This window comes from Nocardioides sp. JCM 18998 (assembly GCF_055391535.1).
The window spans coordinates 901,830-958,451 of record NZ_AP043886.1; the positions used below are offsets into that span (position 1 = coordinate 901,830).

Below are 56,622 nucleotides of genomic sequence, written 5' to 3' on the forward strand. Positions count from 1 at the left end.
TGATCCTGGCGGTGTGGGACCGCGTGATGGGCGAGCAGCTCGAGGCGATGCGCCAGCAGCCCGAGAGCCAGGGCTGGCGCGAGCAGCTCCGCTCGATCGCGATGACCGCCTGGGCCCAGGCAGGACGCCATCCGGTCCTCTACAGCCAGTGCTTCGCACGGGTGACCGGCGGCAGGCACGAGCGCGAGCTGGTCGAGTCGATCCTCAGCACGCTGTCGGCGACGGGGCTCGACGCCGCCCAGACGGTGCTCTACTACCGCGTCTTCGCCGACGCGCTCCTCGGCGGCTGCGCCACGATGACCAGCGTCCTGGCGCTGGAGCCGGAGCTGCGCGAGAAGGACGCGACCGCGTGGTCGCGGATCTACGCCGTCCTCCCCCAGGAGGAGTACCCCGCGGCGCGCGCGCACGGCACCGAGCTGGCGGCGATCGACGAGGAGCAGATCTTCGTGACCATGATCGACGCCATCCTCGACCGGATCGAGGCAGCGATCGCCCGTACCACGGCCACGGCCTGACCCGTCGCGCCTCGTTTCCGGCCGGCCGGAAACCCGCTGCAGTCGCGTGAATCGAGCAGCATGATCGACTTATCTGCGAGAATGCGACCCGTGCGAGTCTCTGCGAAGTCCGATTACGCGCTGCGCGCGCTCATCGAGATGGCCTCCCGTGAGGACGGCAAGGCCGTCTCCGCCGAGGAGCTCGGTCGTCTCCAGGAGATCCCGCACGGATTCCTGCAGGCGATCCTCGCCGACCTGCGCAAGGCCGGCGTCGTGATCTCCCAGCGCGGCCAGTCCGGCGGGTGGCGGCTCGCCAAGTCCGCCGCGGACGTCTCGGTCGCCGACGTGATCCGGGCCGTCGACGGCCCGCTCGTCAGCGTGTACGGCCTGCGACCCGAGGCGGTCACCTACAACGACCGCGCCGACGTGCTCCAGCACGTCTGGATCGCCGCCCGCGACTCCCTGCGCGAGGTCTTCGAGAAGGTCTCCATCGAGCAGCTCGCCAGCCGCCAGCTCCCCGACGAGGTCACCTCCCGCACCGCCGACGAGGACGCCTGGCAGCCCCACTGATCGCTCGGCCGTGCGTTGGCGGGGGAGGCTCATTGCGCTGACGCGTCGACCGCCGCCGGCCTGGGGTAACACGATGTCCACTGAGGTAGCAGCGCGACGCAACAGGCTGCTACCCGTGGCGAACGTCGTGTTACCCCTCCCCAACGTCGTGTTACCCCTCCCCAGCGGGGCGACGCCTCCCCAGCGGGGCGACGCCTGCCCAGGCGTGCGCCGATCGGCGGGCGCGACCCGCCGACCGGCGCAACACTGGATCAGACCCGCGTCGCCCCCAGCACGGCGTTCAGCCACACCGTCGACCCCTCGACGATGCCGAGCCGGCGCGCGTGCGTGCGGGTGAGCTCGACCGTGACGACCTCGCCGATGTCGGTGAGGACGGTGAGCCGCACCTCGAAGCCGATCCGCAGGACGCGGGAGACCGTGCCCTCGATCGCGCCCGGCTCACCGGGCGTCACGTCGACCTCGATGTCGTGCGGGCGGATCAGCTCGCCGCCCAGGGTGGTCACGTCGCCGAGGAACGACATCACGAAGTCGTTCGCCGGGGCGTCGTAGAGCGCGTCGGGCGTACCGACCTGCTCGACCCGACCCTGGTTGATCACCACGATCTCGTCGGCGACCTCGAGGGCCTCCTCCTGGTCGTGGGTCACGAACACGGTGGTCACGTGGACCTCGTCGTGCAGTCGCCGGAGCCAGTCGCGCAGCTCCTTGCGGACCTTCGCGTCCAGCGCGCCGAACGGCTCGTCGAGGAGCAGGACGGTCGGCTCGACGGCGAGGGCCCGCGCCAGCGCCATCCGCTGGCGCTGGCCGCCGGAGAGCTGGGCGGGCAGCCGGTTGGCGAACTGGGAGAGGTGGACCAGGTCGAGCAGTTCGTTGACCTTGCGCTCGATCTCCGGCTTGGGCTTCTTGCGGATCTCGAGGCCGAAGGCGACGTTCTTCGCGACCGACATGTGCTTGAACGCGGCGTAGTGCTGGAAGACGAAGCCGATGTTCCGCTTCTGCGGCGGCAGGTGGGTGGCCTCGTTGCCCTCGATCGTGATCGAGCCCGAGTCGGCCGAGTCCAGGCCCGCGATGATCCGCAGCAGGGTGGACTTGCCGCCGCCCGAGGGGCCGAGCAGCGCGGTCAGCTGGCCGGTCGGCAGCGACACCGACACGTCGTCCAGGGCGACGAAGTCGCCGAACCGCTTGTTGACGTTCTTTACCTCGATGCTCATCGACGTCCTCGCTTCGCCCCGGGCGCCGATGAGGCACGTCGGGCGCTGTGTTGAATGGTTCGCTCGCTCATCGAGACTCCTTGGGGGCCTTCGGCCGCAGCAGCGCCACCACGATGAGGCAGAGCACCGCCGCGAACGCGAGCAGGAACGAGACGGAGTACGCCGTCGTCTGCTCGAAGTTCTGATATTTCTGCTGGACCAGGACGGTCGCGGTCTGGGTCTCGCCGGCGACGTTGCCGGCCACCACCTTGACCGCGCCGAACTCACCCAGGGAGCGTGCGAGCGAGAGCACGACGCCGTAGACGATCGCCCAGCGGATGCCGGGGACCGTGATCCGCCAGAAGGTCTGCCAGCCGTTCGCGCCGAGCGAGTGCGCGGCCTGCTCCTGGTCGTCGCCGAGCTCCTCGAGGACGGGGACGACCTCACGGACGATCAGCGGCAGCGCGACGAAGCAGGTCGCCATCACCATGCCGGGCCAGGCGAAGATGATCTGGATCCCGTGGTCCTCGAGCCAGGGCCCGAACCAGCCGTACCGGCCGTTGTAGACCAGCACCAGCGCCAGGCCGACCACGACCGGGGAGACCGACAGCGGCAGGTCGATGAAGGCCGAGAGCACCCGCCTGCCGGGGAAGTCGTAGCGCACCAGCAGCAGCGAGACACCGACGCCGAAGACCAGGTTGATGAGCACGGCGGCCACCGAGACCTCGAGCGTCAGCACGAGCGCGTGCTGCACGTCCGGGTCCTGCAGAGCGGTCTGCAGGCCGGTCAGACCGTCCGCGAAGGTGTGCTGCACGACGTACCAGCTCGGCCAGATGACCAGCATGGTCAGGTAGCCGACGACCAGGACCCGCAGACCCCAGGTCAGCGCCGGGTTCCGCCGTCCGACGGCGGCGCTGCGGCTAGCCACGGGCCACATCCCGCTTGGCGACGCGGCGGGCGATGATGTCCAGCGCCACGATCGCGAGCAGCGCGACCACCAGCAAGATCGTCGCCACCGAGGCGGCGGCCGCGGTGTTGCCGCCCTCGAGGTAGGACATCACCCGTACGGACGTGACCTCGGTGCGGTGCGGCAGGTTGCCCGACAGCAGCACCAGCGAGCCGTACTCGCTGATCCCGCGCGCGAAGGAGAGCGAGGCGCCCGCGAAGATCGCCGGCACGAGCGTCGGCAGCACGATCCGGCGGAACGTGGTGGCCCGCGAGGCGCCCAGCGATGCGGCGGCGTCCTCGACGTCGGTCTCCATCTCCTCCAGCACCGGCTGCACCGTGCGCACCACGAAGGGCAGCGTCACGAACGCGATCGCCAGGAAGACCGCCGCGCGAGTGTTGGCGAAGTGCAGGCCCAGCGGGCTGTCTGCGCCGTAGAGCGAGAGCAGCACCAGGCCCGCGACGATCGTCGGCAGCGCGAACGGGATGTCGATGACCAGGTCGAGCAGCGCCTTGCCGGGGAAGCGGTCACGCACCAGCACCCAGGCGATGATCGTGCCCATCACCATGTTGAGCAGGGTGACGAGGAACGACATCCCCACGGTCAGCTTGATCGCGTCGAGGGTCTGGCCGTTGCTGAGCGTATGCGCGTACGTGTGCCAGCCACCGCCACTCGCCTTGACGACGATGGCGGCCAGCGGGATCAGGACCAGCACGCTGAACCAGATCATGGCCACGCCGAGGCCGAGGCCCGACGTGGCGTTCAGAGTCCGGGAAGCGGACCGGCCCGGCCGGCGCCGGCGAACGCGCTTGCGCGGTTCACCGACGTCCGGCCGAGCCTCCAGGAGCGGCGTAGACGTCACTTTCCTGCCGCGGCCTGGAGCTTGGTGAGGATGCCGTTGTCCTCGTCGAAGTACTTCGTGTTGGCGTCGGCCCAGCCACCGAAGTCCTTGTCGATGGTGAGGAGCTTGGCCGGGACCGGGAACGGGTCGGCCGAGTTCTCGACGCCCTTCACGTCCACGTCGCCGACCTGGCTGGCGACCGAGTCGAGCGGGCGGTAGCCGGTCTCCTCGTACAGCTTCTGGCCGTCGGCGCTCTTCTGGAAGTCGAGCCACTTCTGCGCGGCGGTCGAAGCGTCCTTGGTCACCGCGCACGGGTTCTGGATCAGCAGCGAGCTGTCCGGGACGACGTAGTCCAGGTCGGTGCCGCTCTGGCGGGCGAGGATGACCTCGTTCTCGTACGAGATCAGGACGTCGCCGGTGCCGCCGGTGAAGGCGGTGGTGGCGTCGCGGCCGGAGTCCGGCATCGCGACGACGTTCTTGAAGAAGGACTTCATGTAGTCGCTCGCGGCCGCGTCGCCCTGGCCGAGGGCGGAGCCGTAGGCGGCCAGCAGGTTCCACTTCGCCGAGCCCGACGACGCCGGGTTGGGCGTCACGATCTGGACGCCGGGCTTGGTCAGGTCCGCCCACGTCTTGATGTTCTTCGGGTTCCCCGGACGCACGCCGAAGACGACGACCGACTGGGTGCAGATGCCCTGGGTCGCGTTGTCCTTCCAGTTGGCGTCCACGATGCCGGCGTCGACCAGCTTCTGCACGTCGGGCTCGAGGGAGAGGTGGACCTCGTCGGCCTTCGCACCGGCGATGACCGCGCGGGACTGGTCGCCGGAGGCGCCGTACGACTCCTTGAACTGGACGCCCTTGCCGGCGTCGGTCTTCTCGAAGGCGGCTTCGACGCCCTTGTTGGCCTGCTGGAGGACGGAGTAGCCGACGACGTTGATCGTGTCTGCCGCATCCGCGCTGGAACCGGAGCTGCTGCCGCATCCGGTCAAGGCCAGCACCCCGGCAGCGGCGACAGCCGCAACCGTGACCTTGATCGACTTCATGAGAGGTCCTCACTTCGTTGACATGGACGGAGGTCGAGTGACCTCCGTTATTCAGTAATGTCACGTAGAGTAGTCGACTTAATCGCTCTTGTCTTGTTCTGCTCGAGGTGTGGCGCGTCACATGGCGCAGGTGAGCCGAGCCACTACGGTGGCTACGGTGGAGGGACCAGCCACAGCGAAGGGACGCAAGCGCGTGTCGAAGCAGGTCAAGCAGCTCGATCGGGTGGTCATCCGGTTCGCCGGGGACTCGGGTGACGGCATGCAGCTCACCGGTGATCGGTTCACTCAGGAGTCCGCCGTGTTCGGCAACGACCTGATGACGTTGCCGAACTTCCCGGCCGAGATCCGCGCGCCGCAGGGCACGATCCCCGGCGTCTCGTCGTTCCAGGTGCACTTCGCCGATCACGACATCATGACCGCCGGCGACGCCCCCGACGTGCTGGTCGCGATGAACCCCGCCGCGCTGCGCGCGAACCTGGCCGACCTGCCCAAGGGCGCGACGATCATCGTCGACACCGCCGACTTCACCACCCGCAACCTGGCCAAGGCCGGGTACGACGCCAACCCGCTGTCGCTCCTCGGGGACGCCAACGATCCGCTGGGCTCGTACCAGGTCTTCCCCGTCGACCTGACCGGGATGACCGTCGAGGCGGTCAAGGAGTTCGGCCTCTCCCGCAAGGACGCCTCACGCGCCAAGAACATGTTCGCGCTCGGACTGCTGTCGTGGATGTACGGCCGCCCGACCGACTCCACGATCGCGTTCCTGACCAAGCGCTTCGCGAAGGTCCCCGACATCCGCGACGCCAACATCACGGCGTTCAGGACCGGGTGGAACTTCGGCGAGACCACCGAGGCGTTCGCGGTCTCGTACGAGATCAAGCCGGCTCCCGCCTCGCCGGGCACCTACCGCAACATCACCGGCAACCTGGCGCTCGCGTACGGGCTGGTGGCGGCGGGCGTGCGCTCGGGTCTGCCGCTCTTCCTCGGCTCCTACCCCATCACCCCGGCCTCCGACATCCTGCACGAGCTGTCGAAGCACAAGGCGTTCGGCGTGACGACCTTCCAGGCCGAGGACGAGATCGCCGGCATCGGCGCGGCGATCGGCGCCTCGTACGCGGGGTCGCTGGGCGTCACCACGACCTCCGGGCCGGGCATCGCGCTGAAGGGCGAGGCGATCGGCCTGGCGGTGATGACCGAGCTCCCGCTCGTGGTCGTGAACGTGCAGCGCGGCGGCCCCTCGACCGGCCTGCCGACCAAGACCGAGCAGTCCGACCTGCTCCAGGCGATGTTCGGCCGCAACGGCGAGGCGCCGATCCCGATCGTCGCCCCGTCGACGCCGGGCGACTGCTTCGACGCGGCCGTCGAGGCGGCCCGGATCGCCGTCACCTACCGCACCCCGGTGATGCTGCTGTCCGACGGCTACCTCGCCAACGGATCCGAGCCGTGGCAGATCCCCTCGGTCGCGGAGCTGCCGGTGATCGACCCGGCGTTCGCGACGGCCGCAGACATCGAGGAGGGCGGGACCTTCCTGCCGTACGCCCGCGACGAGGCGACCCTGGCGCGGCCGTGGGCGATTCCGGGGACCGCCGGTCTCGAGCACCGCATCGGGGGCCTGGAGAAGGAGGGCATCAACACCGGGACGGGCAACATCTCCTACGACCCGGCCAACCACGAGCACATGGTCCGCGCCCGGGCCGCGAAGATCGCCGCGATCGCCGACTCGCTGCCGCCGCTCGAGGTCGACGACCCGTCCGCCGAGGATGGGCAGGGCGCGAGGGTGCTGGTGATCGGCTGGGGCTCGACGTACGGGCCGATCGGGTCGGGCGTACGGCATGTCCGCAAGGCCGGCTACCGCGTCGCGCAGGCCCACCTACGCCACCTCAACCCGTTCCCGAAGGACCTCGGGGAGATCCTCCGGCGCTACGACAAGGTGCTGGTCCCGGAGATGAACCTCGGCCAGCTCCGGATGCTGCTGCGCGCCGAGTACCTCGTCGACGCGGCCGGCTTCAACGTCGTCCGGGGCCTCCCGATCAAGTCGATCGAACTCGCCGAGGCGATCGCCATCCTGGTCAGCGAGGCCGAGGGGATCACCGTCGATCTCGGCGCCGCGGAGCCAGCCGCCGCCGACGCCACGTACGAGGAGCTGTGATGACCGCGTTTCTTGGGGCAGACCTGACCGACCGGGCCTTCCGCTCCGGCACCGAGCTCGTCCCCACCCTGGGCGAGGGCGAGGGCCCGCAGACCGGCAAGGAGTTCACCTCCGACCAGGAGGTGCGGTGGTGCCCCGGCTGCGGCGACTACGCCGTGCTCAAGGCGGTCCAGGGCTTCCTGCCCGACCTCGGCCTGCGCCGGGAGAACATCGTCTTCATCTCCGGCATCGGCTGCTCCTCGCGGTTCCCCTACTACCTCGACACGTTCGGGGTGCACTCGATCCACGGCCGCGCGCCGTCGATCGCGACCGGCATCGCGACCGCGCGCGAGGACCTGTCGGTGTGGGTGGTGACCGGTGACGGCGACGCGCTGTCGATCGGCGGCAACCACCTCATCCACGCGCTGCGCCGCAACGTGAACATGACGATCCTGCTGTTCAACAACCGGATCTACGGCCTGACGAAGGGGCAGTACTCCCCCACCTCCGAGACCGGCAAGGTCACCAAGTCGACACCGGCCGGCTCGATCGACCACCCGTTCAACCCGGTGTCGCTGGCGCTGGGCGCCGAGGCGACGTTCGTGGCCCGTACGGTCGACTCGGACCGCAAGCACCTCACCGCCGTCCTCGCCGCGGCGGCCGCGCACCGCGGCACGTCGCTGGTCGAGATCTACCAGAACTGCCCGATCTTCAACGACGGCGCGTTCGACGGGCTGAAGAGGAGCGGACACCAAGGCTCTGAGGATGGTGGCGCCATCATCCCGCTGGTCCACGGCTCGCCGATCACGTTCGGTGCCGCCGACGGCGCCGGTCAGCCCAGCAAGGGCCTGATCCGGGACACGGTCTCCGGCGGCGTGAAGGTCGCCCTGGTCGCCGACGTCGGCCTGGAGAACGTGCTCGTCCACGACGCCCACAACCCCGACCCGACCACCGCCTTCGCGATCTCGCGGCTCACCGACGCCGGCGTGCTGCACCAGGCGCCGATCGGCATCTTCCGCCAGGTCGAGCGGCCCACCTACGACGACCAGGCGCGCGCGCAGCTCTCGGCGGCGCAGGAGGGTGTCAGCGGCTCGCCCGAGGACCGCCTGACCGCGCTGCTCAACGCCGGCGACACCTGGACCGTCTGACGCCGACCTTGCACGTGTGACCGTCGAGTCTGCACGTGATGTGCAGACCCGACGGTCATCTCTGACGATCGGGGCCTCAGCCCACGGCCGGCGCGCCCGTGCGCCTCATCGCACGATCGCGTACGACGTCGGCTTCGCCTTGTGGTCGGTGAGGTCGACGATCCGGACCGAGACCCGCTTGAAGGACGCGAGCCGGTTGAAGTCGCGCACGGTCAGGTCGACCCCGAACTCGCCCTTCTTCATGGTCTGCTGCCTGATACGCGTCTGGACGTGGCCGCCCCTGCCGGTGAGGGTGAAGCGGGCGCGGTAGGTGTGGTTCTCCTCGCCGAGCGAGAACGCCGCCACCGCCTGGCGCTCGCCGGTCGCGACGGCCAGACCCTTGAGCATGCTCGTGACGGCGTACCGCTTGCCCTGGCGCACCACGCCGGCCACGCAGATCCGGCTCATGCTCGGCGTCGTGACCACTGCCATCGCGCTCGGCGTGGTGGCGCCGGACTGCTTCGCCACGACGGTGAGCTCACCGTTGTCGCCGGTGTACTGATGCACCAGGTCGTCGGCGTCCTCGCCCGACAGGCTGTTCTCGGTGTCCTCGTCGAGACCCGCCACCACCGCGCCGGACCAGTGGTTGCGATCGGTGCCCCAGACGTGGGCGAGGGCGGTGGCGTTGCCGTCCTTGTCGATCGTCCCGCCGACGCGGACGGTGCCTCCGCCGGAACAGCTCGCACGGCCGACGATGTGCTGCTCGGCGACGGCACCGGCCGGGGCGATGAGGCCGAAGGAGAGGGCGCCCGCGGCCGCGGCGGCGAGCAGGGCGTTCTTCCGCATGTCAGCGCCCCAGCGAGAACTTCTGGACCGCCACGGGGACGGTGAGGTCCTGGACGGTGACGGTGGCCTCGGTGAATGCCGAGAGGCCCTTGAAGTCGTGCACCTCGGGGTCGAGCATGCCCATCGAGCCCGCCGTACGGACCAGCGTGCGGGTCTGCGTGCCCGACGGCGTGGTCAGTGCGAACGAGATCGCGTACCGGTGCCGGGCCTCGCCGCCCACCATCGCCATCACGGTCGGCTTCATGCCGGTGCGGATGGCGAGCATGCCATCGCCCATCAGCATGTACTGCCCACCGCGCGACATGACGCTGATCTCGCACATGCTCATGCTCGGCGAGGTGAAGCTGGCCTGGGCATCGAGCGAGCGCGAGTCCTTCAGGTGGGCGGAGAGGCTGATCCGGCCGTTGTGTGCGTAGTGACGCTTGGTCGTCCCGCCCATCATCGCCTGCATCTCGGCGTGGGACAGGTGGTCGTCGTCGCCGTCGTCGGCCTTCGCGATCGCGGCGGCCGGGTTGAGCTGGAAGCTCCCGCGCCAGCGCTTGCTGCCCAGGCCGGTCAGCGTGACGGTGCCACGCTCCGTACCGGCCTTGTCGACCGTGGTGGCCAGGCGGGCCTCGCCCTGGTCGCAGGTGGTCGAGCCGACCAGGGTACGGCCGTGGGTCGGCTGGACCGCGTCGGCGGACGCGGCCATCAGGCCGAGGGAGAGGACACCCGCGGTGGCAGCCGCGAGGAGGGGGATACGCATGTTCATCGGCCGATCGAGTAGGTCTGGGGCTGGGACTTGTGGGCGGTGAGGTCGACGACCTTCACCGAGACCTTGGAGAAGGTCGGGAGGCGCTTCACGTGACGGATGACGATGTCGAGGGCTCCGCGCCTCTTGGCGGTGTTCTCGGACGAGAAGCGCTGCGTACCGGTCTTGTCGACGACGGTGAACATGGCCCGGTAGCGGTGCCCCTTGGCGCCCAGGATGCTCGCGTCGAGCACCGACAGCGGCCCGGCGCCGACGATGAGGCCATCGACCGCGTTGAGGCTCATCACGCCGTACTGCGTGCCGGCCTGGATCACGATCGCGCTGCAGGTCGTGCGCAGGTCGTCGGCCACGAAGTAGGCGACCGCGTTCGCCGAGGAGGCGTTCGCGCGGGTCGCCGCGGTGGAGAAGGTGCCGTGTGCACCGTGGAACGTCTTGGTGGCGGCGGCAGCATCACTCTTCGACATGTCGAAGGTCCGGTCGACCCCCGCCACGACCAGGCCCGCAAAACGATTCCGCTTCGCGCCTGAGACGGTCGCGACCGCCTTGGCCGTACGGCTCGCGTCGATGCTGGTCGCCAGCCGGATCTGTCCGCCACCGACACAGCTCGCCGTGCCGACGAGCTTGGTCGCCGGAGCCACCGCATCGGCCCCCGGCGCGACGAGACCGACGGTGATGACACTGGTCGCGGCAGCCGCCGCGAGCACGGCAGAGCGCCGCATGATTCCCTCCAAGGAATGCCCGAGAGCCGGCCACCCTCCGCGGCCGAACGGCCAATGAGAACACGAAGTTGCTTTACCCGTGGTCTTTTCGCAAGAAATGTCCCCGTGGAGACCTCAGCGCTCGATCCCCAGGGCGTGGACGAGGAGGCCGTGCCGGTCCAGATCGGTGATCCGCACCGATGCCGCGCTCACGCCTCGCAGATGCGCTGCCCGGGCGAACGTCATGCGGAACAAACCATTGTCACCGGCCGTGACGATACGGGCCCGGCGGTGCACGCCGGCCTTCGTGTGAAGCGAGAGGGCGACCCGATAGCGGTGATGTGCGGTGCCGTATCCGCCGACGTCGACGGCGGTTCCGCTCGCAGGCAGGTCGAGATAGGCGAGCCCGTCCTCGACCTGGGCGGCCCCGGCACCGCCGCGCACGTACAGGCCGCACGACACGCGCCGACCGTCGCGCTTCGTCTCGAATGCGGCGAACGAGTCGACGGAGCGGATCGCGTCCGACCATGCCCAGACACCCGCGACCCCGTGATGAGGCACGAACGTGACGGGATCGCCGCCGGACAGGCTCGTGCCATCGTCAGGCGGAGGCAGGGTGCCGTCGACCGCGTACGAGACGTGCGGGATGACCGCACCGACCCAGCCCTTGCCCCGCACACCGCTGAGCACGGCACGATCGTGCTCGATGTCCCCGGCGATCCGGACGCGGAGCCGGATCTGACCGGTGTCGGTGCAGCGTGAGGTTCCGGTCAGCGTCGGAACCGATGAGGGCGCCGCCCCCTCCGCCGCCCCCTCCGCCTGGGGCGACGCCGCGAGCGCGGCCACCGGGGCGAGCGCGGCGATGACGGCAACACCGAGCGCGATACGGAACATCGGGCACCTCCGAGACATCGCGGCAGCGTGCGGCGCCGCGGCTGGCCTCCAGTGAACCACGTCCACCTGCGAGCAGCGCCGCGGACGAGAGCGCGGATCAGGCGACGACACGGCGGGCCCTGATGGAGTCCGCGGTGAAGACGGCGAGCGCCACCCAGACGATCCCGAAGCCGATCCAGCGACCGGTCGACATGGGCTCGTGGAAGTGGAGGATGCCGAGGCCGAACTGGAGGATCGGCGCGAGGTACTGCAGCAGGCCGAGCGTCACCAGCGGCACCCGGATGGCGGCCGCGCCGAAGAGGATCAGCGGCACCGCGGTGACGACGCCGGCCGAGACGAACAGCAGCGCGTGACCGGGACCCTCGGCGCCGAAGTGCGACTGGCCCCGGGCGGCCAGCACGAGCACGAAGACGAAGGCGAACGGCGCCATGATCGCGGTCTCCAGCGCGAGCGACTCGAAGGCGCCGGCGCCGGCGAGCCGCTTCGCCAAGCCGTACGTGCCGAACGAGAACGCGAGGACGAGCGCCAGCCACGGCAGCCGGCCGTAATCGATGGTGAGCACGGCGACGGCGACCGCGGCGATGCCGACCGCGACCCACTGCAGCGCCCGCATCCGCTCGCGCAGCACGACGACGCCGAGCAGCATCGTGACCAATGGATTGATGAAGTAGCCGAGCGAGGTCTCCACCACCCGGCCGTGGTTGACGCCCCAGATGTAGGTCGCCCAGTTGCAGGTGACGGTGACGGCGGCGAGGGTGAGCAGCCCGAGCTGGCGCCGGTTGCGGATCAGCGCGAAGAACTGCGGCGCCCGCCGCAACCCGATCACCAGCGCCGCCACCACGACCAGCGACCAGATCAGCCGGTGCGCCAGGATCTCGAAGGCGCCCGCAGGCTCGAGAAGCGGCCAGTAGAGCGGGAAGGCGCCCCAGATCAGGTAGGCACAGACTCCGTACAGGACCCCACGTGAGCGCTCCACGGACGAAGGTTAAGCGCTGGGGGCCGGTGCTGGTCGATCGAGGTATGCAGCCGAACCCGCACTTCCCACGGTGAGTTCAGCACGGGAAGCGTCGGTCGACCTGCATACCTTGATGAACCAGCAGGCTCAGGCGGAGCGCACCGCCACCACGTCGGCGAACCTCTCCAACGCCTCGCGGACCGACCCCTCGGGCAGCGCCGCGAGCAGCGCCTTCGCCTTCTCGGCCTCTGCGACCACGTAGGCGCGGGCCTCGGCCATCGCCGGGTGGGCACGCAGCAGGCCGAGGCACTCGGCCAGCGCGGCGTCGTCCGAGAGATCGGAGTCGAGCAGCTCGATCAGTCGCGCGTCCTCCGGCGCCGTCGAGCGGCGGGCGAAGAGGACCGGCAGCGTCGGGACGCCCTCGCGCAGGTCGGTGCCGGGCGTCTTGCCCGACTCGTCCGACTCTGAGGCGATGTCGAGGATGTCGTCGGAGATCTGGAACGCGACCCCGACGATCTCGCCGTACTCGGTGAGCGCGGCCTCGATCTCCGGGGGGGCGCCGCCGAAGCGGGCGCCGTACTGCGCCGAGAGGGCGATCAGGGCGCCGGTCTTGCCGGCGATCACGTCGAGGTGGTGGGCGACCGGGTCGTCCCCGGCACCGGGTGCGACGCCCTCCAGGATCTGGCCCTCGACCAGGCGGGCGAAGGCCCGGGCCTGGATGCCGACGGCATCGGCGCCGAGCTCGGCGGTCAGCTCCGAGGAGCGGGCGAAGAGCAGGTCGCCGGTGAGGATGGCGATGTTGTTGTCGAAGCGGGCGTTGGCCGAGTCGGCCGCCCGCCGTACGAGCGCCTCGTCCATCACGTCGTCGTGGTAGAGCGAGGCGAGGTGGGTGAGCTCCACGACGCAGGCCGCAGTGACCACGTCGCCGGAGTCGGCCCGGTCGCCGCACTCGGCGGCGAGCAGCACCAGCAGCGGCCGGAACCGCTTGCCGCCGGCGGCGAGCAGATGCGTGGCCGCCTCGCTGATGAAGGACGAGCGGCTCTGCACGTGGCCGGCGAGCTCCTTCTCGACCAGGGCCAGTCGCGCGCGAAGGCGTCCGGCCAGGGCCTCATCGGAGACGGGCAGGGCGAGTTCAGCGGTGCTCACCTGATGAATGATCCCGCATTCTCGATCAGTTGGAGAACAGGGTCCGGAACCACGCCGAGCAGGACGGTAGCCAGCGCGCAGAGCCCGATCACCAGGATGCTCCCCCAGGCGGGTACGACGACGGCGGCCGGGGTGCCGCTCTCACCCTCGGCGCGAGCACCGGGCTCGGCGAAGAAGAGCAGCAGCACGAAGCGGACGTAGAAGAAGACCGAGACGATGCTCGCCGCGATCGCCACCACGACCACCGGCCAGTAGCCGGCGCGCAGGGCCACTGTGAAGACCTCCCACTTCCCGATGAAGCCACCGGTGAGCGGCAGGCCCGCCATGGAGAAGAGGAAGAGGGTGAACAGCGCCGCCACCAGCGGCGAGCGCTTCCCCAGCCCGGTCCACTTGGCGAACCCGGTCGCCTCCCCGTTGCTGTCCCGTACGACCGTCACCAGCGCGAAGGCGCCGATCGTGGCGACCGAGTAGGCCAGCAGGTAGAAGAGCACCGCCCGGGTGGCGTCGGTGCCGTCACCGTCGCCGGCCGAGAAGCCGACGACACCGGTGAGCAGGAATCCGGTGTGTGCGATGGCGCTGTAGGCGAGCATCCGCTTCACGTCGGTCTGCACGACGGCGATCGCGGAGCCGAAGAGCATGGTGGCGATCGCGACGGCACCCAGGACGGGCTGCCAGGTGAGCCGGTCGTGGCCGAAGGCGACCACGAAGAGCCGCAGCAGCGCTCCGAAGGCGGCGACCTTGGTCGCGGCGCTCATCCAGGCGGTGACCGCCGTGGGGGCGCCCTGGTAGACGTCCGGGGTCCAGCTGTGGAACGGCACCGCGCCGACCTTGAACAGCAGGCCGATCGCCATCAGGCCGATCCCGACGACGAGCAGGCCGTGGTTGGCGCCGCCGTGCTGGACGACGTCGCCGATCCCGGAGAGCTCCATCGTGCCGGCGTAGCCGTAGACCAGGGAGATGCCGTAGATGAAGAAGCCGGAGGAGAACGCGCCGAGCAGGAAATACTTGAGCGCCGCCTCCTGCGAGAGCAGCCGGCGCCGCCGGGCGAGACCGACGAGCAGGTACAGGGGCAACGAGAGCACCTCGAGCGCGACGAAGAGCATCAGCAGGTCGCCGGCGACAGGGAAGAGCATCATGCCGCCGACCGCGAACAGCAGCAGCGGGTAGACCTCGGTGTGGTCGAGGCCCTGCTGCGCGGCGGTCCGCTCGGCGGCGGTGCCGGGCAGGGCCGCGGCCTGGCCGGCGAAGGCGGAGACGCCGGAGTCGAGCTGACGCTCGGCGAAGAGCAGTACTCCGGCGATCGCGACCACGAGGATCACGCCCCACAGGAAGATGCCGGGGCCGTCGATGACCAGCGCACCCTCCGCGACAGAACGAGCGGTGACCCGGCCCGTGTTGATCCCGTGGCCGATGGTGATGACCCGGATCAGCGGCACGACCAGGCCGATCAGGGTCAGGCCGACCTGGAGGGAGTAGCGGCGCTCGCGCGGGGCGAACGCCTCCACCACGATGCCGACGCAGGCGACGCCGAAGACGACGAAGACCGGCCAGAGCAGGCCGTACTCGAGGTGCGGGGACTGGAAGGTCGTCATCCGGCCACCGCCGAGAGGATCGGGCTGATCGAGGCCACGCCCTGGTTGGCGAGGTCGAGCAGCGGGGCGGGGTAGAAGCCGAAGAGGACGAGCGCGATCATCAGCGGGGCGAGGATCGCGACCTCCGTACGGGTGAGGTCCACGGCGAGTCCGTCGAGGGTTCGAGGCGTCTCGACACGCTCGACGTCCGGGGCGGGCGGACCGGTCATGGTGCGCTGATACAGCCACAGCACATAGATGGCGGCGAGCACCACGGCGGTGACCGCGATCGCGCCGACCCACCAGTGGTAGGCGAACGCGGCGATCAGAACCAGGATCTCGGAGACGAACTGCGAGAGCCCGGGCAGCCCGGCGGTCGCCAGACCCGCGACCAGGAGCAGGCCGGCCAGCACCGGTGCGCTCTTCTCGACGCCCCGGATCGCCCGGATGGAGGCGGTGCCGCGGCGCTCGATCAGGGCCGCGGCGACCAGGAACATCGCGGCCGTCGCGACGCCGTGGTTGACCATGTAGAGGATCGCGCCCGAGGCACCCTCGACCGAGCCGCCACCGTGCGGGGTGAAGGCGAAGATGCCGAGTGCGATGAAGCCGAAGTGGCTCAGCGAGGTCAGGCCGATGAGACGCAGCAGGTCGTCCTGGCCGATGGCGAGGAAGGCGCCGTACACGATCGAGATCAGGCACAGTGCGACCACGACCGGGGTGGCCCAGGCGCTGGCCTCGGGCAGCAGCCCCAGGCAGAAGCGGAGCATCCCGAAGGTGCCGATCTTGTCCAGCACGCAGACCAGCAGGACGGAGGTCTGCGGGGTGGCGCTCTCGGTGGTGTCGGCCAGCCAGGTGTGGAACGGGAAGAGCGGGGCCTTGACCGCGAAGCCGATGAAGAACGCGACGAAGATCCAACGTCCCGCGACGGTGCTGATGTCGACGTGCTGCAGGTCGGTGAGGAGGTACGAGGGGTTGTCGCCCTGCCCCGACTGCACGGCGTAGAGGCCGATGACCCCACCGAGGAGCACGAGGCCGCCGCCGAGCTGGTACATCAGGAACTTCAGGGCGGCGCTGGCCCGTTTGCCCGCCTTGTCCGACAGGGCGCCCCAACCACCGAGCATGAAGTAGGCCGGGATCAGGGTCGCCTCGAAGAAGACGTAGAAGAGGAAGACGTCGGTGGCACCGAAGACCACCAGCGCGAAGCTCTCCAGCGCGAGCGCCCAGGCGAACCAGCCGTACGAGTGCGAGCGCCAGGCGGTCAGCATCACGATCGGGACGAGCGCCGCGGTGAGCAGGATGAGCAGCAGCGCCATCCCGTCCAGGCCGAACGCGAGGTGGACGCCGAGGCGGGAGATCCACTCGACGCTCCAGGTCTCCTGGAACGACCCGACGTGGGAGCTGTGGAAGCGGAGGGCCGCCACGATCGCCACGACGAGGGCCGCGAGCGCGAAGACCAACGCGACCTGGCGGGCGAGGGCGTCGCTGCGGCGGCCGACCAGGGCGGCGCACGCCGCTCCGATCAGAGGGACCAGGCACAGGCTGAGGATCACTGCCAGTTCACCACCATCAGGGCGAGGACGACGACGACGCCGCCGCCGAGGACGGACAGGGCGTACGAGCGGACGAAGCCGTTCTGTGCCTGCCGGAAGATGCTCGCGAACGCACCGACGGCGACCGGTCCCCCGGTCATCAGGCCGTCCACGCCGTACTTGTCGATCTGCAGGACCGCGCCGGTGAGGCGTCGCCCGGGCTCGATGACCAGCCCCTCGTTGATCGCGTCGCCGTAGAGGTCGTGGCGGGCGACGGTGACGGGCCAGGCGACATCCGTCGGGGCCGTCACCGGGACGGGCCGGCGGCCGACCAGGAGCCACGCGATCGCGACGCCGACGGCGACGACCACGACCGCGAGCACCGAGATCAACCATGCGGGCATGCCGCCCTCGTGCTCCACGGGCTCGCCGACCAGGGGCGCGAGGTAGTCCTCGATCCAGCCGCCGATCAGCATCACGCCGCCGAGGACCGACAGCGCGGCGAGCACGACCAGCGGGCCCGTCATGATCGACGGCGACTCGTGCGGATGGCTGTCCCGCTCACCCTGGGCGTCCCGCCAGCGGGACTCTCCGAAGAACGTCATCAGCATCAGCCGGGTCATGTAGAACGCGGTGATGCCGGCGCCGAGCATGGCCAGCGCACCGATCCACCAGTGGTCATGCCAGGCGGTCTCGATGATCTTGTCCTTCGACCAGAAGCCGGAGAAGCCGGGGAAGCCGATGATCGCGAGGTAGCCCATCGCGAAGGTCAGGAAGGTGACCGGCATGGCTCGGCGCAGCGCGCCGTAGTGCCGCATGTCGACGTCGTCGTCCATCGCGTGCATCACCGAGCCGGCCCCCAGGAACATGTTCGCCTTGAAGAAGCCGTGGGTGAGCAGGTGGAAGATCGCGAAGGCGTAGCCCGCCGGGCCGAGGCCCGCGGCGAGCATCATGTAGCCGATCTGGCTCATCGTGGAGCCGGCCAGCACCTTCTTGATGTCGTCCTTGGCGCATCCGATGATCGCGCCCCAGAGCAGCGTGACCACCGCGACCACGACCACGGCCGTACGGGCGGTCGGGGCGGCGTCGAGGATGGCGTGCGAGCGGACCATCAGGTACACGCCGGCGGTGACCATGGTGGCCGCGTGGATGAGGGCGGAGACCGGGGTCGGGCCCTCCATCGCGTCCAGCAGCCAAGCCTGGAGCGGCACCTGGGCGGACTTGCCGCAGGCGCCGAGCAGGAGCAGCACGCCGAGCCAGGTCAGCGTCGTCTCGCCGGTGGTGGCCACGCCGGCGTTGACCACGTCGAAGGACGTCGAGCCGAACGTGGCGAAGCACAGCGCGATCGCCAGCGAGAGGCCCATGTCGCCGACCCGGTTCATCACGAACGCCTTCTTGGCGGCCGCGGCCGCCGACGGCTTGTGCTGCCAGAAGCCGATCAGGAGGTACGAGGCCAGGCCGACGCCCTCCCAGCCGAGGAAGAGGACCAGGTAGTTGGCGGCGAGCACCAGCGTGAGCATGGCGGCGACGAAGAGGTTGAGGTAGCCGAAGAACCGGCGCTTGCGCGGGTCGTGCGCCATGTAGCCCAGCGAGTAGATGTGGATCAGCGACCCGACACCGGTGATGAGCAGCAGGAAGAGGCTGCTGAGCTGGTCGTAGAGGAGGTCGGCGCCGACGTTGATCCCGCCGGTGGAGAACCACGTCCACAGGTGCACGCTCTGCGAGCGGTCGTCGTCGGGCCGGCCGAGGGCGTGCGCGAAGAGCACCACCGAGCAGACGAACGAGACGATCGGCAGCAGGGTCGCGAGGTAGGGACCCCAGGAGTCGGTGCGACGGCCGCCGATGAGCAGGATCGCGGCGCCCGCCAGCGGCAGCGCGATGACGAGGGTGACCAGCGTGCTCACCACTTGAGGAGGCTCGCGTCGTCGATGGACGCCGACCGGCGGGTCCGGAAGATGGTCATGATGATCGCCAGACCGATCACGACCTCGGCCGCGGCGACCACCATCACGAAGAACGCGGTCACCTGCCCGTCGAGGTTGCCGTACTGGTGGCTGAAGGCGACCAGCGACAGGTTGGCCGCATTGAGCATCAGCTCGATGCACATGAAGACCACGATCGCGTTGCGCCGGATCAGCACCCCGGTGGCGCCGATCGAGAAGAGGACCGCACTCACGACGAGGTACGGGGTCACGGACGTCATTCGTTGGCCTCCAGCCCTGAGCCGTTCCTGGGAGTGCCGTGCAGACCGGCCGGGATGCTCTGCTCGGCGTGGCTGCCGTCGGGCAGCAGTGCCGGGGTGCCGACCGCGTTGTGCCGGGCGAGGGTGCCGGGCGCGGGCAGCGGCCCGAGGTGGAGCCCGGTCTCGCCGTACGAGCGCACCCGACGCCGGGCCAGCTCGGCCTGGGAGGCCCTCGGCTCCAGCCGCTCGCGGTGGGCCAGGACCATCGCCCCGACCGCGGCGGTGATCAGCAGGGCGCTGGTCGCCTCGAAGGCGACGACGTAGCGGCTGAACAGGAGGTCGGCGAGCGCCTCGAGGTTGCCGCCCGCCCCGACTCCAGCACCGCCGGCCGCGTCGAATCCTCGCATCGTGCCGAGCGAGAGCTGGCCGATCATCGCGATCAGCACGATGCCCAGCACCAGGCCGAAGAGCAGCGAGGCGAACTTGTGCCCCTTGATGCTCTCGGCGACGTCGTCGCTGACGTCGACGCCGACGAGCATCAGCACGAAGAGGAAGAGCATCAGGACCGCGCCGGTGTACACGATGATCTGCACCGCGAACAGGAACGGCGCGTCCAGGCTGGCGTACACGAAGGCCAGGTTGATCATCACCACGGCCAGCAGGAGGGCAGCGTGGACGGCCTTGCGGACGATCAGGATGCCGAGCGCCGCCAGGATCATCAGCGGAGCGGTGATGACGTACGTGGCGGTCACCGCGGCCCTCCGATGATCGACTCGGGCGCGTAGTAGGACTGCTCGTCGTCGCCGAGGCGCATCGGGTGCGGCGGGTGCTCCATGCCCTCGGTGAGCGGAGCCAGCAGATCGGCCTTCTCATAGATCAGGCTCTCGCGGGAGGTGTCCGCCAGCTCGTACTCGTTGGTCATGGTCAGGGCGCGGGTCGGGCAGGCCTCGATGCACAGGCCGCACAGGATGCAGCGCAGGTAGTTGATCTGGTAGACGCGGCCGTAGCGCTCACCGGGAGAGAACCGCCCCTCGCCTCCCGGGCTGTCGTCGTTCTCCGCGCCCTCGACGTAGATCGCGTCCGCCGGGCACGCCCAGGCGCAGAGCTCGCAGCCGATGCACTTCTCCAGGCCGTCGGGATGACGGTTGAGCTGGTGCCGGCCGTGAAAGCGGGGAGCAGTGGGGGCCTTCTCGAAGGGGTACTGCTCCGTCACCGGCTTCTTGAACTGCGTGGTGAACGTGACCGCGAACCCGGCGACCGGATCCCACAGCTTCTCTCGGATCGTCATGACGCCTCCTCGATGTGAGGACGCCGAGGCTGTCGAGACGTCTCGACAGGCTCGACGACCGTGGGGAACGTGAGCGGGGCCGCCGCGCCGCGGACCGCGCCTCCGGCCGGCATCTGCGGGGTCGGGAACGCGCCCTGCTCCTCGAACACGGGCAGGACCGGCGCCTTCGGGCCGCTGAGCAGCACCCCGAGCATCGCGACCGTGAAGAGCACCGACGGCACCGCGATCCAGCGCGGGTCGAATCCGTTCTCCAGCGCGACGACCCGGACGGTGGCGACCACGCAGATCCAGACCAGCGCGATCGGGATCAGCCGCTTCCAGCCGAGCGACATGAACTGGTCGTAGCGCAGCCGCGGCAGTGAGCCGCGCAGCCAGATGAAGATCCAGATGAAGACGAAGAGCTTGCCGAAGAACCACAGCAGCGGCCAGTAGCCGGTGTTGGCACCGGCCCAGACGTGGTCGATCCAGAACGGCACGTGCCAGCCGCCGAGGAAGAGGGTCGTCGCGATCGCCGAGACGGTCGCCATGTTGACGTACTCGGCGAGGAAGAACAGCGCGAACTTCAGCGAGCTGTACTCGGTGTGGAACCCGCCCACCAGCTCGCCCTCGGCCTCCGGCAGGTCGAACGGCGCGCGGTTGGTCTCGCCGACCATCGAGATCGCGTAGATCAGGAAGCTCGGCATCAGCACCAGGCCGAACCAGAGGTCGCCCTGCGCTGCGACGATGGCACTGGTCGACAGGCTGCCGGAGTAGACGAAGACGGCGACCAGGGCCAGGCCCATCGCGACCTCGTACGAGATCATCTGCGCGCTGGAGCGCAGACCGCCGAGCAGCGAGTACGTGGAGCCGGAGGCCCAGCCGCCCAGCACGATGCCGTAGATCCCGATGCTGGCGATCGCCATCACGAACAGGACCGCGACCGGCAGGTCGGTCAGCTGCAGCGGGGTGCGCTGGCCGAAGAAGCTCACGACCGGTCCGAACGGGATCACCGAGAACGTCACGAAGGCCGGCACCACCGCCAGGACCGGGGCCGTCACGAAGACGACCTTGTCCGCCTTGGTGGGGGTCAGATCCTCCTTGAGCGCCAGCTTCACGCCGTCGGCCAGGGACTGCAGCAGGCCGAACGGTCCGTGCACGTTGGGGCCGATCCGGTGCTGCATCCGCGCGACGACGCGGCGCTCCCACCAGATGTTGAACAGGGTCAGCACGACGCAGACCGCGAAGACGAGCACGACCTTGATCAGGACGACCCACCAGGTGTCGTTGCCGAAGTCGCTGAGCGTTCCGGTCATGCGTGGCTCACCTCCACCATCGAGCCGGGCGAGGCCAGGTCGGCGAGGACGCCGCGGCCGATGCTGTTGGCCGGCAGCCAGACCACGTCGTCGGCGATGTCGGCCGCCTGAGCGGGAACGGTGATCGACCCGCGGTCGCCGCTGATCGTCACGGTGGTGCCGTAGCGCAGCAGGGTGTCGCGGCTGAGAAGGGCCACGGCGGGTCGGGCGGTCGCGGCGTAGGACTTGTCGCCGGTCTGGAGGCTGCCGTTGTCGATCATCAGCTTCCAGGTCGCCAGGCGGAACGTCGCGTTCGGGTGGGGTGCCGCCTCGGCCGTCCCCCGCCCGGCACCCTCGCGGACAGGCGGGCGCATGCTCTGCGCTTCGCCCTCTGTGGCCGAGGCGCCCGCAGCGTCCGCTTCGGGCACCGTTCGGGTGACATCCGTGACGGCAGCGGGGAGGGCGCTTCGGTCCGCTGCGGAGCTGGTGCCCGACGCGATGCGCTTGGCGATGTGGGTGAGGATCTCGGCGTCGGAGTAGGTGGCCGGGAGGTCGAAGGCCTTGCCGAAGGGACGGTGGCGGCCCTCCCAGGTGAGGAAGGTGCCGGCCTTCTCGGCAACGGCTGCGACCGGGAGGACGACGTCGGCCCGCTTGGTCACCTCCGACTCGCGCAGCTCGAGGCTGACCACGAAGCCGGCGGCGTCGAGGGCCTCGACGAAGGCGGCCGGGTCGGCGGTGTCGTCAGGGTCGACGCCACCGACGAGCAGGGCCGTGATGTCGCCGGCGAGGGTCGCCTCGATGATCTGGTCGGCGTCGCGCTGGTGGTGGTCGAGCGGGAACGCCCCGGCCTCGACGGCCCCACGGTCACCGGCGCGACGGGGCACCCAGGCGATCCGGGCACCGCTGGCCGAGGCGAGCGCGGCGACGGCGTCGAGGGCACCGGTCGAGGTGGCGAGCCGCTCCCCCACCAGCAGGATCGCACCGGGCACGACACCTCCGCCAAGCCCGTCGATCGCCTCGGCCTCGCCGCCGGGCACGCAGCGGACCAGCTCGGCGCCGAGCTTCGCGGATCCGGCGGAGAGCAACGGGGCGACCGTACGGATCCGCTTGCGGCCCGTTCCGGAGGTCGATCCTGCGCCGTCCTGAGCCTGTCGAAGGGTCGAGACCCGCAGGCGCAGGAAGATCGTGCCGGCCTCGTCCTCGGGCTCGAGACCGATCAGCACCACCTCGGGGGCCGCGTCGAGGTCGGCGTAGGTGATCGGTGCCGCACCGCGCACGTGCGCGGTCAGGAACCGGGTCTCCTCCGCGGAGAGCGGGCGGGCGCGGAAGTCGACGTCGGCGCCGCCCGCGCCGTGGGCGGCGAGCGTCTCGCGGGCGAGGCGGGCGTACGCCTGCGCGTCCTCGAGCGTGCCCCGGCCACCGGGCAGCACGCCCACGCCCGACGCGGCGGCGAGGCCGCGCGCGGCCAGCTCGAACGCCTCGATCCACGACGCCGGCCGCAGCGAGCTGACGCCGGTCTCGGGGTCGGTCTCGCGGACCTGCGGGTAGCGCAGCCGGTCCACGCCCTGGGCGTAGCGGAACGCGAAGCGGTCCTTGTCGCTGATCCACTCCTGGTTGACCTCGGGGTCGTTGCCGGCCAGGCGGCGCATCACCTTGCCGCGGCGGTGGTCGACCCGGATCGCGGCGCCGCAGGCGTCGTGCTCGGCGACGCCCGGCGTGGAGACCAGGTCGAACGGCCGCGAGCGGAACCGGTAGGAGGCCGAGGTGAGGGCGCCGACGGGGCAGATCTGGATGACGTTGCCCGAGAAGTACGAGGAGAAGTCGCGGCCCTCGGCGATGCCGATCTGCTGGCGCGCACCGCGCTCGATCAGCGCGATGCCGGGGTCGCCGGGGATCTCGGCGGCGAAGCGGGTGCAGCGCTGGCAGACGATGCAGCGCTCGCGGTCGAGGAGGATGTTGGCCGAGAGGTTGATCGGCTTCTCGAACGTTCGCTTCACGCCGGTGAAGCGGGTCTCGCCCTGGCCGTTGCTCATCGCCTGGTTCTGCAGGGGGCACTCGCCGCCCTTGTCGCAGACCGGGCAGTCGAGCGGGTGGTTGACCAGCAGGAACTCCATGATGCCGGTCTGCGCCTTGGTCGCGGTGGCGTTGCCGGTCTCGACGATCATCCCCTCGGCGACCGGGATCGTGCAGGAGGCCTGCGGCTTGGGGAAGCCGCGGCCGTTGCCGGCGTCCGGGATGTCGACCAGGCACTGGCGACAGGCACCGACCGGCGCCAACAGCGGGTGGTCGCAGAACCGCGGGATCTGGGTGCCGATCTGCTCCGCGGCGCGGATCACCAGGGTGCCCTCGGGCACGGTGACGACGGTGCCGTCGATGGTCAGGGTCACCGTCTTCGCGCCCTCGGAGGTCGAGCCTGTCGAGACCGTCATGCGCGCGCCTCCTGCGCGAAGAGGGTGGACGCCGCCGGGTCGAACGGGCAGCCGCCGTGGGTGAGGTGGTCGAGGTACTCCTGGCGGAAGTACTTGATCGAGGAGGTGATCGGCGAGGTCGCCCCATCGCCGAGCGCGCAGAAGGAGCGGCCCAGGATGTTGTCGCACTGGTCCAGCAGCAGGTCCAGATCGGACTCCGAGCCCTCGCCCCTCTCGAGCTTCGCGAGGACCTGCGCGAGCCAGTACGTCCCCTCGCGGCACGGCGTGCACTTGCCGCACGACTCGTGCTTGTAGAACTCCGTCCAGCGCAGCACGGCGCGCACCACGCAGACGGTCTCGTCGAAGATCTGCAGCGCCCGGGTGCCGAGCATCGATCCGGCCGCGGCGACCGACTCGAAGTCGAGCGGCACGTCGAGGTGCTCGGCGGTGAACAGCGGCGTCGAGGAGCCCCCGGGGGTCCAGAACTTCAGCTGGTGGCCGCCGCGGACACCGCCGGCGAGCTCGAGCAGCTCGCGCAGCGTGATGCCGAGCTCGGCCTCGTACTGCCCGGGCCGGGTGACGTGGCCCGACAGCGAGAAGATGCCGACGCCGTTGGACTTCTCCGTGCCCATCCCCGCGAACCAGTCCGCGCCGTGCCGCACGATCGCGGGCACCGAGGCGATCGACTCGGCGTTGTTGATCACGGTCGGGCTCGCGTAGAGGCCGGCGACGGCGGGGAACGGCGGGCGCAGCCGGGGCTGACCGCGGCGGCCCTCGAGGGAGTCGAGCAGCGCCGTCTCCTCGCCGCAGATGTACGCCCCGGCGCCGGCGTGGACGACCAGGTCGAGGTCGTACCCGCTGCCGTGGATGTCCTTGCCGAGATGCCCGGCGGCGTACGCCTCGCGGACCGCGGCCTGCAGGCGGCGGATCACGTGCAGCACCTCGCCGCGGACGTAGATGAAGGCACGGTTGGCCTTGATCGCGTACGAGCTGATGATCACGCCCTCCACGAGGGTGTGCGGTGAGGCCATCATCAGCGGGATGTCCTTGCAGGTGCCGGGCTCGGACTCGTCGGCGTTGACCACGAGGTAGCGCGGCTTGCCGGCGGCGGGACCCTCGTCAAGCGGCGGCAGGAAGCCCCACTTCATGCCGGTCGGGAAGCCTGCGCCGCCACGGCCGCGCAGGCCGCTGCCCTTGACCAGCTCGACCACCTCGTCGGGCGCCATCGCGAGTGCCTTCTGGAGCCCCTCATAGCCGCCGACGGAGGTGTAGGAGCTCAGCGTCCAGGCCTGCTCGGCACCCCAATTCGCGGTCAACACCGGCTGCAGGTCGGCGCTCACGCGTCCTCCTCGTGCATCTCGTCCTCGATCTCGTGCGCGAGTTCCTCACGGGTCAGCCCGTGGGGAGGCGTCCAGCCCTGCCGTTGGGCGGCCGCGAGGCCGATCAGCGAGGCCGAGCCGGCGGCCGGACCCTCGTCGGCGAGGCCGTCCTCGAAGCCGGCGAGCACCCGCTCGGCCTGCCGCCAGGTGCAGATCTTCGGGCCGCGGCTGGAGGCGACCGGGTGGCCGGCGCGGAGCGCCTCGACCGTACGGACCAGGCCGTCGGGAGTCTGGTTGTCCAGGAACTCCCAGTTGACCATCACCACCGGCGCGTAGTCACAGGCCGCGTTGCACTCGACCCGCTCGACGCTGACGGTGTACTGGTCGCCCTGCCGCTTCGGCGCCACCTCGTCCGGGCCCACCCCGAGATGCTCGGTGAGCCGCTGGTGGATCGCATCGCCGCCCATCACCGCGCACAGCGTGTTGGTGCAGACGCCGACGTGGAAGTCACCGACGCGGTGGCGCTTGTACATCGTGTAGAACGTCGCGACGGCGCTCACCTCGGCCGGGGTCAGCCCCAGCACCTCCGCACACGCGTCGATCCCGGCGGGCGTCACCGACCCCTCGACCGACTGCACGAGATGCAGCATCGGCAGCAGCCCGGAGCGGGCCTGCGGGTAGCGAGCGGCGATCTCGCGCAGCTCGGCGTACGTCTTGTCGTCGATCATCGCGCCACTCCTGAGCTTGCGAAGGGGTGGATCTCGCGAGGAGATCGAGTAGCCGCGCGAGCGACGGAGGAGCGCGCGACCGGCGTATCGAGATTCATCGCGCCACTCCTGAGCTCCCGAAGGGGTGGATCTCGCGAGGAGATCGAGTAGCCGCGCGAGCGACGGAGGAGCGCGCGACCGGCGTATCGAGATTCATCGCGCCACTCCTGAGCTTGCGAAGGGGTGGATCGCGCGAGGAGATCGAGTAGCCGCGCGAGCGACGGAGGAGCGCGCGACCGGCGTATCGAGATTCATCGGTCCACGCCTCCCATCACCGGGTCGATCGAGGCGATCGCCACGATCACGTCGGCGACCATGCCGCCCTCGGACATCACGCTCGTGGCCTGCAGGTTGGTGAAGGACGGGTCGCGGAAGTGCACGCGGTAGGGGCGGGTGCCGCCGTCGCTGACCACGTGCGCGCCGAGCTCACCGCGCGGGGACTCGATCGCGACGTACGCCTGCCCGGCCGGCACCCGGAAGCCCTCGGTGACCAACTTGAAGTGGTGGATGAGGGCCTCCATCGACTCGCCCATGATGTGCCGGATGTGGTCGAGGCTGTTGCCCATCCCGTCGGTGCCGATCGCCAGCTGCGAGGGCCAGGCGATCTTCTTGTCGGCGACCATCACCGGCGCGCCCTCCAGGCGGGAGAGCCGGTCGGCGGCCTGCTCGACGATCCGCAGCGACTCGTCCATCTCGGCCAGGCGCACCCGGAAGCGGCCGTAGGAGTCGGCCGTGTCCCAGGTGATCACGTCGAAGTCGTAGTCCTCGTACCCGCTGTAGGGCTGGGTCTTGCGCTGATCCCAGGCGTAGCCGGCCGAGCGCAGGATCGGGCCGGTGATGCCGAGCGCGAGGCAGCCCTCGAGGTCGAGGTGGCCGACGCCCTCCAGCCGCCCGCGGAAGATCGGGTTGGCGTTGCAGAGCGCGGCGTACTCCGGCAGCCGCTTGCGCATCAGCGCGACGAAGTCGCGGATCTCGTCGAGCGCGCCCGGCGGCAGGTCCTGCGCGACGCCGCCGGGGCGGATGAACGCGTGGTTCATCCGCAGGCCGGTGATCAGCTCGAAGAGGTCGAGGACGAGCTCGCGCTCGCGGAACCCGATCGTCATGACGGTCAGCGCGCCGATCTCCATGCCGCCGGTCGCGATCGCGACCAGGTGGCTGGAGATGCGGTTGAGCTCCATCAGGAGCACCCGCATGACCTGGGCCTTCTCCGGGACCTGGTCCTCGATGGCGAGCAGGCGCTCGACGCCCATCGCGTACGCGGTCTCGTTGAAGAGCGGCGCGAGGTAGTCCATCCGGGTGACGAACGTGCTGCCCTGCACCCACGAGCGGTACTCGAGGTTCTTCTCGATGCCGGTGTGGAGGTAGCCGATGCCGCAGCGGGCCTCGGTCACGGTCTCACCCTCGAGCTCGAGGATCAGCCGCAGCACGCCGTGGGTGGACGGGTGCTGGGGGCCCATGTTGACGACCACCCGCTCCTCGGGGGCCTCCTTGAGCAGGTCGGTCAGCTCGTCCCAGTCCTGGCCGGTGGCGGTGAAGACCGTCCCCGCGTCGAAGTCGGCGTCGGTCTGCCCGGAGGTCGACCCTGTCGAGGCCATCATGCGTACGTCCTCCTCTGGTCCGGCGGGGCGATGGTCGCGCCGTGGTAGTCGACCGGGATGCCGCCGAGCGGGTAGTCCTTGCGCTGCGGGTGGCCGACCCAGTCGTCGGGCATGAGGATCCGGGTGAGGGACGGGTGGCCGTCGAAGATCAGCCCGAACATGTCGTACGTCTCGCGCTCGTGCCAGTCGAGCGTCGGGTAGACCGCCACGAGACTCGGGATGTGCGGGTCGCTGTCCGGGGCGCTGGTCTCGATCCGGATGCGGCGGTTGAAGGTCATCGAGAGCAGGTGATAGACCGCGTGCAGCTCGGCCCCGGCCTGGTCGGGGTAGTGCACGCCGCTGACGCCGCTGCACAGCTCGAAGCGGAGCCGGTCGTCGTCGCGCAGCTGTCGCATCAGGACGGGCAGCTGCTCGCGGCGGACGACGAGGGTCAGCTCGCCGGCGTGGAGCACGACCCGCGGCTCCTCCCCCAGCGAGTCGGAGACGGCGTCGGCGACCTGGTCGTACCACTCGCCGTAGGGGCGGGTCGCTAGCGGCGGCAGCGTGACGCGGCGGACCAGGCCGCCGTACCCGCTGGTGTCACCGCTGCCGCCCACGCCGAACATGCCGACGCGGGCGCCGATCTGGCCCGAGCCCGGGAACCCGGTCGTCGACTCGGTGGTCGCCTCGGGCAGCTGGGCAGCGGTGGTCTGGCCGGTGGTCTGGCCGGTGGTCTCGCCGGTGGTGCCGTCGGTGGGCTCGCTCATCGCAGCAGTCCCGTCTGGTCGATCAGCGGGAGCTGGCGCAGGGCGTTGTTCTCGCGCTCCTCGACCAGGGCGGCGGCGTTGGCGCCGAGCTTGCCGTGCTGGATCTGGTCGTGCAGCTTGAGGATCGCGTCGATCAGCATCTCGGGCCGCGGCGGGCAGCCGGGGAGGTACATGTCGACCGGCACGACGTGGTCCACGCCCTGGACGATCGCGTAGTTGTTGAACATCCCGCCAGAGCTGGCGCACACACCCATCGCCAGCACCCACTTGGGCTCGGGCATCTGGTCGTAGATCTGGCGCAGGACCGGCGCCATCTTCTGGCTCACCCGCCCCGCGACGATCATCAGGTCGGCCTGGCGAGGCGAGGCCCGGAAGACCTCCATGCCGAAGCGGGCCAGGTCGTACTTCGGGCCGCCGGACGTCATCATCTCGATGGCGCAGCACGCCAGGCCGAACGTGGCCGGCCACAGGCTGGCCTTGCGCATGTAGCCGGCGACACCCTCGACGGTCGTCAGCAGCACTCCGCTGGGGAGCTTCTCTTCCAGTCCCATCAGTGCCCTCCTGAGGGTCGCGAGGTGCGTGCGCCGCCAAGGCCGAGGAGCGAAGGCGACCATGGGGGCGGAGCGGTCGTCGAGCGACGAGAACGCTGGCGGTGTGCGTGCATCGCGGGCCTCAGTCCCACTCGAGTCCGCCGCGTCGCCACACGTACGCGTAGGCGACGAAGACCGTAAGGATGAAGAGCCCCATCTCGACCAGCCCGTAGACGCGCAGCTGATCGAGGTAGACCGCCCACGGGAGCAGGAAGATGATCTCGACGTCGAAGACGATGAAGAGCATCGCGATCACGTAGTACTTCACCGGGAACCGGCCGTCGAGGGCCTGCGGGGTGGGTTCGATACCGCACTCGTACGCATCCGCCTTGGCCCGGTTGGCCCGCCGGGGGCCCACCAGGGCGCTCATCGCCACCGAGCCGATCGCGAAGGCGGCGGCCAGGGCGAGCAGCACCAGGATCGGTGCGTAGAGATGCATCGAGAGCTCCTCCCGGGACACCGTCATTGCGACTTTGTGAATCCGTTCACGTGTGTCCCGGATCACATATTGCCACTGTCGCCGGTAAATGCAAGGGGCTAGAAATGGCGTGTCCCCGACGTGTAAAGGACACGTCGGGGACAGGCTGGAGCAGGGCGGAGCGTGCCCGTTCGCGGGCCGATCTCGCGCGGGCGGAGCGGGCGTCAGGCGCGGCCGTGGTGCAGCGCCACGATGCCGCCGGAGAGGTCGGTCCAGCCGACCTCCGACCAGCCCGCCTCGCGCAGCAGCGTGGCCAGCCCGGCCTGGTCGGGCCAGGCACGGATCGACTCGGCGAGATAGACGTAGGCGTCCGGGGAGGACGAGACCGCGCGGGAGACCGCGGGGAGCGCCTTCATGAGGTACTCCATGTAGACCGTGCGGAACGGCTTCCAGGTCGGGTGCGAGAACTCGCAGACCACGATCCGGCCACCGGGCCTGGTCACGCGGCGCAGCTCGCGCAGGCCGGCGACCGGGTCGACGATGTTGCGCAGGCCGAAGGAGATCGTGACCGCGTCGAAGGTCGCGTCCTTGAACGGCAGGCGGGTGCCGTCGCCGGCCGTGAACGGCAGGTGCGGCTTGGCGGCCTTGCCGACCTTGAGCATGCCGAGCGAGAAGTCGCAGGGCACGACCCGAACAGAGTCAGGGCCCGCGTCCCCGGTCAGCAGCGCCTGCGAGGACGTACCGGTGCCCGCGGCGAGGTCGAGGACGAGCTCGCCGGGCTGCGGCGCGACGGCCGCGATGACGCGCTTGCGCCAGCGCCGGTCCTGGCCCATCGAGAGGACGTCGTTGGTCACGTCGTAGCGACGCGCCACGGCGTCGAACATCCGGCGGACCTCGCCGGGCTGCTTGCCGAGATCGGCGCGGGTCACCGCCGGCCTCAGCTGATCTGGGAGAGGACCAGGTCAACGACCTTGGCGACGTCGGAAGCGGCGACCGACGGCGCGGTCACCTGGACGGTGAGGTCGCCCTTGCTCGCCTGGCACTTGGTCTGCGCCGGCTGCACCTGGCCGCCGGTGGCGACCGTGCCGGTCACGATGCAGGTGGCGTCGCCCACGGGCAGGAGCTGGTCGACCGAGGAACCCTGCTGCAGCTTGGACGGGTCGGAGATCTCGCCCGGCGAGACCGCGCCGCCACCGGCCCGGAAGGCCTGGACGAAGAAGATCGACTGGCCGTTGTCCTTCAGGTAGATCGTGTTGCCGAACGCCCCACCCGTGGTCTTCTTCAGCTGGCTGTCGCCGTAGTCGAGCTCCTCCTGGACGGCCTTCACGATCTGGTCCTCCTGGCCGGCGACACTCGTGTTGCCCTTCCACGATGCCGGGTCGGTGGCCGAGGTGTAGCCACCCGGCAGCGTCTTCGGCAGGGAGATCGCACTGGTGTCCGCCTCGTCACCGACGGCCTTCGGCAGGAAGACGGCGAAGAGGACGACGAGCGCCAGCGCCACCGCGCCGAACGCAATACCGGTCAGGGGAACTTCGCTGTTACGGGTGTCGCTCACGGTCTCTCCTCATTCGTGGTCGCAGTCACGCTACCGGGCTGAGGGTGCGTGGCCACAACCGGGCCGCGTGGCGCAGCGGGCTAGTCTCAGCGGGTGTCTTTGAATGAGCCGGCCTTCGACGTGCCGGCCCTGGTCGCACACACCAGGGTGGTCGACGACCCCGGGATGGTCCGTGCCCTGCTTCAGCTCCTTCCCGCGGCCGAGACGGGCAGCGACCTGGTCTCCTGGGTGCGCCGCGGCGACGGCCTGGTCGGATGGGGCACCGCGGCGCTCGTACGGACGGCGGGGCCGACGCGCTTCGCCGACGCGGCGAAGTGGTGGTCGGAGCTGACCGCGCGGGCCACCGTCAGCGACGAGGTCGGCGAGCCCGGCTCCGGGCTGGTCTCCTTCGGCTCGTTCGCGTTCTCGGACGCACCAGGCGACTCGGTCCTCGTGGTGCCGGCGGTGGTCGTGGGCCGCCGAGGCACCACCACCTGGGTGACCACCATCGCCGAGTCTTCAGCAGGAACCCTCGAGTCTGCAGCCAGAACCGCCGAGTCTGCACTTCCGGCGGCGGCAACTGCAGACTCGACGGTCCTGGGTGACAACTCGGCGGTCTTCGCGGCGTTCGACGGCGAGCGCTGGATGGAGATCGTCGCCGACGCGGTGGCACGCATCAACCGCGGCGACCTGGAGAAGGTCGTGCTCGCCCGCGACCTGGTGGCCACCACGGCCGAGCCGATCGACGTACGCGCACCGCTGGCCCGGCTCGCCAGTGCCTACCCGATGTGCTGGACCTTCCACGTCGACCGGCTCTTCGGCGCGACACCGGAGCTGCTGGTGCGCCGCGAGCGCGGCCTGGTCACCTCGCGCGTGCTCGCCGGGACGATCCGTCGTACGGGCGACGACGAGCACGACCTCGCGCTGGCCGCGACGCTCGCCCGCTCCTCCAAGGACCTCGAGGAGCACGAGTACGCCGTCCGCTCGGTCGCCGACGCGCTCGAGCCGCACTGCTCCTCGATGAACGTGCCCGAGTCGCCGTTCGTGCTGCACCTGCCGAACGTCATGCACTTGGCCACCGACGTGACCGGGGTGGCCCGCGACGACCGGAGCTCGCTGCAGCTCGCCGAGGCGCTGCACCCCTCCGCCGCCGTCGGCGGCACGCCGACCGCCGACGCCGTCGCCCTCATCGCCGAGATCGAGGGGATGGAGCGCGGCCGCTACGCGGGGCCGGTCGGCTGGCTGGACGCCTCCGGCGACGGCGAGTGGGGCATCGCGCTGCGCTCCGCCGAGATCGTCGACCCGACCACCGTCCGGCTCTTCGCCGGCTGCGGCGTCGTCGGCTCCTCCGAGCCGTCCGACGAGCTCGCCGAGTCCAACGCCAAGCTCATCCCGGTCCGCGAGGCCCTCGGCGGGTAACACGCCGTCGGCGCCTACAGGCCGAGCTTGTCCTTCCAGGAGCCCATCCCGATCGTCCACTCGGTGACGACCCGGGTGGCCACCGTGCCGGCGGTCCAGAACGGGTCGCCATCGAGCCAGGCCTCGAGCTCGGCCGGCTCGGCCTCGTAGACGATGACGGCGCCGCCGGCGGCGGTCGGGCCGCTCAGCACCAGGTCGTCGCGGGAGTCGAGGAACGCGCGGTGGGAGGGTCGCAGCTCGTCGCGCTTGGCGGCACTGCCCTCGGCGTAGTCGTAGAGCACAACAGACAGCATCAGAGGTCCTCCCCGTCCTTGAGGCGCTTGAACTCCTGGCCGGTCGTGGCCAGGAACCCGCCCATCAGGTTGTCGACGACGCCGTGGCCGGCGTCGCTGTAGATCCGGTCGTGGATCGCGATGTTGGTCGGCGCCTTCACCTCGCGGACGAAGTCGATCAGCTCGGAGGCGCGCGCCCACGGGGCGGAGGCCGGGGCGAGCAGCACGTCGATGTCGGTGCCGGGGCCGGTCAGGGCGTCGCCGGGGTGGAAGACCTTCCGGTCCCCGAGCGTGAAGAGGTAGCCGGAGTTGAAGAAGCGCGGGAGCTCGGGGTGGATCACCGCGTGCAGCTCACCGACGGCCGCCACCGGGACTCCGACGTCGAACGTGTCACCCGGAGCCACGATCGTGGTCCGCTCGAAGACCTCGGGGGCGTCCTCGCGGATCTTGGCCGCTACCGCGTCGATCGTCCACACCGGGACGTCGACGGCCTTGAGGTGGTCGGGCAGGTAGTGGTCGACGTGCTCGTGGGTGATCAGGATCGCGTCGGTGCCGTCGAGCGCCTCGCGGTCGGTGAAGACGCCGGGGTCGAGCACCACCGTGGTGCCCTCGTGCTCGATCCGGACGCAGGCGTGGCCGAACTTGGTGATCCGCATGCGGTCAGCCTAGACGCGCTCCGAGGGTCGTCTCGGAGGAGGAGCGGCTCAGACCATGTGCGGCACGCGCGCGATGACGCCCTGGGGCGTGAGGTAGGCCCCGTCATCGAAGAGGATGACTCCGTTGCAGAGCACCTCCCAGCCCTGCTCGCTGTGGTCGGCGACGACGTGTGCGTGGCAGCAGTCGGGCGCGGCGGCGTCCGGGCAACGCGGCGTGTGGTGACACATGTGCTGTTCCCCCTGGGGTTCGGTCCGGAGCGGGTGAGCTCCGGAGTCTTCGTTCCGGTACCAACGATCATGCGCCTCTTCACCGACAGAATCAGGACGCTCGTCCCGTTCTGTGGAAAAAGTCGCCGGAACGACGCACCTCCCCCACCCGACCGGGCCATCCCCGACCGCCCGTCGAGGCCACCGGACGGCCCCGAGCCCCGCTCAGGCGGTCTGGTGGTGGACGTAGCACCAGCGCCAGTCCTCGCCGGGCTCGGCGGACTGCATCACCGGATGCGTCGTCTCGTGGAAGTGCCGGGTCGCGTGGCGTCGCGGCGAGGAGTCGCAGCAGCCGATGTAGCCGCACCCCAGACACCGGCGCAGCGCCACCCATCGGGTGCCCTCCTCGAGGCAGCCTCGGCACGCCAGCGCGGCCGCCTCCGCATCCGAGACCACGGGCACCACCGGGTAGCGCTCGAGGTCTGCACAGGCGCCGCCGATGATCCGTCGCTCACGATGGGCGTCGCTGATCTCGGCCCGCTCGGCCTGGGCGACCTCCAGCATCGACTCCTCCACGTCGAGCGAGGCCAGTACGTCGGCGACCACGTCGGAGGGCACGGTCCCGCCACCGCGGATCTCGAGCACCCGGGTTCGCTCGGCGTCGATCATCGCGCACCGCACCCGGCTGTAGAGGTCGCTCGGCGACTCCTCCCCGGGCGCGGTGCCGAGCCGCTCCCAGGCGGCGAAGTTGCGCAGCTCGACGCGCTGTCGGATCGTCTCGATGACGCCGTGCGGGTCGTCGTACTCCATCTTCTCCAGGGCCTCCATGCCCGCCTTGCTGGCCTGCTGCAGCAGGGTCGCGCGAGCCAGGGCGTCGTCGACCGGGTCCGGGGACTGCACCCGCAGCCTCCGCGCCAGCCACGGCAGGGTCAGCCCCTGCAGGAAGAGCGTGCCCGCCACCACGGTGAAGGCGATCAGCAACAGCACCTCGCGGTAGGGGGCGCTGCGCGGGATGAGGTACGCGGCGGCGAGGGTGACCACGCCGCGCATGCCGGCCCAGCCGAGGATGGCCGTGTTGGTCCACGGCGTCGGCTGACCCGTGCTCGGGTCCGGGCCGGGGTGGATGAGCAGGTAGCGGGTGACGAAGACCCACACCATCCGGATCACGATCACCGCGACCAGGGTGGCCAGGCAGACCGTGATGATCCGACCGGCCGAGAGCGGGCTCTTGCGGACGTCGTCGAGCAGCCAGTCGAACTGCAGCCCGATGAGCAGGAAGACGGTGTTCTCCAGGAGGTAGGCGATGGTGCGCCAGTTCATCCGCTCGGCGATCCGTGACTGCGCGGTCTGCAGGACCGGCGCGCGGTGGCCGAGCAGCAGCCCCGCGACCACGACCGCGATCACGCCCGAGGCCTCGACCTTCTCGGCACTGATGTAGGCAGCGAACGGGATGATCAGCGACATCCCGGTGTCGAAGACGGGGTCGGTGACGTGCTTGCGCAGGTAGCCGACGCCCAGGTAGAACGCGATGCCGATGACGACGCCGCCGCCGGCCGCACGGACGAAGTCGAGCCCGACGTGCCACGGCTCCAGGCCGCCGGCGAGGGCGAGGATCGCGGTGCGCAGCGAGACCAGCGCGGTCGCGTCGTTGAGCAGGGACTCGCCCTCGAGGATGGTGACGATCCGGCGGGGCAGGCCGATGTGACGGGCCACCGCGGTGGCGGCGACCGCGTCCGGCGGTGCGACGACCGCGCCGATCGCCAGACTGGCCGGCCAGCCGATGGCCGGCAGCGTCAGGTGCACGATCGCGCCGACGCCGAAGGTGGTGGCGATGACCAGCCCCACCGAGAGCAACAGGATCGAGCGCCGGTTCGCGTTGAAGTCGACCAGCGAGGCCTGGATCGCGGTGGAGTAGAGCAGCGGTGGCAGCAGCCCGAGCAGGACCACCTCGGGCTCGAGGTGCACCTGCGGCATGGTCGGGATGTAGGAGATGGCGATGCCGGCGGTGATCAGGACCAGCGGCGCGGGCAGGTCGAACTTGCTCGACAGCCCCGTCACCGCCAGGACGCCGACCGCGAGCGCGGTCAGGAAGATCGCGATGTGCACGCGTCCATCATGTCGTCCCGGCGCGTGTCAGGGCCGCAGTGCTCGGATCCGATCGTCGAGGGCCCGGCGATCGGCGCGGCCCACGACCGCCTCGATCACCTCGATGCCGCCGTTCGGGTTGGCCAGCGCCTGCTCCAGCTCGATCGCGGAGCGGACCCGCAGGTGCGGCGTACGGGTGGCGGCGCACAGCGCGGCGATGTCGACGTGGTGGGGCGTGGCGAAGAGCCGCTCGAAGGCGTCCGCGTACTGCTCGGCTCCCTGCTCGAGGGTGGCGAAGATCGAGCCGCCGTCGTCGTTGACCACCACGAAGGTCAGGTCCGGGCGCGGCTCCTGGGGCCCGAGGATCAGCCCGTTGGCGTCGTGCAGGAAGGTCACATCACCCATCAGTGCCAGGTCCCGCGTCGACCCGTCCTTGCGTCCGAGAGCCGCACCGATCGCCGTCGACACGATGCCGTCGATGCCCGCGAGGCCGCGACTGGCGAGCACCTTGCGGCGGGCCCCGACCTCGTAGCGGGGCACCATCAGGTCCAGGTCGCGGATCGGGTTGGAGGGTCCGACGATCAGCTGCCCGCCGCCGGGCAGCGCGCGGGCGACCGCACCGGCCACCTCCTGAGGGGTCAGTTCCGGCTCCTCGGCGAGCAGCCGGTCGAGCTGGCGCCCGACCGACCGGTCGGCCTCGAGCCACTCCTCGAGCCAGGCCGTGTCGGCGCCGGGCTCGACCTGCGGCCGGGTGGTCACGAGCGGCCGGTCGACCCGGTGCGGCGGCGTCGCCCACACGCCCCGCGCGGGGGCGGCGATGATCTCGACGTCGGTGCGGGCGAGCAGCCGCGCGACCGGTCGCGACAGGGTCGGGTGGCCGAAGACGACCACCCGCTCGATCCGGTCGGCGAGCTCGGTCTCGAGCAGGATGCGATAGGTGCGCAGCGCGTTCTCGCCCGTACGGGATCCGCTGGACGGCTCGGCGAGCAGCGGCCAGCCGCCCGCCTCGGCGGTCTGGCGCGCCGGCGGACCCGCGTCGTCCCCGGCGACCACGACCGTCCGGCGGTCGTTGGCGATCGTCTCCTGGACGAGCGGCGTGAGCCCCGCGACCGGGGCCCGCACGTCGATGGCCGGCGGCGTCCAGCGATCCCCCGGCGTGAGCGGGTCGTCGAGCTGCACGTTGAGGTGGCACGGCCCCGGCTCCTGCCACACGATGTGCGCGAGGCGCTCGGGGACGTCGGTGATGTCCATCGACGGGACCAGCGGTCCGAAGATGCCGACCTGGTCGGTGGTCTGGTTGGCGCCGGTCCGCCGCAGCCGGGCCGGCCGGTCGGCGGTCACCAGCACGAGCGGCACGCCGGCGTGCGCGGCCTCGAGGGCGGCCGGGTGCAGGTTGGCCGCTGCCGTTCCGGAGGTGCAGAGCACCGCGGCGCGGGCGCCGTTCTTCGACAGGCCGAGCGCGAGGAAGCCCGCCGAGCGCTCGTCGATGCGGGTGTGCAGACGCAGCAGCCCCGCCTGGGCGGCGTCGTATGCGGCGAAGGAGAGCGGCGCGTTGCGCGAGCCGGGGGCGATGACGATCTCCTGCACGCGCGCCTCGATCAGCGCCGCGATGACCGCGCGTGCCGTCGTCGTGGCGCCGGGGTGCGCGTCACGGGACACGTCATGGGGCACGTCACGGGGCACGTCATGGGGCGAGGAGCTCACTCACCCTCCTCACGCGCTCGGTCCACCAGGACACCCTTTCAGGGGCGGCCTGGGCGTGTGCGAGCGCCCCGGGCGTCACCCGGAAGCCGGTGACCTCCAGCGCACCGTCCCGGACGGTGAGGGGGTCGGCGGTGAGGTCGCCGGCGAGCAGCTGACCGGTGGCCAGACCGCAGGCGTACGGCAGCTCCGGCAGCGCCGCGGCGAGTGCCACGCCGGCGGCGAGGCCCACCGAGGACTCGAGGGCGCTCGAGACCACGACCGGCATGCCGATCTCCTCGGCGATCCGCAGGCACGCCCGCACGCCGCCGAGCGGCTGCACCTTGAGCACCGCGATGTCGGCGGCCTCGAGCTCGCGGACGCGGTAGGGGTCCTCGGCGCGCCGGATCGACTCGTCGGCGGCGATCGCCACTCGCGTCCTCCGGCGCAGGTCGGCGAGCTCCTCGACCGTCGCGCAGGGCTGCTCGACGTACTCCAGGCCGCCGGCGGCGCGGTCGAGCACCGGCAGCTCGGCGATCGCCTGGTCGAGACTCCACAGCCCGTTGACGTCGATCCGGATGCTGCCGGAGGACCCCAGTGCGTCGCGGACGGCCTCGAGCCGCTCCTGGGCCTCGGCGAGCGTCTGGCCGGGCTCGGCGACCTTGACCTTCGCGGTGGTGCAGCCGCGCGAGGCGAGCACGATCTCTCTGGCGCGCTCGGGGCCGACGGCAGGGACGGTGACGTTGACCGGGACGAAGCGCCGCAGGGGCGTGGGCCAGTCGTTGTGGGCGGCCTCGCGGGCGCTGGCCAGCCAGGGTGCCGCCGTCGGGTCGTCGTACTCCACGAACGGCGAGAACTCGCCCCAGCCCCCGCCGGATCGAGCCGGGTCCCCCTCGATCAGCACGCCCTCACGGACCGTGATGCCACGGAAGCGGGTCACCATCGGGATCGACCAGACGTGGACCTTCACGGACGCTCCGCCGCGTCGTCGAGCAGGGCTCGCAGGGCGAGCCGGTCCGGCTTGCCGTTGGCGAGCAGCGGGATCTCCGGCAGGACGACGAGCTGGCGGGGCGCCCAGGTGCGCGGGTGCGCCGCGGCGACCCAGTCGCGCAGCTCGTCGAGCGTCGGGGGCGTCGCGGCCCGCTGTGCGCTCGGCTCGACGACCGCGGCGAGGCGGTTGCCCCACTCCTCGTCCGGCACGCCGAGCACCTCGGCATGCTCGAGCGACGGGTGCTCGCGCAGCCGCCGGGCGACCAACGCCGCGGGGACGTTGAGCCCGCCGGTGACCACCATGTCGTCGATCCGGCCGAGCAGCTGGAGTCGCCCGTCCTCGTCGAGGCGGCCGGCGTCGGAGGTCAGGAACCAGTTGTCGACCAGCGTCTCCTCGGTGAGCGTCCGATCGCCGTCGTAGCCGGAGAAGAGCGTCGGGCCGGAGAGCCGGACCCGTCCGTCGGTGCCGATCGCGAGCCCGACCCCGTCGAGCGGCAGGCCGTCGTAGACGCAGCCGCCGCAGGTCTCCGCAGAGCCGTACGTGCCCACGACCCGCACCCCGGCCTCGGCGGCGCGGGCCCGCAGCGACGGGTCGATCGGTCCGCCGCCGAGCAGCACGGTGTGGAACCCGGCCAGCGCCGCGGCGTCCTCCGGCGAGGACAGGTGGCGGCGCAGCTGGGTCGGGACGAGGGACACGAAGCCACCCTCGCCGAGCGCTCGCGCGGCCGCGGCGAAGGAGTCGTGCTCGTCCAGGAGCACCGGCTCGGCGCCCGCGGCCAGGGAACGGGTGATCACGTTGACGCCGGCGACATAGGCCGCGGGCAGCGCGAGCAGCCAGCGACCCGTACCGCCGAGCCTGCGGGCCGACAGCTCGACCGAGGCCGCCACCGCATCCCGGGAGAGGATCACCCGCTTGGGTCGCCCGGTCGACCCCGAGGTCTCGACGATCCACGGCGTTCCGTCGTCCGCGCCCCACCAGCGCGCGAGCGCCTCGGCGGTCGCCCGGGCGTTATCCATGTGACGAACGCTAGCCGCCCGTGGTCGGATGACGCTCATGCCCTCCCCTCGGATGTCGGGCCGGTCTCTTGCCGGCGTGGTGCCGCCCGCGGGCCTGACCCGCCGGCTCTGGTCGCAAGCCGTGCTGTTCAAGGCCGGCGACGGCGTCTTCACCACCGGCAGCGCCGTCTTCTTCGTCAAGGTCGTCGGGCTGACCGCGGCGCAGGTCGGCCTCGGCCTGGCGATCTCCGGCGTCCTGGCGCTGGCGACGGCCATCCCGACCGGCCGCCTCGCCGACCGGATCGGCGTCAAGCGCACCTGGGCCCTCGGCAGCATCCTGTGCGCCGCGATGTTCCTGGCATGGCCGTTCATCGACGGGTTCGCCACCTACGTCGTGATGGTCACGGCCTACTCGATCGTGGAGAACACCGCCGACGCAGGTCGACGGGCGTACACCCTCGACGCGCTCCCCGCCGCCGAGCGGATCAGCGGTCAGGCGTCCATCTACTCGGGCATGAACGTCGGCTCCACCCTCGGTGCCCTCGGCGGCGGCATCGCCCTCGCGTTCGACAGCCTCACCGTGATGCGCTGGATCCCGCTGTTGACCGCGGCGCTCTTCGCGATCAACGCCTTCTTCGTGGCCCGCCTCCCCTCCGCCGCGCACGACCTGGCCGCAGCCACCCCGGACGAGGAGCGGGTACGTCCCGACGGCCCGTCCGCGCTGCAGAACCGTCCCTACCTGGTGCTGCAGGCGTGCATGGGCTCGCTCTGGACGAACCAGACGCTCTTGAGCGTGCTCATCCCCCTGTGGCTGGTCACCGAGACCGACTCGCCGCACTGGCTGCTGGCGTGGCTCTTCGGGACGAACACGGTGCTGTGCATCTTCCTGCCGCACCTGACCTCGGCCGGGGTCAAGGACCTGGGCGACGCGCTGCGCCGGGTGCGCTGGTCGGCCGCGTTCTTCATGCTCTCCTGCCTCATCACGATGGTCACGCACTCGACCACGGGCCTGGTGACGGGGACGCTGGTCCTGCTCGGCCACCTGACGGTCACCGCCGCCGAGCTCGCCACCGGCTCGGCCGGGTGGATGTTCCAGGCACGGCTGCAGGACCCGCGGCGGCGTGGCGAGTACGGGGCGGTCGGGCAGCTGCTCAGCGGCCTCGGCGGCCGGTGGGCACCGGCCCTCTACACCTGGCTGGCGATCTCGTGGCACACCCTCGGCTGGGTGATCATCGGCCTCATCGTGGTGGCAGCGGCCGTGGTCGCGCACCCGGCCGCCCGCGCGGCGGAGCGCTTCGCCGCCCGTGAGTTCCCGGTCGAGGAGGAGCTCGGGGTCCTGGCCGCCTAAGTATCTTGACATCAAGACTTTACCGAAGCAGGCTCGGTGGGGTGAGCCGCTTGATGGACCGGATCCTCTCCGACGACCCGCTGATCCGCGCGATGGCGTACCAATCGGTGCTCTCCGCGTTCGGCGAGGGCGCCTTCCTCACCGGCAGCGCCGTCTACTTCACCCAGATCGTCGGGCTCAGCGCCGCCCAGGTCGGGCTGGGCATGACGATCGCCGGTGTCGCGACGTTCCTCGCCTCGGTGCCTCTGGGACGGGCCGCCGACGCGTTCGGCACCCGGCGGACCTGGATCGTCGGCTCCCTGCTCGAGGCGCTGCTCTTCGCCTCCTGGCTCGCGGCGCAGGACTTCGCGGCGTACGTGGCCGTCACCGTGGCGCTCGAGCTCGCCCAGACCTGGATGCGGTCGGGCCGCAACGCCTACCGCTTCGCCGTCTTCCCCCGGGAGGGCCGGGTGCGGTCGCTGGCGTACCTGCGTGCCGCCCGCAACGTGGGCTACACGTTCGGCGCACTCACCGGCGGCCTGGCCCTCGCCGCACACGAGGATCACCTCGTCGAGGGGGTGCCGATCCTCACTGCGGTGATCCTGCTGGCGAACACGTTCTGGGTCTCCCGGCTCCCGAAGGTCGCCGAGCGCGGCGACCACGACCACGAGTCGGCGCTCGAGGAGCTCACCGGCGGCGCCGCGCTGCGCAACCGCGGCTTCCTCGCCGCGACGTTCCTCGATGGGGTGCTCGCCACCCACCAGGTCCTGCTCAACGTGGTCATCCCGCTGTGGCTGGTCACCGAGACCGACGCCCCGCGGGTGCTGTTGGCCTGGCTCTTCGGCACCAACACGGTGCTGGCCGTGCTGCTCCAGGTGGCCGCCGCCCGCGGCGTCAACGACGTGGCCACCTCCGTCCGCGCCGAACGACGCGGCGCCGCCTGCTTCGTGATCTCCTGCGGCATCGTGCTCGTCACCCACGACACCACCGGCTGGTTGACGATCGCGCTCGTGTGGATCGGTCACGTCACGGTCACCGGGGCCGAGCTGTTCCAGTCCGCGGGCGGATGGGGCATCCAGGCCGAGCTCTCCGATCCGCGCCGCCGCGGCGAGTACCAGGGCGTCGCCAACCTCGGCAACACGCTCGGCACGGTCTGGGCGCCGGCCGCCTACACCTGGCTGGCCATGACGTGGGGAGCGACGGGCTGGCTGCTGATCGCCGCGATCATCGCCGTCGCCGCGGCCCTGCTCAGGCCGGCCACCGACGCCGCCCAGCGCTACCTCGACGCACTCCCCCAGCGCGTGGCCGCCTGAGGCTCCCTCAGGCGATGAAGAGCGGCACCGCGACCAGCAGCGCCCACAGCAGCTCGGCGACGCCGGTCTTCTGCAGCACCGGGATGAGCGCGGGCCCGGCGGCGCCGCCGCGCACGATCCGGGCACCCTGCAGCGCCACCACGAGGAAGCCGAGGCCGATCAGCGCCCACCAGCTGGTGCTGGCAGCGACGGCCACGACCGCGAGCGCCGCGACGGCGATCAGGGCGACGTAGAGGGCACGGGTGCCGCCGTCGCCGAGGCGTACGGCGAGCGTCAGCTTCTGCGCGACCCGGTCGGTCGGGATGTCGCGCAGGTTGTTGGCGACCAGGATCGCGCAGGCGAGCGCGCCGATCCCGACGGCCGCCCACAGCGCCGCCCACTCCCAGGTCTGGGTCTGCACGTAGACGGTGCCGACCACCGCGACCAGGCCGAAGAAGACGAAGACCATCACCTCGCCGAGTCCGGCATAGCCGTAGGGCCGCGAGCCGCCGGTGTAGTACCAGGCGGCGAGCACGCACAGGACGCCGACGAGCACCAGCCACCAGGCGGTGGCGGCGGCCAGCGCCAGGCCGGCCACGCCGGCCACGCCGAACGCCAGGAACGCCGCCCGCTTGACCGCGGCCGGCGTGGCGAGCCGGGACCCGGTCAGCCGCAGCGGGCCGACGCGCTCGTCATCGGTGCCGCGGATGCCGTCGGAGTAGTCGTTGGCGTAGTTGACCGCGACCTGGAGCGCCAGGCTCACCACCAGCGCGAGCAGAGCCCGCCACCAGGAGAACCCGCCGAGGTAGGCGGCGACGCCGCTACCGGCCAGGACGGGGCTGATCGCCGCGGGGAGGGTGCGGGGCCGAGCCCCTTCGAGCCACTGTGCAGGTGTTGCCACAGCCCAGGACCCTATGCCCTGAGGGTCGAGGATCAGTCCTCGGTGCCCTTGTTGGCCGGCTGCTCGGCGTCCTCCTTGGCCTTCATCTCCTCGAACGCGGTGACCGTACGGGCGGCGCGCTCCTCGACCCGGTGGGCGAACGCCGCGCGCGGTCCGTTGAGCAGCTTGTACGAGGCGAGCCCGCTGACGACGAGCGAGATCACCAGCACCACGACCCAGTCGAGGTTGCCGGCGAAGGCGGCCCAGATCCCGGCGACGATCGCGAACGTGGCGGCCAGGAGGACCAGTCGCAGCAGGGTGTAGACGACGAACTCCTTCACGCGGTCACCGTACCGGCGGTGTGCGTGACGACCCGAGTCGGCGCGTGGTCCGGAAGGCCCGCGTACGAGTGCTGCGACGTCGTGGAGAAGTAGTTGATGCCGATGAAGTTGAACCACAGCGTGGCCAGGCCGACGACCGCCAGGATCGCGGCGTTGCGGCCCTTCCAGCCGGCCGTGGCGCGGGCGTGGAGGTAGCCGGCGTAGACGACCCAGGTGATGAACGCCCAGACCTCCTTGGGGTCCCAGTTCCAGTAGGAGCCCCAGGCCTGGTGGGCCCAGATCGGGCCGGTGATGAGGACCGCGAAGGTCCACAGCACGAAGCCGAAGGCGTGGATCCGGTAGGCGGTCCGGTCGAGCGTGGCGAGCGCCGGCACGCGCGACATCCAGCCGCTGGTGGTGTCGGGGCGACGGCGCTTGATCAGGTAGATGATCGAGGCGATCCCGCCCAGGGTGAACGCGCCGGTCGCCAGCGAGGCGGCGAAGACGTGGATGACCAGCCAGTACGAGTTGAGCGCCTCGGTCAACGGCTCGACCGGGTCGTAGAGCGCCAGCACGCCGACCATCAGGACGACCAGGACGAAGCCGACGACGGCCGGGGCCATCCAGGCGAGCTTCAGCCGGGCGTAGAGCAGGACGTAGGCGAGCGCGACGATGCAGGTGCCGGTGACGGTGAACTCGTACATGTTGCCCCACGGCACCCGGTGCGCGGCGAGGCCACGGGAGACCACGGCGACGAGGTGCGCGAGCGCGGCGATGCAGGTCAGCAGGTAGCCCAGGCGACCGAACATGGCGACCCGCTCCGAGCGGTCCTCGGCGTCGTCGGCCCCAGAGTCGTCGGCCCCAGAGTCGTCGGCCCCAGCGTCGTCGACCTGTGCCTCGACCGCGTCGGGCCCCTCGAGTGAGGAGACCGGTCCCGACCCGACAAGCACCGTCGCGTCGGCCGTACGGCCAGCGATCGCGCGCCCCGCCCGACGCCGCCCGATCAGCGCGGACCACTCCACCAGGTGGCTCAGCAGCGCCAGGAAGTAGAGCACCGCCGCCGTGGCGATGGCGCGGTTGCTCAGCAGCTCCCACTCGTGAACGCTCATGAATCTTCCTCCATTGTGCGGCCCTGCAGCTGTGCCACCAGGCCGGAGACCACGGCGTCGACCTCGTCGTTGCCGGAGCGGTCGAGGACGGCGACCTCCACCAGGGTGCCATCCGCCGTCTCCCGGGCACGAACCCAGACCCTTCGCGGACGGATGAAGAGCGACCCCATCAGGCCCAGCAGGGCCAGACTGACACCGCCGAGGGCGACGTGCTTGAACGGGGTCTGGCTGATCTGCAGCTTGTTCCAGCGGTCGATGCCGTCGAACGTGACCGTGCCCAGGTGGCCGGGAAGATCCGCAGTGTCTCCGACCCGCAGGTTGAAGGCCCGACCGCCGGTGTCGTTGACCTTCTTCATCCGCGAGGTGTCGAGGGTGTAGACCGACTGCTCGCTCTCGGTCATGCCGTTGTCGCCCTTCCAGACCTGGAGGGAGAGCATCGCGGCCGAGCCGTCGCCGATGTCGCCGGTGATGTTCTGCGGCACCCCGCCGAGGGTGACCTCGGCCGGGTAGAACAGGCCCTGCATCGAGATCTGGCCGGCGGGCGGCTTGACCACCCCGAAGGAGAGGAAGCTCTGGTTCTCCGGCAGGAAGATCGTCGGGCCGGAGTAGGTGACGTTGCCGTCACCGTCACGGACGGTGATCTCCGGGGCGTAGCCGTGGCCGATCAGGAAGACCTCGGTGCCCCCGATGTCGAGCGGGTGGTTGACCTCGAGGTCGTACGTCTTGGTCGCGCTGTCGGGTCCATCCTGGTACTGGATCTGGGACTTGAAGCCCTTCGCCATCCCCTGCCGCGGACCCGACGTCAGCCAGTCGACGTGGAAGTCGTGGATGTGAAGGTTGAACCAGTTGAGCTGGCCGCTCTTGAAGAGGCTGCCGGGAGCGAAGTCGTCGTACTGGGTGAGCTCGTTGGAGAAGCCGTACTGGTCGCCGACCAGGACGATGACGCCGCCCTTGTAGCCGAACAGGGAGCCGACAGCGAAGCCCACCAGCACCACGATCACGGCGCAGTGGAAGAGCAGGTTGCCGGCCTCGCGCAGGAAGCCCCGCTCAGCGGCGACCTCGCCGATGCCCGCGGAGGTCGAGCGGTCGGAGGTCGAGCCTGTCGAGACCCGGCGCAGCCGGTACCGCTTCCGCCGCAGCAGCGCCTCGGCGCGCGACGTCACCTCGGAGACGCTCTCGGAGGTCGTGTACGAGGTCGCGTCCGGCATCCGCAGCAGGTTGCGCGGCGCGGCCGGCGGCTGGGCCCGCAGGCCGCGCCAGTAGACGGCCAGGCGCGGCACGATGCAGCCGATCAGCGAGATCATCAGCAGGACGTAGACAGCGGCGAACCACGGCGCGCCGTAGACGTCGAACAGGCCGAGGCGGCGGTAGATCGGCGTCAGCGTGGTGTGCGCGGCCTGCCAGTTGGTGACCTTGACCGAGTCGATGTTCTCCTGCGGGATCAGCGAGCCCGGCACGGCCGCGATCGCGAGCAGGAGGAGCAGGATCAGCGCGGTGCGCATCGAGGTGAGCTGGCGCCACGCCCAGCGGGCCAGCTCGCGCGCCGTCATCTCGCGGACCGTCGGCGCCGAGGGTCGCTGGGGTGCCAGCGTCGGCTTGTCGAGATCGGTCACAGGTTCACTCCAGACCAGTGGTCGACGAGGTTGATCTGCAGCCAGTCGAGGCTGTACTGCCACCAGCCGGTGAGCAGCGCGAGACCGACCACGATCAGCATCACGCCGCCGACGCGGGTGACCCAGCGCTGGTGGCGGCGCAGGAACGCCAGCGCACCGAGCGCACGGCGCCACAGCACCGCGAAGACGATGAACGGCAGCCCGAGTCCGAGGGAGTAGAACGCCAGCAGCACGCCGCCGCGCGCAGCCGTGCCGGACGTGGCGGCGAGCCCGTCGATGACGCCCAGCGTCGGGCCGACGCACGGGGTCCAGCCGAGGCCGAACAGGAAGCCGAGCAGGGGCGCGGCGAGGAGTCCCACCGCCGGCACCCTGTGCACCCGGACGTCGCGCTGCAGCCACGGCACCACCCCGATGAAGGCGAGGCCCATCAGGATGGTGAAGACGCCCAGCACCCGGTCGACGACGACCTTGTGCTCGATGTACCAGAAGCCGAGGCTGCCGGTGGCCACGCCGAGCGCGACGAAGACGACGGAGAAGCCGAGCACGAAGAGCATCGACCCGAGCAGCATCCGGCTGCGCCGGACGTCGCCGGCGGCGAGCTCGGCGCCGGAGAGTCCGGTGGCGTACGAGAGGTAGCCGGGCAGCATCGGCAGCACGCAGGGCGACAGGAACGACGCCAGCCCGGCGATCAGCGCGACCGGGATCGCCAGCACCAGCGAGCCCGAGCCCGCGGTCTCGGAGAACCAGCTACTCACCGTTCTGGCACCCCTGGCCGTTGGGGTCCTGCACGCACGCCACGGTCTCGGTGAGGGTGAGCGTCGAGGGCACCTGGCCGCGGATCATCGCCGCGACCCGGCCCTTGGTGTCCAGCACGTAGGTGACCGGGGTGGAGCCGGGCGCGCGGTTGCGCGGGAAGGAGAGCAGCACCTTGGAGTCGTACGAGTACAGCGACGGGTACGTGATGCCGTACGACTGCTCGAACGCCGACGCCGACGCCGACGCCGAGTCCCGGATGTCGATGCCGAGGAAGGCGACCTGGTCGCCGAGCTTCTCGTGCGCCTCCTGCAGGAACGGCGCCTCGATCTGGCAGTGACCGCACCAGGAGCCCCAGACGTTGACCACGGTGACCTTGCCGGCCGTCGAGGCCGGGTCGAAGGTGCTGCCGTCGAGCAGGTCGCCGGAGAGGGCGACGGGGTCGCCACGGTCGGCCTCGGCGTACGTGCTCACCTGGCCGTTGCCCGAGATGAAGCCGCCCGGGTTGGTGCCCTCCAGGCCGCAGCCCGCGAGCAGCGCCACGAGGGGTGCCACGAGCGCTACGGCCAGTGCGGACCGACGACGAGGGTGGGGGAAGAGGCGGTGGAGCATGTCAGGGACGCAGCTCCTCGGGAGCGTCACCCGCGGAGAACGGCGCGCGCCGGTCCTTCTCCGGGATCAGGTCGCCGGCGGGCTCGCTGTAGGAGACCCGCTCGAGCCGGTCGCCGACGAAGTGGAACGACGTCAGCGAGCACAGCGTGCACTGCCGCTTGCGCGGGTCGTGCAGGAAGCTCTTCTTCTCCGCGGCCAGGCGGGTGGTCCAGATCGGCAGCTGGTGGGAGACGACGACGGCCTCGTGGCCCTCGGCCGCGATCCGCGCGTCGTGCACGGCGGCCATCATCCGCTCGACGATCGCCTTGTACGGCTCGCCCCAGCTGGGCCGCAGCGGGTTCCACAGCTTCACCCAGGCGCTCGGGTGGCGCAGCGCGTTGTCCCCGGGGCTGAACCGCTTGCCCTCGAACCAGTTCTCGCTCTCGATCACCCGGGCGTCGGTGACGATCTCGAGCTCGCGGGCCGTGGCCAGCGGCCGCGCCGTCTCCTGGGCCCGCTCCAGCGGACTGCAGCGGATGTGCGTGATGTCGCGCCCGCCGATGACCTCCGCGACCCGGTCGGCCATCTTCAGGCCGAGCTCGGAGAGGTGGAACCCGTCGCGGCGGCCGTAGAGGATGCCCTCGGGGTTGTGCACCTCACCGTGCCGCAGCAGGTGGACGATCGTCTCGGAGGACGCGGAGCTCACTGGGTCTTCTCCTCGGTGGTCGAGCGCTCGGTGGTCGAGCCCGTCTCGGTGATCGAGCCTGTCGAGACCCTCGCGGCGGCGCGAGCCGCTGCCGGCAGGGCGTCGATGATCTGCTGGACGGCCTGGTCGTCGTGCGCCGAGGAGAGGAACCACGCCTCGTACGCGCTCGGCGGCAGGTAGACGCCCTGGTCGAGCATGCTGTGGAAGAGGGCGGCGTACGCCTTCTCGTCGGTGCGCTTCGCGCCGTCGAAGTCGGTCACCGGCCGATCGTCGAGGAAGATCGAGAACATGGTGCCCGCGCTCTGCACGACGTGGGCCACGCCCGCCTCGGTGAGCGCCGCGCTCGCAGCGCTCTTCACCGCCTCGGCGGCCTTCGCGATGTGGGCATAGACGTCGTCGGTGGCCAGGCGCAGGGTGGTCAGGCCGGCGGTGGTGGCGATCGGGTTACCCGCCAGGGTGCCGGCCTGGTAGACCGGGCCCTCCGGGCTGAGCCGGCGCATCACGTCGGCGCGACCGCCGAACGCGGCGGCCGGGAAGCCGCCGCCCATCACCTTGCCGAAGGTGACCAGGTCGGGCGTCCAGCCCTCGACCTTGCCGTCGAGGCCCCAGTGACCCTCGCGGCTGGCCCGGAAGCCTGTCATCACCTCGTCGGAGATGAAGAGCGCGCCGTGCCGGGTGCAGATCTCGGACAGGAAGGCGTTGAAGCCCACCCCGTTCTCCACCAGCGGCGGGACGACGCCCATGTTGCCGGGGCTGGCCTCGGTGATGAGGCAGGCGATCCGCTCGCCGTGCTCGGCGAAGGCGGCCTCGACGGCGGCCCGGTCGTTGTACGGCAGCACCATCGTGAGCTCGGTGCTGCTCGCCGGGACGCCGGGGGTGCCCGGGACGGCGAACGTGGCCAGGCCGGAGCCGGCCGAGGCCAGCAGCGAGTCGACGTGGCCGTGGTAGTTGCCGGCGAACTTGATCACCACGTCGCGGCCGGTGAAGCCGCGGGCCAGGCGGATCGCGGACATGGTCGCCTCGGTGCCGCTGGAGACGAAGCGGACCTCCTCGACCGGGGCGCGCCGGACCAGCTCCTCGGCGAGCTCGACCTCGGGCTCGGTCGGGGTGCCGTACGAGGTGCCGCGGGCGATCGCCGCGCTCACCGCGGCCATCACCTCGGGGTGCTGGTGGCCCAGGAGCATCGGACCCCAGGAGCAGATCAGGTCGACGTAGCGATTGCCGTCCACGTCGGTGAGCCAGGCGCCCTGAGCGGAGCGGATGAAGCGCGGCGTGCCGCCGACCGCGTTGAACGCTCGCACCGGAGAGTTCACCCCGCCCGGCGTCACCGCCTTCGCGCGCGCGAAGAGCGCCTCGGAAGCGGGTAGGGAGCCGAGCGGGTCGTAGGACACCGCGTCATTGTCACTCAGCAACCTGAGAGCCGCCCAACCGGGCCATCGCCCCGTATCGATCGGGCAGACATGGCGCAAAGGGCTTCATGACCGCTCCGAGCGGGCGTCTCCTGGATATGAGGAGCGCCCTTCGGGGAACCGTCCCAGAAAACGTGACGAGCGTAACTAACCCGTGGGTAGTCTCGTTGGGCCGATCACGTGAGGGAGCACGCAGTCGTACGAACCCGTGCGACGGAGTAGGGAGAAGTGAGATGACCGCTCGTTTCGGCAAGGCCCAGAAGGCCGCCGCGCTCGTGCCGCTGGCCGCGCTGTCCGCGGCCTGGACCATCAGCCTGACCGGCCTGGGCGCCGGCTCCGCCGAGGCCACCGGCACGCCGCAGTCGAGCACGGGCGGCACGACCGTGCCCGCGGACGCGATCGACGCCCCGGCCACGGTCGGCAGTCCCGCCACCGGCACCGGCACCTCGGTCGCCCCGGGGCAGGCACAGCAGATCATCGCCAGCGCCGACAGCTCCGGCATCCCGGCCGCCGCCCTGGCCGCCTACCAGCGCGCCGCGAGCGTCATCGACAAGGCCGACCCGACCTGCAACCTCTCCTGGCAGCTGCTCGCCGCGATCGGCCGGATCGAGTCGAACCACGGCCGCGCCGACGGCAACACCCTCACCACGCAGGGCATCGCCACCCCCGGCATCCTCGGCCCCGTGCTCGACGGGTCCGGCGGCACCACCGCGATCGCCGACACCGACGGCGGCTCCTACGACCACGACCAGAGCTACGACCGCGCGGTCGGCCCGATGCAGTTCATCCCCTCGACCTGGTCGGTCGTCGGCGTGGACGCCGACGGCGACGGCAAGCGCAACCCGCAGGACATCAACGACGCCGCCCTCGCGGCCGCCGTCTACCTCTGCTCGGGCAGTGACGACCTGTCGACCATGGCCGGCGAGGAGCGGGCCGTCTACCGCTACAACCACAGCCAGTCGTACGTGGACACGGTGCTCGGCGTCGCCAACGCCTACCTCGCCGGCGACTACTCCTCGGTGCCCAACTACACGATCCCGGCGGCCTACCTGACCCCGTCGACCTACCTGGGCCCCAAGCACGCGAAGAAGCACACCGAGCACCAGGCGGCGCCGACCCGCGCTGCCTCGACGCCGACCCCGACCTCGACGTCCACGAGCGAGGCGGCCACCCCGGCCGCAACCCCGTCGTCGAAGCCGTCCAAGAGCGCCGACCCGGCCGAGCCGATCACCAAGGCGATCGAGAAGCCGGTCCAGGCGGTCACCGACACGGTCGCCTCGGTCGCCGAGCTCACCCAGGTCTGCACCCAGGCCCTCATCAGCAAGGGCGTCTCCAACCCCGCGACAGCCGTCCCCGACGCGCTCACCACCTGCGTCAACCAGCTCACCGGCAAGACGCTCCCGCAGGCGGAGAAGGCCGTCACCGACGTGGTCTCCGGCCTCACCGGTCTCCTCACCGGCCTGCTCGGGGGGCTCCTCGGCGGCTCGAAGTAGCACGCCGAGAGGTCACTTCTCGCGGGTCGAGAGGTCACTTGTCGCGGGTCGAGAATGACCACTCGACCCACATTTTCTGACTCCTCGACCGCCTGCGGCGGCCGGCCCGCCCGGGACCCTCGCGGGCATACGAGCGAAGCACGGGGAAGAGGCACTGTGGGCGTAACGCTCGCAAGCGCCCGCTTCGGGCCCCGTTCGGTCCGTCCGCCACAGTCGGGCGCCGGACCCGCCTCGCCCGACGCTCGGGAGGGGAAGGATCAGCGACCGAGGAGCCGTGCCGCCTCGGTCGCCCAGTACGTCAGCACGATGTCAGCGCCCGCGCGGCGGAACGCCGTCAGCGACTCGATGATCGCGGCCTCGCGGTCGATCCAGCCGCGCTCGGCGGCGGCCTCGACCATGGAGTACTCACCGGAGATGTTGTAGGCGGCGACCGGGACGTCGACCGCGTCGCGGACCTGGCGCAGCACGTCGAGGTAGGGCAGGCCCGGCTTCACCATCACCATGTCGGCGCCCTGCTCGATGTCGAGCAGCGCCTCCCGCACGCCCTCGAGTCCGTTGGCCGGGTCCTGCTGGTAGGTGCGCCGGTCGCCCTGGAGCGAGGAGTCGACGGCCTCGCGGAACGGGCCGTAGAAGGCGGAGGCGTACTTGGCGGAGTAGGCCAGGATCGCGACGTCCTCGTGCGAGGCGGCGTCGAGGGCCGAGCGGATCACGCCGACCTGGCCGTCCATCATCCCCGACGGGCCCACGACGGTGACGCCGGCCGCGGCCTGGACGCGCGCCATCTCGGCGTACAGCTCCAGGGTGGCGTCGTTGTCGACGCGGCCGCGGGCGTCGAGGACGCCGCAGTGGCCGTGGTCGGTGAACTCGTCGAGGCACAGGTCGGCCATGACGGGCAGCGCGTCACCGACCTCCGCGACGCAGTCGGCGATGGCGACGTTGAGGATGCCGTCGGGGTCGATCGCGCCGGAGCCCGTGGCGTCCTTCGACGCCGGCACGCCGAAGAGCATCACGCCACCGATGCCCAGCTCGGCCGCCTCGGTGACGGCGGCCTTGAGCGAGTCGCGGGTGTGCTGCACGACGCCCGGCATCGAGCTGATCGGGACCGGCGTGTCGATGCCCTCCCGTACGAAGACGGGCAGCACCAGCTGGCGCGCCTCGACGGAGGTCTCGGCGACCAGACGGCGCAGCGCCGGGGTGGCACGCAGCCGACGCGGACGGACAACGGGTCGCTGGATCTGTGTCATCTGCTTCTCCGATCGGCTGTGCTGGTGTCCGGACGGGTCTCGATACGGGTCTCGATACGCTCGCTGGCGCTCGCTACTCGACCTCCGAGATCGCTGGCTCGCTACTCGACCTCCGAGATCGCTGCCCTCGGGCCTCCTCGACCGACAACCGCTGGTCGAGTAGCCCCGAGGAACGAGGGGCGTATCGAGACCCCGGCGACTACTTGGCTCGCGCACGCCGACCGGTCGGCTTGCGCTCGCTCGGCTTGGTGACCGGCTGGCCGGACTCCAGCATCGCGACCCGGCGCGCGGCGCCGAAGTCGGCGAGCGCCTCGGTGAGCGCCTCCACCGACGGGGACGCGGCGAGGACGTCGACCCGCAGGCCGTGCTCCTCCGCGGTCTTCGCGGTGGCGGGTCCGATCGCGGCGATGATCGTCGAGGCGTGCGGCTTGCCGGCGATGCCGACCAGGTTGCGCACGGTCGAGGACGAGGTGAAGACGACAGCGTCGAACTTGCCCGTCTTGATCGCGTCGCGGGTCGGCGCCGGCGGCGGGGCGGCCCGGACGGTGCGGTACGCGGTGACGTCGTCGCACTCCCAGCCGAGGTCGATGAGCCCCGCGACGAGGTTCTCGGTCGCGATGTCGGCGCGCGGCAGGAAGACGCGGTTGATCGGGTCGATCACCTCGTCGAACTCCGGCCACACGTCGAGCAGGCCGGCGGCGGACTGGTTCTCGGCGTCCGGCACCAGGTCGGGGCGCAGGCCCCACTCGAGCAGCGTCGCGGCGGTCTTGTCGCCGACAGCCGCGATCTTGAGGCCGGAGAAGGCACGCGCGTCGAGACCGTACTCGTCGAACTTCTCCTTGACCGCCTTGACCGCGTTGGCCGAGGTGAAGGCGATCCACTCGTAGCGGCCCTCGACGAGGCCGCGGATGGCCTTGTCCATCTGGAGGGGGTTCCGCGGCGGCTCGACCGAGATGGTCGGCACCTCCTCGGGCACCGCGCCGTAGGCACGCAGCCGCTGGGAGAGGGCCGGGGCCTGCTCCTTGGTGCGCGGCACGAGGACGCGCCAGCCGAAGAGCGGCTTGGTCTCGAACCAGGACAGTGCGTCGCGCAGGTCGACGACCTTGCCGACCACGATGATCGCCGGCGGGGCGATCCGGGCGGCGCGGACGTCGGCGGCGATGCCGGCCAGCGTCGAGGTCAGGGTGGCCTGCTCGGTGGTGGTGCCGACGCGGGTGACCGAGACAGGGGTCTCGGGCTTGCGGCCGGCGGCGATGAGCTCGGCGGCGATCTCGCCGATCAGGCCGACGCCCGAGAGCAGGACGAGGGTGCGCTCGTCGCCGTAGCGGGCCCAGTCGACCTTCTCGCCGCAGGTCACCACGGCGACCTCGCGATGGTCCTTGGTCGTCAGCGGGATGCCGGCGTAGGCCGGGACCGCGGTGACCGAGGAGACGCCGGGGACGATCTCGAAGCCGATGCCGGCCTTGGCGCAGGCCTGCGCCTCCTCCGGCCCCGAGGCGTAGAGGAACGGGTCGCCGACCATGAGGCGGACCACCTGGCCGCCCTTCTTGGCGTGCTTGACGACGACCTTGGCACGCGCGGCGTGGGTGAGTGGCTGGCCGTCCTCGCCGAAGCCACCGTCGACGAACTCGGGTCCGCCCTCGGACTCCTCGGTGAGGCCCAGCAGCGCGCGGACCAGGCCGGCGTGCTCGGGGGCCTCGGTGACGACCACGTCCGCCTGGCGGATCAGCTCGACCGCCCGGATCGTCAGCAGGTCGGGGTCACCCGGCCCGCTGCCGACGAACGACACCCAGCCCAGCTCGCTCTGCCCGCTCTTGGGGCTCTTGTTGCTCATGCCCTGTGCACCATTTCCTGCTCGGGAGCCTCGACACCGGATGCGCCGCTGCCCATGTCCATCACGTCGTACGTCACAGCTCAGCGGCCCCGTCCGCGAGCATCTCCTGCGCCAGCCGCTCCCCCACGCCGGCCGCATCCGCGACCGGGCCGGAGGCGGAGCGGCGGATCGCCACCGCACCGTCGGCCGACAGCACCACCGCGCGCAGCCACAGCTCCGCGCCGTCCTCACCCTCGACGACCTCGCCGAGGGCACCGATGGGGGCGGCGCAGCCGCCCTCGAGGGTCGACAGCACCGCGCGCTCGGCGGTGACCGCAGCGCGGGTGGGCGCGTCGTCCAGCGCACCGAGCAGCGCGAGCAGCTCGGCGTCGTCGCTCCGGCACTCGACCGCGAGCGCACCCTGCCCGGGGGCGGGAAGCACCTGCAGCGGGTCGAGCACCTCGGTGATCTCGGCGGTCCGCTCGATCCGGGCCATGCCGGCCCGGGCCAGCACGACCGCGTCGAACGCGCCGCTGGTGACCTTGCCGATCCGGGTGTCGACGTTGCCGCGCACCCCGCTGATCTCCAGGCCGAGGCCGAGGGCGTGCAGCTGGGCCGCCCGGCGCGGCGAGCCGGTGCCGACGCGGGAGCCCGCGGGCAGCTCGGCGAGGGTGAGACCGTCGCGGGCGACGACCACGTCGCGGGGGTCCTCGCGCGGCGGGATCGCCGGGAGGGCGACGCCGTCGTGCGGGTAGGTCGGCAGGTCCTTGAGCGAGTGCACGGCGAGATCGATCTCGTCGGCCAGCAGCGCGTCGCGCAGGGCGCTGACGTAGACGCCGGTCGGGGTCGAGCTCGTGATCGGGGTGCCGGCCGCCTGGGTGAGGTCGCCCTCCGAGACGATCACGACCAGCTCGACCTGGTGCCCGCGGGCGCGGATCATGTCGGCGACGTGCCCGGACTGGGTCATCGCCAGCTGGGAGCGACGGGTGCCCAGACGAAGGGCGGGACGCGGGGCGCTCATTCGGCGACCTCCCCGATGCCGGGTCGGGTGACGGCGGTGACGGCCTGCGGGTCGAGGGCGAAGAGCTCGGCCAGGGCGCGCTCGTACGAGATGGCGCCGCCCTCGTTGGTCAGCTCCTTGACCCGGACGGTCGGCTCGTGGAGCAGCTTGTCCGCGACCCGGCGCACGGCGCGGAGCACCTCGTCGCGGGTGGCGGCGTCGAGCCCGGGCAGACGGCCGTCGAGGCGGGCCATCTCGGCCTCGACCACGTTGGTCGCCATCGTGCGCAGTGCGACGACGGTCGGGGTGACCTGGGCCTGGCGGCGGGCCGCGAGGAACGCCGTCACCTCCTGGGAGACGATGCCGCGTACGGCCACCACCTCCTGGCCGGCCTCGGAGGCGTGCAGGTCGGTGGCGAGGGTGGCCAGGTCGATCAGGTCGGCGCCGGGGACCTCGTCGCAGGCGGGGTCGATGTCGCGGGTGAGTGCGAGGTCGATGAGGGCGACGGGTCGGTCGCCGATCATCTCGGGCGTGACGAGATGGCCGCGGGCACCGGCGCAGGCGATCACGACGTCGGCACGGGCGACCTCGTCGGCGAGGGCGCCGATCGAGGCGGCACGGGCGCCGTACTCGGTCGCGAGCCGGTCGGCGCGCTCGGCGGTGCGGCTGAGCACGACGACCTCCCCGGCGCCCATCCGGGAGACGGTGGCGGTGGCGAGGCCGGCCATGGCGCCGGCACCCAGCACCACGACGCGCAGGCCGGGGACCTCGCCGACGGTGTCACGGGCGCGCTCGAGCGCTGCTGTCACCAGCGAGGGGGCCGCCTTGTCGATGTCGGTCTCGGCGTGGCTGCGCTTGCCGACCCGCAGGGCCTGCTGGAAGAGCGTGTTGAGGGCGGGGCCGACGGTGCCGAGCTCCTGGCCGAGCTGGAGCGCGGCTCGCGCCTGGCCGAGGATCTGGCTCTCGCCGACCGCCATCGAGTCGAGACCGGCGGTCACCTTGAACAGGTGCGAGACCGCGCCGTCGTCGTAGTGGACGTAGAGGTGCGGGAGGACGTCCTCGACCGTGAGATCGGCGCGCTCGACCAGGAGGCGGGAGAGCTGCTCGACCGAGCCGTGGAAGCGGTCGACATCGGAGTAGACCTCGAGCCGGTTGCACGTCGCGATGACCGCGGCCTCGGTGACGTGCTCGGAGTGCGCGACGTCCTGGACCAGCTTCTGCAGCCCGTCGTTGTCGATCGCGAGCTGCTCGAGGAGCTGGACCGGCGCCGAGTTGTGAGAGATACCGACGACCAGAATGCTCATGCCCGTCCTCCCCAGGGCATGCGGCACCGCGCTCCGGGCGCGCAGGAGGCACATGTCGCACGGTATGGGCTGGTTCGCTCGCTTCGCTTGCTCACAGCGCCTGCACCGCCTTCCGCTGCTCGTGGTACGCCAGGATCTGGAGCTCGATGGAGAGGTCGACCTTGCGGACGTCGACGCCCTCGGGGACCGAGAGCACGATCGGGGCGAAGTTGAGGATGCTGGTGATGCCGGCGGCGACGAGCGCGTCGGCGACGCCCTGTGCGGCCAGCGCCGGGACCGCGATGACGCCGATCGCGACGCCGTGCTCGGTGGCGATCGCCGGCAGGTCGGCGAAGGGGCGTACGGGGATGCCCGCGACGCTCTTCTCCGCCATCGCGGGATCGGCGTCGAGCAGGCCGACGACGCGGAAGCCGCGACTGCGGAAGCCGGAGAAGTTGGCCAGCGCGTGGCCCAGGTTGCCGATGCCGACGATGACGACGGGCCAGTCCTGGGTGCCGCCGATCTCCCGGGCGATCTGGTAGCGCAGGTAGTCGACGTCGTACCCGACGCCGCGGGTGCCGTAGGAGCCCAGGTAGGAGAGGTCTTTGCGCAGCTTGGCGGAGTTGACCCCGGCCGCGGA

The 56,622-nt window shown here is 71.0% G+C and carries 54 protein-coding genes (2 of these 54 running past the window's edge); 8 read left to right on the forward strand and 46 right to left on the reverse strand.

What is annotated here, in order from left to right:
- Positions 1–515, forward strand: the 3' portion of a protein-coding gene (locus ACZ5L9_RS04295; protein WP_464534297.1) for a TetR/AcrR family transcriptional regulator. 202 nt of this gene lie to the left of the window's left edge; 515 of the gene's 717 nt are visible here — the last part of the coding sequence; the start codon falls outside the window, past its left edge; it ends in the stop codon at positions 513–515.
- 81 nt (positions 516–596) lie between these two features.
- Positions 597–1,064, forward strand: a complete 468-nt coding sequence (locus ACZ5L9_RS04300; protein WP_464534298.1) for an RrF2 family transcriptional regulator — start codon at positions 597–599, stop codon at positions 1,062–1,064.
- A gap of 251 nt (positions 1,065–1,315) precedes the next feature.
- On the opposite strand, the gene ACZ5L9_RS04305 is transcribed toward ACZ5L9_RS04300, so the two are convergent.
- From ACZ5L9_RS04305 to ACZ5L9_RS04320, 4 genes are all read right to left on the reverse strand, one after another.
- On the reverse strand, positions 1,316–2,272 hold the full coding sequence (locus ACZ5L9_RS04305) for a sulfate/molybdate ABC transporter ATP-binding protein (RefSeq protein WP_464534299.1): 957 nt from the start codon (positions 2,270–2,272) through the stop codon (positions 1,316–1,318).
- 67 nt (positions 2,273–2,339) lie between these two features.
- The gene (locus ACZ5L9_RS04310) at positions 2,340–3,188 is read right to left on the reverse strand and encodes a sulfate ABC transporter permease (RefSeq protein WP_464534300.1); all 849 of its coding nucleotides are present in this window, start codon (positions 3,186–3,188) and stop codon (positions 2,340–2,342) included.
- Positions 3,172–3,927, reverse strand: a complete 756-nt coding sequence (gene cysT / locus ACZ5L9_RS04315) for a sulfate ABC transporter permease subunit CysT (protein WP_464534301.1) — start codon at positions 3,925–3,927, stop codon at positions 3,172–3,174. Before cysT ends, ACZ5L9_RS04310 begins: the two co-directional genes overlap by 17 nt.
- 128 nt (positions 3,928–4,055) lie before the next feature.
- Complete coding sequence (locus ACZ5L9_RS04320; RefSeq protein ID WP_464534302.1) at positions 4,056–5,078, reverse strand: sulfate ABC transporter substrate-binding protein; 1,023 nt, start codon at positions 5,076–5,078, stop codon at positions 4,056–4,058.
- Positions 5,079–5,271: 193 nt separating this feature from the next.
- On the opposite strand from ACZ5L9_RS04320, the gene ACZ5L9_RS04325 reads away from it, so the two are divergent.
- Together ACZ5L9_RS04325 and ACZ5L9_RS04330 are read left to right on the forward strand one after the other, a co-directional pair.
- Positions 5,272–7,227, forward strand: coding sequence for a 2-oxoacid:acceptor oxidoreductase subunit alpha (locus tag ACZ5L9_RS04325; protein WP_464534303.1), 1,956 nt, complete (start codon positions 5,272–5,274; stop codon positions 7,225–7,227).
- Positions 7,227–8,354: a 2-oxoacid:ferredoxin oxidoreductase subunit beta gene (locus ACZ5L9_RS04330; protein WP_464534304.1), complete on the forward strand. Its 1,128-nt coding sequence runs from the start codon at positions 7,227–7,229 to the stop codon at positions 8,352–8,354. Before ACZ5L9_RS04325 ends, ACZ5L9_RS04330 begins: the two co-directional genes overlap by 1 nt.
- Before the next feature lie 105 nt (positions 8,355–8,459).
- Here ACZ5L9_RS04330 and ACZ5L9_RS04335 read toward each other — a convergent pair whose 3' ends face one another.
- The 22 genes from ACZ5L9_RS04335 to ACZ5L9_RS04440 form a co-directional block, all read right to left on the reverse strand.
- The gene (locus ACZ5L9_RS04335) at positions 8,460–9,179 is read right to left on the reverse strand and encodes a hypothetical protein (RefSeq protein ID WP_464534305.1); all 720 of its coding nucleotides are present in this window, start codon (positions 9,177–9,179) and stop codon (positions 8,460–8,462) included.
- 1 nt (position 9,180) lies between these two features.
- On the reverse strand, positions 9,181–9,924 hold the full coding sequence (locus ACZ5L9_RS04340) for a hypothetical protein (protein WP_464534306.1): 744 nt from the start codon (positions 9,922–9,924) through the stop codon (positions 9,181–9,183).
- 2 nt (positions 9,925–9,926) lie between these two features.
- On the reverse strand, positions 9,927–10,649 hold the full coding sequence (locus ACZ5L9_RS04345; protein ID WP_464534307.1) for a hypothetical protein: 723 nt from the start codon (positions 10,647–10,649) through the stop codon (positions 9,927–9,929).
- Positions 10,650–10,763: 114 nt separating this feature from the next.
- Positions 10,764–11,474 carry a hypothetical protein gene (locus tag ACZ5L9_RS04350; RefSeq protein ID WP_464534308.1) on the reverse strand — a complete coding sequence of 237 codons (711 nt, stop codon included), beginning with the start codon at positions 11,472–11,474 and terminating at the stop codon, positions 10,764–10,766.
- A 145-nt stretch (positions 11,475–11,619) separates the two neighbouring features.
- A complete protein-coding gene (gene rarD / locus ACZ5L9_RS04355) occupies positions 11,620–12,498 on the reverse strand; it encodes an EamA family transporter RarD (RefSeq protein WP_464534309.1) in 879 nt (292 codons plus the stop codon).
- A gap of 126 nt (positions 12,499–12,624) precedes the next feature.
- Entirely contained in the window at positions 12,625–13,623 is a 999-nt protein-coding gene (locus ACZ5L9_RS04360; protein WP_464534310.1) for a polyprenyl synthetase family protein, read from the reverse strand.
- Positions 13,620–15,215 (reverse strand): NADH-quinone oxidoreductase subunit NuoN, encoded by a 1,596-nt coding sequence (nuoN, locus tag ACZ5L9_RS04365; protein ID WP_464534311.1) that lies wholly within the window; start codon positions 15,213–15,215, stop codon positions 13,620–13,622. Before nuoN ends, ACZ5L9_RS04360 begins: the two co-directional genes overlap by 4 nt.
- On the reverse strand, positions 15,212–16,744 hold the full coding sequence (locus ACZ5L9_RS04370; protein WP_464534312.1) for a complex I subunit 4 family protein: 1,533 nt from the start codon (positions 16,742–16,744) through the stop codon (positions 15,212–15,214). The genes nuoN and ACZ5L9_RS04370 overlap by 4 nt, the downstream gene beginning before the upstream one ends.
- Positions 16,741–18,630, reverse strand: coding sequence for an NADH-quinone oxidoreductase subunit L (gene nuoL, locus ACZ5L9_RS04375; RefSeq protein WP_464534313.1), 1,890 nt, complete (start codon positions 18,628–18,630; stop codon positions 16,741–16,743). The genes ACZ5L9_RS04370 and nuoL overlap by 4 nt, the downstream gene beginning before the upstream one ends.
- Entirely contained in the window at positions 18,624–18,926 is a 303-nt protein-coding gene (nuoK, locus tag ACZ5L9_RS04380; RefSeq protein WP_464534314.1) for an NADH-quinone oxidoreductase subunit NuoK, read from the reverse strand. Before nuoK ends, nuoL begins: the two co-directional genes overlap by 7 nt.
- Positions 18,923–19,657, reverse strand: a complete 735-nt coding sequence (locus tag ACZ5L9_RS04385) for an NADH-quinone oxidoreductase subunit J (RefSeq protein WP_464534315.1) — start codon at positions 19,655–19,657, stop codon at positions 18,923–18,925. Before ACZ5L9_RS04385 ends, nuoK begins: the two co-directional genes overlap by 4 nt.
- A complete protein-coding gene (nuoI, locus tag ACZ5L9_RS04390; RefSeq protein WP_464534316.1) occupies positions 19,654–20,193 on the reverse strand; it encodes an NADH-quinone oxidoreductase subunit NuoI in 540 nt (179 codons plus the stop codon). The genes ACZ5L9_RS04385 and nuoI overlap by 4 nt, the downstream gene beginning before the upstream one ends.
- Positions 20,190–21,485: an NADH-quinone oxidoreductase subunit NuoH gene (nuoH, locus tag ACZ5L9_RS04395; RefSeq protein ID WP_464534317.1), complete on the reverse strand. Its 1,296-nt coding sequence runs from the start codon at positions 21,483–21,485 to the stop codon at positions 20,190–20,192. The genes nuoI and nuoH overlap by 4 nt, the downstream gene beginning before the upstream one ends.
- Complete coding sequence (locus tag ACZ5L9_RS04400) at positions 21,482–23,893, reverse strand: NADH-quinone oxidoreductase subunit G (RefSeq protein WP_464534318.1); 2,412 nt, start codon at positions 23,891–23,893, stop codon at positions 21,482–21,484. The genes nuoH and ACZ5L9_RS04400 overlap by 4 nt, the downstream gene beginning before the upstream one ends.
- Entirely contained in the window at positions 23,890–25,212 is a 1,323-nt protein-coding gene (gene nuoF / locus ACZ5L9_RS04405; protein ID WP_464534319.1) for an NADH-quinone oxidoreductase subunit NuoF, read from the reverse strand. Before nuoF ends, ACZ5L9_RS04400 begins: the two co-directional genes overlap by 4 nt.
- The gene (gene nuoE, locus ACZ5L9_RS04410) at positions 25,209–25,919 is read right to left on the reverse strand and encodes an NADH-quinone oxidoreductase subunit NuoE (RefSeq protein ID WP_464534320.1); all 711 of its coding nucleotides are present in this window, start codon (positions 25,917–25,919) and stop codon (positions 25,209–25,211) included. The genes nuoF and nuoE overlap by 4 nt, the downstream gene beginning before the upstream one ends.
- A gap of 290 nt (positions 25,920–26,209) precedes the next feature.
- Positions 26,210–27,553, reverse strand: coding sequence for an NADH-quinone oxidoreductase subunit D (locus ACZ5L9_RS04415; RefSeq protein ID WP_464536799.1), 1,344 nt, complete (start codon positions 27,551–27,553; stop codon positions 26,210–26,212).
- Positions 27,553–28,302 carry an NADH-quinone oxidoreductase subunit C gene (locus tag ACZ5L9_RS04420; protein WP_464534321.1) on the reverse strand — a complete coding sequence of 250 codons (750 nt, stop codon included), beginning with the start codon at positions 28,300–28,302 and terminating at the stop codon, positions 27,553–27,555. Before ACZ5L9_RS04420 ends, ACZ5L9_RS04415 begins: the two co-directional genes overlap by 1 nt.
- Positions 28,299–28,853 (reverse strand): NuoB/complex I 20 kDa subunit family protein, encoded by a 555-nt coding sequence (locus tag ACZ5L9_RS04425; RefSeq protein WP_464534322.1) that lies wholly within the window; start codon positions 28,851–28,853, stop codon positions 28,299–28,301. The genes ACZ5L9_RS04420 and ACZ5L9_RS04425 overlap by 4 nt, the downstream gene beginning before the upstream one ends.
- A 121-nt stretch (positions 28,854–28,974) precedes the next feature.
- Positions 28,975–29,331, reverse strand: coding sequence for an NADH-quinone oxidoreductase subunit A (locus tag ACZ5L9_RS04430; protein ID WP_464534323.1), 357 nt, complete (start codon positions 29,329–29,331; stop codon positions 28,975–28,977).
- A gap of 203 nt (positions 29,332–29,534) precedes the next feature.
- Positions 29,535–30,239, reverse strand: coding sequence for a demethylmenaquinone methyltransferase (locus ACZ5L9_RS04435; RefSeq protein ID WP_464534324.1), 705 nt, complete (start codon positions 30,237–30,239; stop codon positions 29,535–29,537).
- An 8-nt stretch (positions 30,240–30,247) separates the two neighbouring features.
- Entirely contained in the window at positions 30,248–30,865 is a 618-nt protein-coding gene (locus ACZ5L9_RS04440; RefSeq protein ID WP_464534325.1) for a hypothetical protein, read from the reverse strand.
- A 93-nt stretch (positions 30,866–30,958) separates the two neighbouring features.
- Between ACZ5L9_RS04440 and ACZ5L9_RS04445 the strand changes: the two genes are divergently transcribed.
- Positions 30,959–32,263 (forward strand): isochorismate synthase, encoded by a 1,305-nt coding sequence (locus tag ACZ5L9_RS04445; protein ID WP_464534326.1) that lies wholly within the window; start codon positions 30,959–30,961, stop codon positions 32,261–32,263.
- 14 nt (positions 32,264–32,277) lie between these two features.
- Here ACZ5L9_RS04445 and ACZ5L9_RS04450 read toward each other — a convergent pair whose 3' ends face one another.
- The 7 genes from ACZ5L9_RS04450 to ACZ5L9_RS04480 form a co-directional block, all read right to left on the reverse strand.
- Positions 32,278–32,556 carry a YciI family protein gene (locus ACZ5L9_RS04450; protein ID WP_464534327.1) on the reverse strand — a complete coding sequence of 93 codons (279 nt, stop codon included), beginning with the start codon at positions 32,554–32,556 and terminating at the stop codon, positions 32,278–32,280.
- Entirely contained in the window at positions 32,556–33,191 is a 636-nt protein-coding gene (locus tag ACZ5L9_RS04455) for an MBL fold metallo-hydrolase (protein WP_464534328.1), read from the reverse strand. Before ACZ5L9_RS04455 ends, ACZ5L9_RS04450 begins: the two co-directional genes overlap by 1 nt.
- A 48-nt stretch (positions 33,192–33,239) precedes the next feature.
- Entirely contained in the window at positions 33,240–33,419 is a 180-nt protein-coding gene (locus ACZ5L9_RS04460) for a DUF5999 family protein (RefSeq protein ID WP_464534329.1), read from the reverse strand.
- A 204-nt stretch (positions 33,420–33,623) separates the two neighbouring features.
- On the reverse strand, positions 33,624–35,504 hold the full coding sequence (locus tag ACZ5L9_RS04465; protein ID WP_464534330.1) for a Na+/H+ antiporter: 1,881 nt from the start codon (positions 35,502–35,504) through the stop codon (positions 33,624–33,626).
- A gap of 27 nt (positions 35,505–35,531) precedes the next feature.
- A complete protein-coding gene (menD, locus tag ACZ5L9_RS04470; RefSeq protein ID WP_464534331.1) occupies positions 35,532–37,187 on the reverse strand; it encodes a 2-succinyl-5-enolpyruvyl-6-hydroxy-3-cyclohexene-1-carboxylic-acid synthase in 1,656 nt (551 codons plus the stop codon).
- Positions 37,168–38,133: an o-succinylbenzoate synthase gene (locus ACZ5L9_RS04475; RefSeq protein ID WP_464534332.1), complete on the reverse strand. Its 966-nt coding sequence runs from the start codon at positions 38,131–38,133 to the stop codon at positions 37,168–37,170. Before ACZ5L9_RS04475 ends, menD begins: the two co-directional genes overlap by 20 nt.
- Positions 38,130–39,170, reverse strand: coding sequence for an AMP-binding protein (locus ACZ5L9_RS04480; protein WP_464534333.1), 1,041 nt, complete (start codon positions 39,168–39,170; stop codon positions 38,130–38,132). The genes ACZ5L9_RS04475 and ACZ5L9_RS04480 overlap by 4 nt, the downstream gene beginning before the upstream one ends.
- A gap of 37 nt (positions 39,171–39,207) precedes the next feature.
- Between ACZ5L9_RS04480 and ACZ5L9_RS04485 the strand changes: the two genes are divergently transcribed.
- Together ACZ5L9_RS04485 and ACZ5L9_RS04490 are read left to right on the forward strand one after the other, a co-directional pair.
- Positions 39,208–40,497 (forward strand): MFS transporter, encoded by a 1,290-nt coding sequence (locus ACZ5L9_RS04485; protein WP_464534334.1) that lies wholly within the window; start codon positions 39,208–39,210, stop codon positions 40,495–40,497.
- A 41-nt stretch (positions 40,498–40,538) separates the two neighbouring features.
- Positions 40,539–41,789, forward strand: coding sequence for an MFS transporter (locus ACZ5L9_RS04490; protein ID WP_464534335.1), 1,251 nt, complete (start codon positions 40,539–40,541; stop codon positions 41,787–41,789).
- Positions 41,790–41,796: 7 nt separating this feature from the next.
- Here ACZ5L9_RS04490 and ACZ5L9_RS04495 read toward each other — a convergent pair whose 3' ends face one another.
- Genes ACZ5L9_RS04495 through hemL form a run of 8 tightly spaced genes read right to left on the reverse strand, consistent with a single transcriptional unit; the run spans position 41,797 to position 49,131 of the window.
- A complete protein-coding gene (locus ACZ5L9_RS04495) occupies positions 41,797–42,669 on the reverse strand; it encodes a 1,4-dihydroxy-2-naphthoate polyprenyltransferase (RefSeq protein WP_464534336.1) in 873 nt (290 codons plus the stop codon).
- Between the two features lie 32 nt (positions 42,670–42,701).
- Positions 42,702–42,989: a DUF4229 domain-containing protein gene (locus ACZ5L9_RS04500; RefSeq protein WP_464534337.1), complete on the reverse strand. Its 288-nt coding sequence runs from the start codon at positions 42,987–42,989 to the stop codon at positions 42,702–42,704.
- Positions 42,986–44,077 (reverse strand): c-type cytochrome biogenesis protein CcsB, encoded by a 1,092-nt coding sequence (gene ccsB, locus ACZ5L9_RS04505; protein ID WP_464534338.1) that lies wholly within the window; start codon positions 44,075–44,077, stop codon positions 42,986–42,988. Before ccsB ends, ACZ5L9_RS04500 begins: the two co-directional genes overlap by 4 nt.
- On the reverse strand, positions 44,074–45,690 hold the full coding sequence (gene resB / locus ACZ5L9_RS04510) for a cytochrome c biogenesis protein ResB (protein ID WP_464534339.1): 1,617 nt from the start codon (positions 45,688–45,690) through the stop codon (positions 44,074–44,076). Before resB ends, ccsB begins: the two co-directional genes overlap by 4 nt.
- Entirely contained in the window at positions 45,687–46,445 is a 759-nt protein-coding gene (locus tag ACZ5L9_RS04515) for a cytochrome c biogenesis CcdA family protein (protein WP_464534340.1), read from the reverse strand. Before ACZ5L9_RS04515 ends, resB begins: the two co-directional genes overlap by 4 nt.
- A complete protein-coding gene (locus ACZ5L9_RS04520; RefSeq protein ID WP_464534341.1) occupies positions 46,438–46,998 on the reverse strand; it encodes a TlpA disulfide reductase family protein in 561 nt (186 codons plus the stop codon). Before ACZ5L9_RS04520 ends, ACZ5L9_RS04515 begins: the two co-directional genes overlap by 8 nt.
- Positions 46,999–47,056: 58 nt before the next feature.
- Positions 47,057–47,740 carry a histidine phosphatase family protein gene (locus tag ACZ5L9_RS04525; protein WP_464534342.1) on the reverse strand — a complete coding sequence of 228 codons (684 nt, stop codon included), beginning with the start codon at positions 47,738–47,740 and terminating at the stop codon, positions 47,057–47,059.
- Positions 47,737–49,131, reverse strand: a complete 1,395-nt coding sequence (gene hemL / locus ACZ5L9_RS04530) for a glutamate-1-semialdehyde 2,1-aminomutase (RefSeq protein WP_464534343.1) — start codon at positions 49,129–49,131, stop codon at positions 47,737–47,739. Before hemL ends, ACZ5L9_RS04525 begins: the two co-directional genes overlap by 4 nt.
- 251 nt (positions 49,132–49,382) lie before the next feature.
- Here hemL and ACZ5L9_RS04535 point away from each other — a divergent pair, with 251 nt between their 5' ends.
- Positions 49,383–50,642 (forward strand): lytic transglycosylase domain-containing protein, encoded by a 1,260-nt coding sequence (locus ACZ5L9_RS04535; protein ID WP_464534344.1) that lies wholly within the window; start codon positions 49,383–49,385, stop codon positions 50,640–50,642.
- A 257-nt stretch (positions 50,643–50,899) separates the two neighbouring features.
- On the opposite strand, the gene hemB is transcribed toward ACZ5L9_RS04535, so the two are convergent.
- The 5 genes from hemB to ACZ5L9_RS04560 form a co-directional block, all read right to left on the reverse strand.
- Positions 50,900–51,886, reverse strand: a complete 987-nt coding sequence (gene hemB, locus ACZ5L9_RS04540) for a porphobilinogen synthase (RefSeq protein ID WP_464534345.1) — start codon at positions 51,884–51,886, stop codon at positions 50,900–50,902.
- A 199-nt stretch (positions 51,887–52,085) separates the two neighbouring features.
- The gene (locus ACZ5L9_RS04545) at positions 52,086–53,720 is read right to left on the reverse strand and encodes a bifunctional uroporphyrinogen-III C-methyltransferase/uroporphyrinogen-III synthase (protein WP_464534346.1); all 1,635 of its coding nucleotides are present in this window, start codon (positions 53,718–53,720) and stop codon (positions 52,086–52,088) included.
- Between the two features lie 73 nt (positions 53,721–53,793).
- Positions 53,794–54,720, reverse strand: coding sequence for a hydroxymethylbilane synthase (hemC, locus tag ACZ5L9_RS04550; RefSeq protein WP_464534347.1), 927 nt, complete (start codon positions 54,718–54,720; stop codon positions 53,794–53,796).
- On the reverse strand, positions 54,717–56,003 hold the full coding sequence (locus ACZ5L9_RS04555) for a glutamyl-tRNA reductase (RefSeq protein ID WP_464534348.1): 1,287 nt from the start codon (positions 56,001–56,003) through the stop codon (positions 54,717–54,719). The genes hemC and ACZ5L9_RS04555 overlap by 4 nt, the downstream gene beginning before the upstream one ends.
- Before the next feature lie 91 nt (positions 56,004–56,094).
- Positions 56,095–56,622, reverse strand: the 3' portion of a protein-coding gene (locus ACZ5L9_RS04560) for a redox-sensing transcriptional repressor Rex (protein WP_464534349.1). 132 nt of this gene lie beyond the right edge of the window; only the last 528 of its 660 coding nucleotides appear in the window; the start codon falls outside the window, past its right edge; it ends in the stop codon at positions 56,095–56,097.

Coding starts and splice junctions, on each gene's coding strand:
- ACZ5L9_RS04300 (WP_464534298.1), top strand. CDS start 597: ATGCGACCCGTGCGAGTCTCTGCGAAGTCCGATTACGCGCTGCGCGCG.
- ACZ5L9_RS04305 (WP_464534299.1), bottom strand. CDS start 2,272: ATGAGCATCGAGGTAAAGAACGTCAACAAGCGGTTCGGCGACTTCGTC.
- ACZ5L9_RS04310 (WP_464534300.1), bottom strand. CDS start 3,188: ATGTGGCCCGTGGCTAGCCGCAGCGCCGCCGTCGGACGGCGGAACCCG.
- cysT (WP_464534301.1), bottom strand. CDS start 3,927: ATGATCTGGTTCAGCGTGCTGGTCCTGATCCCGCTGGCCGCCATCGTC.
- ACZ5L9_RS04320 (WP_464534302.1), bottom strand. CDS start 5,078: ATGAAGTCGATCAAGGTCACGGTTGCGGCTGTCGCCGCTGCCGGGGTG.
- ACZ5L9_RS04330 (WP_464534304.1), top strand. CDS start 7,227: ATGACCGCGTTTCTTGGGGCAGACCTGACCGACCGGGCCTTCCGCTCC.
- ACZ5L9_RS04335 (WP_464534305.1), bottom strand. CDS start 9,179: ATGCGGAAGAACGCCCTGCTCGCCGCCGCGGCCGCGGGCGCCCTCTCC.
- ACZ5L9_RS04340 (WP_464534306.1), bottom strand. CDS start 9,924: ATGCGTATCCCCCTCCTCGCGGCTGCCACCGCGGGTGTCCTCTCCCTC.
- ACZ5L9_RS04345 (WP_464534307.1), bottom strand. CDS start 10,649: ATGCGGCGCTCTGCCGTGCTCGCGGCGGCTGCCGCGACCAGTGTCATC.
- nuoN (WP_464534311.1), bottom strand. CDS start 15,215: ATGACGACCTTCCAGTCCCCGCACCTCGAGTACGGCCTGCTCTGGCCG.
- nuoK (WP_464534314.1), bottom strand. CDS start 18,926: ATGACGTCCGTGACCCCGTACCTCGTCGTGAGTGCGGTCCTCTTCTCG.
- nuoI (WP_464534316.1), bottom strand. CDS start 20,193: ATGACGATCCGAGAGAAGCTGTGGGATCCGGTCGCCGGGTTCGCGGTC.
- nuoH (WP_464534317.1), bottom strand. CDS start 21,485: ATGACCGGAACGCTCAGCGACTTCGGCAACGACACCTGGTGGGTCGTC.
- ACZ5L9_RS04400 (WP_464534318.1), bottom strand. CDS start 23,893: ATGACGGTCTCGACAGGCTCGACCTCCGAGGGCGCGAAGACGGTGACC.
- nuoE (WP_464534320.1), bottom strand. CDS start 25,919: ATGATCGACGACAAGACGTACGCCGAGCTGCGCGAGATCGCCGCTCGC.
- ACZ5L9_RS04415 (WP_464536799.1), bottom strand. CDS start 27,553: ATGGCCTCGACAGGGTCGACCTCCGGGCAGACCGACGCCGACTTCGAC.
- ACZ5L9_RS04420 (WP_464534321.1), bottom strand. CDS start 28,302: ATGAGCGAGCCCACCGACGGCACCACCGGCGAGACCACCGGCCAGACC.
- ACZ5L9_RS04425 (WP_464534322.1), bottom strand. CDS start 28,853: ATGGGACTGGAAGAGAAGCTCCCCAGCGGAGTGCTGCTGACGACCGTC.
- ACZ5L9_RS04430 (WP_464534323.1), bottom strand. CDS start 29,331: ATGCATCTCTACGCACCGATCCTGGTGCTGCTCGCCCTGGCCGCCGCC.
- ACZ5L9_RS04450 (WP_464534327.1), bottom strand. CDS start 32,556: ATGCTGTCTGTTGTGCTCTACGACTACGCCGAGGGCAGTGCCGCCAAG.
- ACZ5L9_RS04455 (WP_464534328.1), bottom strand. CDS start 33,191: ATGCGGATCACCAAGTTCGGCCACGCCTGCGTCCGGATCGAGCACGAG.
- ACZ5L9_RS04460 (WP_464534329.1), bottom strand. CDS start 33,419: ATGTGTCACCACACGCCGCGTTGCCCGGACGCCGCCGCGCCCGACTGC.
- ACZ5L9_RS04480 (WP_464534333.1), bottom strand. CDS start 39,170: ATGGATAACGCCCGGGCGACCGCCGAGGCGCTCGCGCGCTGGTGGGGC.
- ACZ5L9_RS04485 (WP_464534334.1), top strand. CDS start 39,208: ATGCCCTCCCCTCGGATGTCGGGCCGGTCTCTTGCCGGCGTGGTGCCG.
- ccsB (WP_464534338.1), bottom strand. CDS start 44,077: ATGAGCGTTCACGAGTGGGAGCTGCTGAGCAACCGCGCCATCGCCACG.
- ACZ5L9_RS04535 (WP_464534344.1), top strand. CDS start 49,383: ATGACCGCTCGTTTCGGCAAGGCCCAGAAGGCCGCCGCGCTCGTGCCG.
- hemB (WP_464534345.1), bottom strand. CDS start 51,886: ATGACACAGATCCAGCGACCCGTTGTCCGTCCGCGTCGGCTGCGTGCC.
- ACZ5L9_RS04545 (WP_464534346.1), bottom strand. CDS start 53,720: ATGAGCAACAAGAGCCCCAAGAGCGGGCAGAGCGAGCTGGGCTGGGTG.
- hemC (WP_464534347.1), bottom strand. CDS start 54,720: ATGAGCGCCCCGCGTCCCGCCCTTCGTCTGGGCACCCGTCGCTCCCAG.
- ACZ5L9_RS04555 (WP_464534348.1), bottom strand. CDS start 56,003: ATGAGCATTCTGGTCGTCGGTATCTCTCACAACTCGGCGCCGGTCCAG.